The sequence below is a fragment of the Streptomyces sp. NBC_00654 genome, assembly GCF_026341775.1.
Lineage (GTDB): Bacteria > Actinomycetota > Actinomycetes > Streptomycetales > Streptomycetaceae > Streptomyces.
On record NZ_JAPEOB010000001.1, the window covers coordinates 1718826 to 1775609 of the forward strand.

General features: G+C 70.6%; 53 protein-coding genes, 2 tRNA genes, 1 pseudogene and 1 riboswitch (1 of these 57 cut by a window edge). Of the genes and pseudogenes, 30 read left to right on the forward strand and 26 right to left on the reverse strand.

The window, feature by feature from the left end:
- Positions 1–48: 48 nt before the first annotated feature.
- Both OHA98_RS07520 and OHA98_RS07525 read right to left on the reverse strand, forming a co-directional pair.
- A complete protein-coding gene (locus tag OHA98_RS07520) occupies positions 49–1449 on the reverse strand; it encodes an AarF/ABC1/UbiB kinase family protein (RefSeq protein ID WP_266923612.1) in 1401 nt (466 codons plus the stop codon).
- A 64-nt stretch (positions 1450–1513) separates the two neighbouring features.
- Entirely contained in the window at positions 1514–2659 is a 1146-nt protein-coding gene (locus tag OHA98_RS07525; protein ID WP_266923614.1) for a TOMM precursor leader peptide-binding protein, read from the reverse strand.
- 190 nt (positions 2660–2849) lie between these two features.
- Between OHA98_RS07525 and OHA98_RS07530 the strand changes: the two genes are divergently transcribed.
- The 4 genes from OHA98_RS07530 (at position 2850) to OHA98_RS07545 (ending at position 6685) form a co-directional block, all read left to right on the forward strand.
- Positions 2850–3473 (forward strand): M48 family metallopeptidase, encoded by a 624-nt coding sequence (locus OHA98_RS07530; protein ID WP_266923616.1) that lies wholly within the window; start codon positions 2850–2852, stop codon positions 3471–3473.
- Between the two features lie 128 nt (positions 3474–3601).
- Positions 3602–5218 carry a TerD family protein gene (locus OHA98_RS07535; protein ID WP_266923618.1) on the forward strand — a complete coding sequence of 539 codons (1617 nt, stop codon included), beginning with the start codon at positions 3602–3604 and terminating at the stop codon, positions 5216–5218.
- A gap of 11 nt (positions 5219–5229) precedes the next feature.
- A complete protein-coding gene (locus OHA98_RS07540) occupies positions 5230–5910 on the forward strand; it encodes an AIM24 family protein (RefSeq protein WP_266923619.1) in 681 nt (226 codons plus the stop codon).
- 19 nt (positions 5911–5929) lie between these two features.
- The gene (locus OHA98_RS07545; protein ID WP_266923621.1) at positions 5930–6685 is read left to right on the forward strand and encodes an AIM24 family protein; all 756 of its coding nucleotides are present in this window, start codon (positions 5930–5932) and stop codon (positions 6683–6685) included.
- Between the two features lie 137 nt (positions 6686–6822).
- Here the strand turns inward: OHA98_RS07545 and OHA98_RS07550 are convergent, their stop codons facing one another.
- Positions 6823–7377, reverse strand: a complete 555-nt coding sequence (locus OHA98_RS07550; RefSeq protein WP_266923623.1) for an NUDIX hydrolase — start codon at positions 7375–7377, stop codon at positions 6823–6825.
- Positions 7374–8870 carry a zinc-dependent metalloprotease gene (locus OHA98_RS07555; RefSeq protein WP_266923625.1) on the reverse strand — a complete coding sequence of 499 codons (1497 nt, stop codon included), beginning with the start codon at positions 8868–8870 and terminating at the stop codon, positions 7374–7376. The genes OHA98_RS07550 and OHA98_RS07555 overlap by 4 nt, the downstream gene beginning before the upstream one ends.
- A gap of 190 nt (positions 8871–9060) precedes the next feature.
- Here OHA98_RS07555 and OHA98_RS07560 point away from each other — a divergent pair, with 190 nt between their 5' ends.
- The 4 genes from OHA98_RS07560 to OHA98_RS07575 all read left to right on the forward strand — a co-directional run bounded on the left by OHA98_RS07560 (position 9061) and on the right by OHA98_RS07575 (position 12291).
- Positions 9061–10203 carry an SDR family oxidoreductase gene (locus tag OHA98_RS07560; RefSeq protein ID WP_266923627.1) on the forward strand — a complete coding sequence of 381 codons (1143 nt, stop codon included), beginning with the start codon at positions 9061–9063 and terminating at the stop codon, positions 10201–10203.
- Between the two features lie 119 nt (positions 10204–10322).
- Positions 10323–10784: a molybdenum cofactor biosynthesis protein MoaE gene (locus OHA98_RS07565; protein WP_266923629.1), complete on the forward strand. Its 462-nt coding sequence runs from the start codon at positions 10323–10325 to the stop codon at positions 10782–10784.
- A gap of 128 nt (positions 10785–10912) precedes the next feature.
- Positions 10913–11083, forward strand: coding sequence for a hypothetical protein (locus tag OHA98_RS07570; RefSeq protein ID WP_266802961.1), 171 nt, complete (start codon positions 10913–10915; stop codon positions 11081–11083).
- 101 nt (positions 11084–11184) lie between these two features.
- Entirely contained in the window at positions 11185–12291 is a 1107-nt protein-coding gene (locus OHA98_RS07575; protein WP_266923631.1) for a PDZ domain-containing protein, read from the forward strand.
- 22 nt (positions 12292–12313) lie between these two features.
- Here OHA98_RS07575 and OHA98_RS07580 read toward each other — a convergent pair whose 3' ends face one another.
- Positions 12314–12874 carry a PPA1309 family protein gene (locus OHA98_RS07580; RefSeq protein WP_266923633.1) on the reverse strand — a complete coding sequence of 187 codons (561 nt, stop codon included), beginning with the start codon at positions 12872–12874 and terminating at the stop codon, positions 12314–12316.
- A gap of 137 nt (positions 12875–13011) precedes the next feature.
- On the opposite strand from OHA98_RS07580, the gene OHA98_RS07585 reads away from it, so the two are divergent.
- The 4 genes from OHA98_RS07585 (at position 13012) to OHA98_RS07600 (ending at position 18677) form a co-directional block, all read left to right on the forward strand.
- On the forward strand, positions 13012–16029 hold the full coding sequence (locus tag OHA98_RS07585; protein WP_266927780.1) for a UPF0182 family protein: 3018 nt from the start codon (positions 13012–13014) through the stop codon (positions 16027–16029).
- A 42-nt stretch (positions 16030–16071) separates the two neighbouring features.
- A tRNA-Met gene (locus tag OHA98_RS07590) sits at positions 16072–16145 on the forward strand.
- A gap of 223 nt (positions 16146–16368) precedes the next feature.
- Positions 16369–18441, forward strand: a complete 2073-nt coding sequence (locus OHA98_RS07595) for a tetratricopeptide repeat protein (protein ID WP_266923635.1) — start codon at positions 16369–16371, stop codon at positions 18439–18441.
- 162 nt (positions 18442–18603) lie between these two features.
- Positions 18604–18677: transfer RNA gene (locus tag OHA98_RS07600), tRNA-Met, on the forward strand.
- Between the two features lie 138 nt (positions 18678–18815).
- Here OHA98_RS07600 and OHA98_RS07605 read toward each other — a convergent pair.
- The 4 genes from OHA98_RS07605 to OHA98_RS07620 form a co-directional block, all read right to left on the reverse strand.
- Positions 18816–19952, reverse strand: coding sequence for an ABC transporter substrate-binding protein (locus OHA98_RS07605; RefSeq protein WP_266923637.1), 1137 nt, complete (start codon positions 19950–19952; stop codon positions 18816–18818).
- A gap of 56 nt (positions 19953–20008) precedes the next feature.
- Positions 20009–20881 carry an ABC transporter permease gene (locus OHA98_RS07610; RefSeq protein WP_266923639.1) on the reverse strand — a complete coding sequence of 291 codons (873 nt, stop codon included), beginning with the start codon at positions 20879–20881 and terminating at the stop codon, positions 20009–20011.
- Positions 20878–21648 (reverse strand): ABC transporter ATP-binding protein, encoded by a 771-nt coding sequence (locus OHA98_RS07615; protein ID WP_266927782.1) that lies wholly within the window; start codon positions 21646–21648, stop codon positions 20878–20880. Before OHA98_RS07615 ends, OHA98_RS07610 begins: the two co-directional genes overlap by 4 nt.
- Positions 21649–21906: 258 nt before the next feature.
- Positions 21907–22326 carry a Fur family transcriptional regulator gene (locus tag OHA98_RS07620; RefSeq protein WP_266923641.1) on the reverse strand — a complete coding sequence of 140 codons (420 nt, stop codon included), beginning with the start codon at positions 22324–22326 and terminating at the stop codon, positions 21907–21909.
- A gap of 151 nt (positions 22327–22477) precedes the next feature.
- On the opposite strand from OHA98_RS07620, the gene OHA98_RS07625 reads away from it, so the two are divergent.
- The gene (locus tag OHA98_RS07625) at positions 22478–23947 is read left to right on the forward strand and encodes a catalase (RefSeq protein ID WP_323179599.1); all 1470 of its coding nucleotides are present in this window, start codon (positions 22478–22480) and stop codon (positions 23945–23947) included.
- A gap of 70 nt (positions 23948–24017) precedes the next feature.
- Here the strand turns inward: OHA98_RS07625 and OHA98_RS07630 are convergent, their stop codons facing one another.
- Both OHA98_RS07630 and hisN read right to left on the reverse strand, forming a co-directional pair.
- A complete protein-coding gene (locus OHA98_RS07630) occupies positions 24018–24419 on the reverse strand; it encodes a cyclic nucleotide-binding/CBS domain-containing protein (RefSeq protein WP_266923645.1) in 402 nt (133 codons plus the stop codon).
- 198 nt (positions 24420–24617) lie between these two features.
- A complete protein-coding gene (gene hisN, locus OHA98_RS07635; RefSeq protein ID WP_266923647.1) occupies positions 24618–25418 on the reverse strand; it encodes a histidinol-phosphatase in 801 nt (266 codons plus the stop codon).
- A gap of 128 nt (positions 25419–25546) precedes the next feature.
- Here hisN and OHA98_RS07640 point away from each other — a divergent pair, with 128 nt between their 5' ends.
- Complete coding sequence (locus OHA98_RS07640; protein ID WP_266923649.1) at positions 25547–26098, forward strand: TetR/AcrR family transcriptional regulator; 552 nt, start codon at positions 25547–25549, stop codon at positions 26096–26098.
- A gap of 45 nt (positions 26099–26143) precedes the next feature.
- Here OHA98_RS07640 and OHA98_RS07645 read toward each other — a convergent pair whose 3' ends face one another.
- The 4 genes from OHA98_RS07645 to OHA98_RS07660 form a co-directional block, all read right to left on the reverse strand.
- Positions 26144–26467, reverse strand: coding sequence for a multidrug efflux SMR transporter (locus OHA98_RS07645; RefSeq protein ID WP_266923651.1), 324 nt, complete (start codon positions 26465–26467; stop codon positions 26144–26146).
- Between the two features lie 131 nt (positions 26468–26598).
- Positions 26599–27615: a ribosome small subunit-dependent GTPase A gene (rsgA, locus tag OHA98_RS07650; RefSeq protein ID WP_266923653.1), complete on the reverse strand. Its 1017-nt coding sequence runs from the start codon at positions 27613–27615 to the stop codon at positions 26599–26601.
- A 4-nt stretch (positions 27616–27619) separates the two neighbouring features.
- The gene (aroA, locus tag OHA98_RS07655) at positions 27620–28960 is read right to left on the reverse strand and encodes a 3-phosphoshikimate 1-carboxyvinyltransferase (RefSeq protein ID WP_266923654.1); all 1341 of its coding nucleotides are present in this window, start codon (positions 28958–28960) and stop codon (positions 27620–27622) included.
- 103 nt (positions 28961–29063) lie between these two features.
- The gene (locus OHA98_RS07660; protein ID WP_266923656.1) at positions 29064–29777 is read right to left on the reverse strand and encodes a M50 family metallopeptidase; all 714 of its coding nucleotides are present in this window, start codon (positions 29775–29777) and stop codon (positions 29064–29066) included.
- Positions 29778–29830: 53 nt separating this feature from the next.
- Between OHA98_RS07660 and OHA98_RS07665 the strand changes: the two genes are divergently transcribed.
- The 8 genes and pseudogenes from OHA98_RS07665 (at position 29831) to OHA98_RS07700 (ending at position 35800) form a co-directional block, all read left to right on the forward strand.
- Entirely contained in the window at positions 29831–30646 is an 816-nt protein-coding gene (locus tag OHA98_RS07665; RefSeq protein WP_266923658.1) for an SOS response-associated peptidase, read from the forward strand.
- Positions 30647–30764: 118 nt separating this feature from the next.
- A complete protein-coding gene (locus OHA98_RS07670; protein ID WP_266923660.1) occupies positions 30765–31388 on the forward strand; it encodes an alpha/beta family hydrolase in 624 nt (207 codons plus the stop codon).
- A gap of 292 nt (positions 31389–31680) precedes the next feature.
- Complete coding sequence (locus OHA98_RS07675; protein ID WP_266927784.1) at positions 31681–32343, forward strand: sigma-70 family RNA polymerase sigma factor; 663 nt, start codon at positions 31681–31683, stop codon at positions 32341–32343.
- Entirely contained in the window at positions 32340–32660 is a 321-nt protein-coding gene (rsrA, locus tag OHA98_RS07680; RefSeq protein ID WP_266923662.1) for a mycothiol system anti-sigma-R factor, read from the forward strand. Before OHA98_RS07675 ends, rsrA begins: the two co-directional genes overlap by 4 nt.
- A gap of 125 nt (positions 32661–32785) precedes the next feature.
- Positions 32786–33010, forward strand: a pseudogene (locus OHA98_RS07685) (hypothetical protein); the annotation flags it as partial.
- 92 nt (positions 33011–33102) lie between these two features.
- On the forward strand, positions 33103–34095 hold the full coding sequence (locus OHA98_RS07690; protein WP_266923663.1) for a hypothetical protein: 993 nt from the start codon (positions 33103–33105) through the stop codon (positions 34093–34095).
- Between the two features lie 125 nt (positions 34096–34220).
- On the forward strand, positions 34221–34859 hold the full coding sequence (def, locus tag OHA98_RS07695; RefSeq protein ID WP_266923665.1) for a peptide deformylase: 639 nt from the start codon (positions 34221–34223) through the stop codon (positions 34857–34859).
- 203 nt (positions 34860–35062) lie between these two features.
- Positions 35063–35800 (forward strand): D-Ala-D-Ala carboxypeptidase family metallohydrolase, encoded by a 738-nt coding sequence (locus OHA98_RS07700; protein WP_266923666.1) that lies wholly within the window; start codon positions 35063–35065, stop codon positions 35798–35800.
- 66 nt (positions 35801–35866) lie between these two features.
- On the opposite strand, the gene OHA98_RS07705 is transcribed toward OHA98_RS07700, so the two are convergent.
- Positions 35867–36841: a GlxA family transcriptional regulator gene (locus OHA98_RS07705; RefSeq protein ID WP_266923668.1), complete on the reverse strand. Its 975-nt coding sequence runs from the start codon at positions 36839–36841 to the stop codon at positions 35867–35869.
- Between the two features lie 81 nt (positions 36842–36922).
- On the opposite strand from OHA98_RS07705, the gene OHA98_RS07710 reads away from it, so the two are divergent.
- Positions 36923–37135: a hypothetical protein gene (locus OHA98_RS07710; protein ID WP_266923670.1), complete on the forward strand. Its 213-nt coding sequence runs from the start codon at positions 36923–36925 to the stop codon at positions 37133–37135.
- A 94-nt stretch (positions 37136–37229) separates the two neighbouring features.
- Here OHA98_RS07710 and OHA98_RS07715 read toward each other — a convergent pair whose 3' ends face one another.
- The 6 genes from OHA98_RS07715 to OHA98_RS07740 all read right to left on the reverse strand — a co-directional run bounded on the left by OHA98_RS07715 (position 37230) and on the right by OHA98_RS07740 (position 44883).
- The gene (locus OHA98_RS07715; RefSeq protein WP_266923671.1) at positions 37230–38246 is read right to left on the reverse strand and encodes a ribonucleotide-diphosphate reductase subunit beta; all 1017 of its coding nucleotides are present in this window, start codon (positions 38244–38246) and stop codon (positions 37230–37232) included.
- A complete protein-coding gene (locus OHA98_RS07720) occupies positions 38246–40651 on the reverse strand; it encodes a ribonucleoside-diphosphate reductase subunit alpha (RefSeq protein WP_266923673.1) in 2406 nt (801 codons plus the stop codon). The genes OHA98_RS07715 and OHA98_RS07720 overlap by 1 nt, the downstream gene beginning before the upstream one ends.
- A gap of 145 nt (positions 40652–40796) precedes the next feature.
- Positions 40797–40926, reverse strand: a riboswitch (cobalamin riboswitch).
- A gap of 230 nt (positions 40927–41156) precedes the next feature.
- Complete coding sequence (locus OHA98_RS07725) at positions 41157–41822, reverse strand: hypothetical protein (protein WP_266923675.1); 666 nt, start codon at positions 41820–41822, stop codon at positions 41157–41159.
- Between the two features lie 106 nt (positions 41823–41928).
- On the reverse strand, positions 41929–43563 hold the full coding sequence (gene mctP, locus OHA98_RS07730; RefSeq protein WP_266923676.1) for a monocarboxylate uptake permease MctP: 1635 nt from the start codon (positions 43561–43563) through the stop codon (positions 41929–41931).
- On the reverse strand, positions 43560–43814 hold the full coding sequence (locus OHA98_RS07735; RefSeq protein WP_266923678.1) for a DUF3311 domain-containing protein: 255 nt from the start codon (positions 43812–43814) through the stop codon (positions 43560–43562). Before OHA98_RS07735 ends, mctP begins: the two co-directional genes overlap by 4 nt.
- Before the next feature lie 304 nt (positions 43815–44118).
- Positions 44119–44883 carry a GntR family transcriptional regulator gene (locus OHA98_RS07740; RefSeq protein ID WP_073717913.1) on the reverse strand — a complete coding sequence of 255 codons (765 nt, stop codon included), beginning with the start codon at positions 44881–44883 and terminating at the stop codon, positions 44119–44121.
- 279 nt (positions 44884–45162) lie between these two features.
- On the opposite strand from OHA98_RS07740, the gene OHA98_RS07745 reads away from it, so the two are divergent.
- The 4 genes from OHA98_RS07745 (at position 45163) to OHA98_RS07760 (ending at position 50136) form a co-directional block, all read left to right on the forward strand.
- Entirely contained in the window at positions 45163–46461 is a 1299-nt protein-coding gene (locus OHA98_RS07745; RefSeq protein ID WP_266923680.1) for a sugar ABC transporter substrate-binding protein, read from the forward strand.
- Positions 46462–46734: 273 nt separating this feature from the next.
- Positions 46735–47748, forward strand: a complete 1014-nt coding sequence (locus tag OHA98_RS07750; protein ID WP_266923682.1) for a carbohydrate ABC transporter permease — start codon at positions 46735–46737, stop codon at positions 47746–47748.
- A complete protein-coding gene (locus OHA98_RS07755) occupies positions 47745–48605 on the forward strand; it encodes a carbohydrate ABC transporter permease (RefSeq protein WP_266923684.1) in 861 nt (286 codons plus the stop codon). The genes OHA98_RS07750 and OHA98_RS07755 overlap by 4 nt, the downstream gene beginning before the upstream one ends.
- Positions 48606–48615: 10 nt before the next feature.
- A complete protein-coding gene (locus OHA98_RS07760; RefSeq protein WP_266923685.1) occupies positions 48616–50136 on the forward strand; it encodes a glycoside hydrolase family 3 protein in 1521 nt (506 codons plus the stop codon).
- Between the two features lie 123 nt (positions 50137–50259).
- On the opposite strand, the gene nagB is transcribed toward OHA98_RS07760, so the two are convergent.
- Positions 50260–51045, reverse strand: a complete 786-nt coding sequence (gene nagB, locus OHA98_RS07765; protein ID WP_266923687.1) for a glucosamine-6-phosphate deaminase — start codon at positions 51043–51045, stop codon at positions 50260–50262.
- A 198-nt stretch (positions 51046–51243) separates the two neighbouring features.
- Between nagB and OHA98_RS07770 the strand changes: the two genes are divergently transcribed.
- Complete coding sequence (locus OHA98_RS07770; RefSeq protein WP_266923689.1) at positions 51244–52323, forward strand: SIS domain-containing protein; 1080 nt, start codon at positions 51244–51246, stop codon at positions 52321–52323.
- 423 nt (positions 52324–52746) lie between these two features.
- Complete coding sequence (locus OHA98_RS07775) at positions 52747–54213, forward strand: sensor histidine kinase (RefSeq protein WP_266927786.1); 1467 nt, start codon at positions 52747–52749, stop codon at positions 54211–54213.
- Between the two features lie 226 nt (positions 54214–54439).
- Here the strand turns inward: OHA98_RS07775 and OHA98_RS07780 are convergent, their stop codons facing one another.
- Positions 54440–54697, reverse strand: a complete 258-nt coding sequence (locus OHA98_RS07780) for a WhiB family transcriptional regulator (protein WP_003953983.1) — start codon at positions 54695–54697, stop codon at positions 54440–54442.
- Positions 54698–55015: 318 nt separating this feature from the next.
- On the reverse strand, positions 55016–55984 hold the full coding sequence (locus OHA98_RS07785; RefSeq protein ID WP_266923691.1) for a diacylglycerol kinase family protein: 969 nt from the start codon (positions 55982–55984) through the stop codon (positions 55016–55018).
- 210 nt (positions 55985–56194) lie between these two features.
- Between OHA98_RS07785 and OHA98_RS07790 the strand changes: the two genes are divergently transcribed.
- Positions 56195–56683 carry a hypothetical protein gene (locus OHA98_RS07790; RefSeq protein WP_266923693.1) on the forward strand — a complete coding sequence of 163 codons (489 nt, stop codon included), beginning with the start codon at positions 56195–56197 and terminating at the stop codon, positions 56681–56683.
- A gap of 75 nt (positions 56684–56758) precedes the next feature.
- Here OHA98_RS07790 and OHA98_RS07795 read toward each other — a convergent pair whose 3' ends face one another.
- Positions 56759–56784, reverse strand: the 3' end of a protein-coding gene (locus OHA98_RS07795) for an RNA polymerase sigma factor SigF (RefSeq protein WP_266923695.1). 901 nt of this gene lie beyond the right edge of the window; the window shows 26 of its 927 coding nt (coding positions 902–927); its start codon lies off the right edge, out of view; it ends in the stop codon at positions 56759–56761.

Below are 56784 nucleotides of genomic sequence, written 5' to 3' on the forward strand. Positions count from 1 at the left end.
TGGACTCGTGAGCCCGCGGCCGTGTGGCCCCACGTCCGCCCCCGCCGGCTACGCCTCCACGACCGCATCCCGCTGCTCGGCCGCCTCCGCCTCCGCCTCCACCTCCTCGTACTCCGCGAGGAAACCCGGCAGCCAGGATTCGAGCTCGTCCCGCAGCCGGACCGTCGCCCCCAACTGGCACAGCACGCCGATTGTGCTCAGCGTCACCCGGTGTATCAGCAGGTAGGACGGCGGAAGATTCAGCTGCTTTCCCAGCTGGTGCGCGGGGGAGCGAGGGTCGGCGATCCGGGCGGCCTGGGTGCGCAGCCAGGTGCGGGTGAAGGTGAACTCGTCCCTCTGCGCCGGTTCGATGATCGGGAGCAGATAGTCGAGCACCGCATCCGGTGCGAGGCTGATCGAGTCCTTGACGAAACCCTCTTCCCGCAGCCGTTCGTACACCGCCTCGGCATCGCCCTCCAGCGTCAGCCGCAGGGAATCGCCGATGGTCTGCGGCAGCCCGCCCGGCAGCCGGTCCACCGTCCCGAAGTCCAGCACCCCCAGCCGCCACTGCCCGCAATCGCCTTCCCCAGCCTCCGGGGGCAGCAGCCGGAAGTTGCCCGGATGGGGGTCGGCGTGGAGCAGGCCGGTACGTGCCGGGCCGGAGAAGAGGAAGCGGGCCAGCAGCTGGCCCGCGCGGTCCCGTTGCTCCGGCGTTCCCTCCGCGATCACCTCGGACAGCGGGATTCCCTCGATCCACTCCGTCACCAGCACCTGGTCCGACTGGTGCACCACACCCGGGATCACCACATCGGGATCGTCCTCGAACTCCGAGGCGTGCTCCCGCTGGGCCCGCGCCTCCAGTTCGTAGTCCAGCTCCTCCGACACCCGGTCGCGCAGCTCCTTGATGAGGGGCTTGATGTCCATTCCGGGAATCAACGGGCCGAGCAGCCGGGCGAAGCGGCTGAGCTGCGCGAGGTCCGAGAGAAGCGCCTCACCCGCGCCCGGATACTGCACCTTCACGGCGACCGCCCGGCCGTCGTGCCACACCGCGCGGTGCACCTGTCCGATCGAAGCCGCGGCCGACGGCTTGTCGTCGAACTCGGCGAACAGCTCCCGCCAGTCCTCGCCGAGCCGTTCCGCGAGCACTCCGTGGACGGTGCGGGTCGGCATCGGCGGTGCCGCTTCCTGAAGCTTGGTGAGCGCGGCCCGGTAGGGTCCGGCGACCTCTTCGGGCAGGGCCGACTCGAAGACCGAGAGGGCCTGGCCGAGTTTCATGGCCCCGCCCTTCAGCTCGCCCAGGGTCTTGAACAGTTGATCCGCGGTGCGCTGCTGTACCTCGCGGGCGACGAGCTCGGCGGACTTGCCGCCGATCCGCTTGCCCAGGCCCCAGGTGGCACGGCCGGCGAAGCCGAGCGGGAGAGCGGCCAGTTTGGCGGTACGAGTGACCGCCTTCCGGGGAAGATCAGACATGTGCCCCTCCAGTTCCCAGACTGCCGTGCCGCTCGAGCCTTCGGTGTCACTCCGTCGACGGCGGTCACCCGGCCATTGTGTCGCGCGCCGGCCCGGCCTCGGAGGTCAGTTCCCCCTCAGTCTGCCCGGCCGCACCACAGAGACAGTCGTGATGCGGTCCGATCCGCTCCGAGCGCCAGTCCAACAGCGGCAGCGCGGCCTCCCAGCGGGCCCCCGTACTCGCGGGCAGTTCGCCGTCCAGGAAGGACAGCGCGTGCGCCGCGGCCAGACCGGCCACCGCCGTCGCCAGCCCCAGATCGCAGGCCGGCACCGCGCCCCGTCGGCCGGACCGCCACTGCGTCAGCATCCTCGGCCACTGCGGGTCCTGGTCCGCCCGACGCAGCGCCAGGCAGCCGGCGCAGCCCGTTCCCCCCGGCAGGACGAGCGGCCCGACCACTCCGGTCGCCTCGATCACCCCCGCGTACAGATGAGGAGTGCCCGAAGAGATCCAGGGCCCGGCCCCGTCCGGGTCCGGTGCGTACACCGCGAGGCCGTCCCTGGGGGCGACGACGATCAGCGACAGGCCGGGCGGGCCGCTCTCCGGCGGCCGGTCCGCCTCCGCCGCGCGGGAGGCACCGGCGACCGCGGAGCGGCGGACCAGCTGACGGGCGGCGGTGTCCCGCCGCTCCCCGACCGCCGCTGCCGGAAGACCGCCCGGGGCGATGTCCCACGGCTCGGTGCGTCCACCGTCCAGGACTTCCACCAGGCCCACTCCCGAGCCGGACAGCACTGCGGCGATCGCGGCACCGACCCGGCCCGCACCCCGTACCTGGACCCGCATGGCCCGCCGGGCCGCGAGCCGCCGAAGCCCGCTGCCCGGCTCCGGATGGACCACGGAGAGTGAGGCCACATCCGGGCGCTGCCGCTCCATGGCATCGGCCCGGAGCCGCAGGGCGTCCGCCTCCGGGCCGCCTGCCCGTGGATCGTCCAGCAACCCGGCGTCCGTCAACCTCCGCACGAGAAGGTCCACATGACGGTCCGACAGATCCAGTGCGCGGGCCTCTTCACGGAGCAGCGGCAGACCGCGTGTGCCGTCGAGCAGTTCCAGAAAACTGCCGGTGGCGATATCCATCGGCCCCAGCGTCACCGCGTGCGCGGGCGTCACACCGAATTGCACGGTGTTCCGCCCACGCCATGCCCGGCGCAGCGCGGGCTTCAGCATCGGATGCATGACTTCTCCCCCGGTCGATCCGCAGTTCCGTAGATCCGTTGTCAGAATGCAGGCCGGAGGCAAGACGTGCGAAAAGTTGTCCACAGGCGTGGGGCATTAGTCGTTCAAATGGTGCATGCCGAGCAGCGGATCGGCGCCGAACCGTCCCGGAGGCGGGACTTCCCCCACTGACAGCGGGTAACGTCATGGCGTGCCCGCCGACCCGTCACCCGGTTCCGCCGGGGAGACCCCCGTGCGCAGCGCCGGAACCCCTCAGCGCAGCGCGGCCGCCCACCGGTCCCGTGCCCCGGCGACGAGCGCCGTCGAGGTCCGCAGGAGCTCCCGGCGCAGGAGAACGGTCTCCGCCTACCGGGAGGGCGACCGCACGATCGTGCTGATCCCCGCCCGGATGTCGGAGGCGGAGGAGCAGCGCTGGGTGAGCGTGATGCTGGACAAGCTCGCGGCCCAGGAGAGCAAACGCGTCTTCGGGGACAGCGAGCTGGCGGAGCGCGCCGAGCGGCTGTCGGCCCAGTATTTCGACGGCCGGGCACGGCCCGTGTCGGTGCGCTGGGTGACCAACCAGAACACCCGGTGGGGTTCCTGCACCCCGGCCGAGGGCAGCATCAGGCTGTCGCACCGGCTGCAGGGCATGCCGGAGTACGTCGTCGACTACGTGCTGGTCCATGAGCTGGCCCATCTGCTGGTTCCCGGGCACGGCCCGCGGTTCTGGCGCCTTTTGGAGACCTATCCGCGCACCGAACGGGCCCGCGGCTATCTGGAAGGTGTCGTGGCCGCCGATCAGCTCCCGCACCTGCCCGCCGCCCGTGAGGAGTGAGACCGCGTAGGTGAAAGGTGACGTTCGGTGATTCTGTACCGGGTGTGTACCGACTTAGCTCAATGTCGGGGTTTGCGGTTAGCCTGACGCGACGCATTCACCTTCGGGATGGGGGACGGTCGTTACGCATGGCCAGGGAATTCCAACGCGGCCACAAGGCCAAGATCAGTGATCTCACACCGGGGACGGATCTGTACGTAGGTGTGCAGATCGCTTCCCCCGGACTGACCTTCGACATCAGTTGCTTCGGCCTCGATGCCAATGAGCAGCTCTCGGACGACCGGTATTTCATCTTCTTCAACCAGCCGAAATCGCCCGAGGAGTCTATTCAGCTGCTCGGGGCGCAGTCCGGCGACACCGAGTCGTTCCGCGTCACTCTCGACCGCATTCCGGCGAACATCCACAAGCTGTCCTTCACCGCGACTCTCGACGGCGCCGGACAGATGTCGCAGGTCGGCCCCGGCTACATCCGGATCGTCGCGGGCGGCGAGGAAGTGGTCAGGTACGCCTTCAACGGCTCGGAGTTCACCACCGAGCGTGCGGTGATGCTGGGCGACTTCTACCTCAAGGACGTCTGGCGCTTCGCCGCGGTCGGTCAGGGCTTCGACGGCGGTCTCGACGCCCTGCTGAAGAACTTCGGCGGCGAGGTCGCCGAGGAGGCGCCGGCCGACCCGCAGCCGCAGGCCGCGGTCCCGTCGTTCGCCCCTCCCGCCCAGGTGGCCGCGCCCCCGGCCTTCGGTGCCCCGCCCGCCCCCCAGGCCCCGCAGCCCGCACCGTCCTTCGGCGCCCCGGCCGCGCCCGCGCCGCAGCAGCCGATGCACACCGCGCCGACGATGGCCGCGCCGATGGCACCCCAGGCCCCGTCCCCGTACGGGCAGCCGGGGCAGCCGCCCCAGCAGCCGCAGTTCGGGCAGGTCCCGGACCAGGGCGCGCCGCCCGCGGCTCCGTTCGGCCAGCAGGCGCCCTCCGCTCCGTACGGACAGCCGGCTCCCGCCCCGTTCGGCCAGCCGGCCCCGGCCGCGTTCGGGCAGCAGCCGCCCGGTGGAATGCCTCCCGGCGTGCCCCAGGGGGTGCCCCAGGGCGGTGCCGGTCTCCAGGCCGCCCTCCAGCCCTACAAGGAGACGGCCACCGGTCAGCGCTGGACCTCGCAGAACCAGCAGCTGATGCGGGTCGACCTGACCATGGGCGGCTCCGGCGTACTGGCCCGTCAGGGCAGCATGGTGATGTATCAGGGCAAGGTCGACTTCGGCTACAAGGGCGCGGGTTTCGCGGGCCGCATAGTCGGCAACGCCACCGGCCAGGAAATGCAGCTGATGCGCTGTACGGGCAAGGGCCAGGTCTTCCTCGCGGAGGAGGGCTCGCACCTGCACCCCATCGAGCTGCAGGGCGACGCCATCTGCATCTCCGCGGAGAGCGTTCTCGCGTTCGACGAGTCGCTCCAGTACGAGGTCCGCCGGATCGAGGGCCACGGCGTCCCCGGTGGTGCCCTGTTCACCATGCAGTTCCAGGGCACCGGCACCGTCATCGTCAAGACGCACGGAACACCGGTCGTTCTGCCGGTGACGCCGACCACGTTCGCGGACTGCAACGCCGTCGTGGCCTGGTCGGCCGCGTCCCAGGTGATCATCTCCAGCCAGGTCCGGCTGCGCCGCAACGCGTATCCGGGACACAGCGGAGAGACCGTGAACCTCCAGTTCCGGGGAGCCCCCGGCAACTTCATCGTCGTCCAGCCCTACGAGGTCTGAGGGAGCCCGTCATGAATCAGCAACTCGCGGGCTACGCCCCGACCCCCGTCACGGCCCGCATGGAGAACCACGGCAAGACCATGCTCAAGGTCGCCATGGCCTCCGGGCAGGACCTCTATGCGCGTACCGGCTCGATGGTGGCCTACGAGGGCTTCATCCAGTACGAGCCCAATCCGCCCGCCGTCCGCCAGGCCGCGTCCCAGTGGATCACCGGCGAGGGCGCGCCCGTCATGAAGTGTTCCGGCGACGGGCTGCTCTACCTCGCCGACTACGGCGCCGACGTGGTCGTCATCAATCTCGACAACGAAGCCCTCTCGGTCAACGGCACCAATCTCCTCGCCTTCGACGCCCAGCTCACCTGGGGCGTCGAGCGGGTCAAGGGCCTCTCCAAGTTCACCGGCCAGGGCCTGTGGAACGTCGTCATCCAGGGCACCGGCTGGGTCGCCATCACCTCCCGGGGCACCCCGATCGTCGTCGACTGCGGACGTGGCGAGGACGAGACGTACGTCGACCCGGACGCGCTCGTCGCGTGGTCCCCGAACCTCAAGGTGAAGGGCAAGCGCAGCTTCAAGGCCGCCTCGCTGATCGGGCGTGGCAGCGGTGAGGCGTATCAGATGGCCTTCTCGGGACAGGGCATCGTCGTCGTCCAGCCGAGCGAGGACAGTACCGACCGCCTGCGGGTCCGGAACTGAGCGGGAGGGAGAAGCAATCATGCAGAGTCCGCTTTTCAGCTACACCGAGCAGCAGACCCAGGACCGGTACACGGTCCAGAACCCGCAGCTCCTGCGGGTCGCGCTGACCGGCCACGACGACGTCCTCGCCCGCAAGGGCGCCATGGTGGCCTACCAGGGAATGATGGACTTCGACGGTGAGTACCAGTCGCAGGGGCAGCGCCGCGCCCGTGCGAACACCGGCGAGGGCCTGGACCTGATGCGCTGCTCGGGCCAGGGCACCGTCTACCTCGCCAATCTCGCCCAGTACATCCACGTAGTGGATGTCGACCGCGAGGGCATCACCGTGGACAGCGCCTATGTCCTCGCCCTCGACTCCTCCCTGCACACCGAGGTCATCGCGGTGGACAGCCAGTACGGGATCTCCGGCTCCGGCAAGTACCAGCTCAACATCTCCGGCAGCGGCAAGGTCGCTCTCATGACCTCCGGCCAGCCGCTGATGATGCAGGTCACCCCGGACAAGTACGTCAACGCCGACGCCGACGCGATCGTCGCCTGGTCCAGCTCCCTGCGGGTGCAGATGCAGGCCCAGACGCATTCCACCGGTGTCTTCCGGCGCCGCGGCAACACCGGCGAGGGCTGGGAGCTGAGCTTCCTCGGCCAGGGGTTCGCCCTGGTCCAGCCCAGTGAGGTCCTGCCGCCGCAGCACGCCGTGATCGGTCAGGGCGCGCGCGCCCAGTTCGGCGTGGGCCAGCAGGGATCCCACGGCCAGAACCAGAACAACGCCTGGAACTGATCCGCGCGGCCGGCGACGGCCGAGGACAGCGGTAAGGGGCGGCCTCCCAGGAGACCGCCCCTTACGCATACGTCCACGCGTCCCGTTCGCCCGCTCGCCGGCCGCCCCGGCTGAGAGGGCCGCCCGGGGCCGGGCGGCTACCCGCTCCGGCCCAGCATGGCGCGTGTCCGCTCCAGCAGCCGTACGACGGACCCGTCCGCCACCGCCGCCACCTCCTCGTACGCGAACCAGCGCAGGTCCAGCGACTCCTCGCTGATCCGCTCCGTCGAACCGACCGGAGCCAGCGCGGCGTACTGCACATCGAGATGCCAGTGGCACGGCGACGGGATCGGGTGCCGGTCCAGCCGCACCGGTCCGCCGGGCAGCAGGGTGAGTCCGGGGATACCGGACTCCTCCGTCGCCTCACGGAGCGCCGCCGCCGCCAGCGAGCTGTCCCCCGGTTCGCAGTGGCCGCCCATCTGCAGCCACATCCGGAGCTTCTTGTGCAGGGTCAGCAGGACCCGGCCGCGCTCCGGATCGACCACCAGGGCGCTGGCCGTCACATGACCGGCCCCGCACGCCTTCCACATGCCGTCCGGGTGCTCCGCGAGATGGTCCAGATAGACCTGACGCAGCCCGGCCTGATCCCCGTCTCCGCTCCCGGACCCGTCGTAGCCCTTCAGTACGAGAACGGCGTCGTCGTGCAGGCTCACCGGTCGCCGTCGCCCTTGCCGGCGTCGTCGGCCCCGCCGTCCCCGCCGCCGTCGGTCTTCGGCTCGTCCTTGCCGGGGCCGGTGCTGCCGTCCTCGCCGGTGTCCTTCGCTTCGGCGGCCGGGTTCTGCGAGCTCTTCGCGGCCTCGCCGAGCATCTTGTCCAGCTCGGAGAAGTCCAGCTGCTCGTGGTGGACGAAGCCGTCCGGGTCGTCCAGGTCCTGGGCGGTCGGCAGCATGTCGGGGTGCTCCCACAGCCCGTCCCGGCCGTCGACGCCCCGGGCGTCCGTGAGCGAGGCCCACAGCCGCGAGGCGTCCCGCAGCCGGCGCGGACGCAGCTGGAGCCCGATGAGGGTGGCGAAGGTCTGCTCGGCCGGGCCACCGGAGGCGCGGCGCCTGCGCAGCGTCTCGCGCAGCGCGTCGGCCGAGGTCAGCCGGGACTTGGCGGCCTCGTGCACCACGGCGTCCACCCAGCCCTCGACCAGCGCGAGCGCCGTCTCCAGACGGGCCAGCGACGCCTTCTGCTCGGGCGTGTCCTCCGGCTGGAACATGCCCTGCTGAAGGGCGTCCTGAAGCTGCTCCGGCTGTGAGGGATCGAACTGGCCGACGACGTCCTCCAGCTTGCTGGTGTCGACCTTGATGCCCCGGGCGTACGCCTCGACGGCACCGAACAGATGCGAGCGCAGCCACGGAACATGGGCGAAGAGCCGCTGATGGGCGGATTCGCGCAGGGCCAGATACAGCCGCACCTCGTCCTGCGGGACGCTCAGGTCCTTGCCGAACTGTTCCACGTTCAGCGGGAGGAGCGCGGCCTTCCCGGCCGGACCGAGCGGCAGCCCGATGTCCGTGGAGCCGACCACCTCACCGGCGAGTACGCCCACGGCCTGGCCGATCTGCTGGCCGAACATGGCGCCGCCCATCGACCGCATCATGCCGATCAGCGGGCCCGCCATGGCCTGCATCTCCTCGGGCAGCACATCGCCCATCGCCAGGCCGACACGCTCGGCCACCGGGTCGACCAGCTGCTTCCACGCCGGAAGGGACGCCTCGACCCACTCCGCGCGGCTCCACGCCACGGTCGAGACCGATCCGGAGGGCAGCGAGGTCACGCCGTCCAGCCAGAGGTCTGCCAGCCGCAGCGCCTCGTCGACCGCGGTGCGCTCCGAGGGCCCCACGCTCGCGTCCTTGGTGCCGTCCGGGGTGCCCTGGGAGACCGTCTGGCGGGCGATCTGCTTGGCCATGTCCCAGTTCACGGGACCGCCCTCGTAGCTCAGCATCTGGCCGAGCTGCTGGAAGGCGGCGCCGAGGTCGTTCGGGTTCATCGCGCCGAACATCGCCGCGAACGGGTTGTCCCCGCCCGCGCCCGGCCCGAAGCCGAACGGGTTCGCAGGCCCGCCCGCGCCCTGCCCACCTTCGGTGGGGTCCTTCTTCTTGCCCTCGTCGCCGTTCTCAGGCTCCTCCGGCGGAAGGCCGAATCCGAATGGGGTGTCACTCACGGGTTTCCTCGGCTCGTAGGGCCGCCGGCTCGAACCGACGGCGACTGCCCGACATCACCATCCAGCGTAGACACCAGGCCCGCTCGGGGCCTCAGTGCTCCGCCGGCTCCCGGCCTGCGGCAGGATGGACGCCACCTGGTACGTACGCGTCATTCGGGTACGTACTGAAGACAACCGCTGGAGACGCCCGGTGAGTTCCCCAGATCCACAGGTTCGCGCAGCGCGAAACCTGACCGACCCCTCGCCCGAGAACAAGCCCGAAAAAAAACGCTCCAAGAACCGGGGCCCCGTCGTCGCGGTCACCGGTGCCGCGACCGGCATCGGTGAACTGCTCACCGCGCACCTCGTCGCATCCGACGAGATCAAGCAGGTCATCGCCATCGACGAGCGCCGCGGGCAGGCGTCCGAGGCGACCTGGCACATCCTGGACGTCCGGGACCCCGCCATCGCCGAGAAGCTGCGCGGCGCGGACGTCGTGGTGCATCTGGCGCTCGACCTCGACCTGGAGACCGACCCCGCGGCCCGGACCGCGTACAACGTACGCGGCACGCAGACGGTGCTGACGGCCGCCGCGGCCGTCGGGGTCCACCGGGTGGTCCTGTGCACCTCGGCGATGGTCTACGGGGCCCTGCCCGACAACGACATCCCGCTCGCCGAGGACGCCGAGCTGCGTGCCACGGCGGAGGCCACCGGTGTCGGCGACCTGCTGGAGATCGAACGGCTCGGCCGTCGCGCGCCCCGCGCCCACCCCGGGCTCAATGTCACCGTCGTGCGCCCCACCGTCCTGGTCGGCGGCACCGACACGGCGCTGACCCGCTACTTCGAGTCGCCGCGACTCCTCGTCGTCGCCGGATCGCGTCCCACCTGGCAGTTCTGTCATGTGGACGACCTGGTCAGCGCCCTGGAGTACGCCGCTCTGGAGCGGATCGACGGCGAGTTCGCGGTGGGCTGCGACGGATGGCTGGAACAGGAGGAGGTCGAGGAGCTCAGCGGCGTACGCCGGATGGAGCTGCCGTCGGCCGTCGCGCTCGGCGCCGCCGCCCGGCTCCACCGGATCGGCCTCACGCCCTCCCCGGCGGGCGACCTGGCATACACGATGCACCCCTGGGTGGTCAGCGTGAGCCGTCTGCACGACGTGGGGTGGCGTCCGAAGTGGACCAACGAGGAGGTCCTCGGAGCCCTGCTCGAAGAGGTGGAGGGGCGCCACACGCTCGCCGGACGCCGCCTCGGCCGCAAGGACGCCACCGCCGCCGGTGCCGCCGGTGCGACCGTTGCCCTGCTCGGTACGGCGGCCCTGGTCCGCCGCGCCCGCAAGGCGCGCCGCCGCATCTGAGTACCGCCCTGCCGGAAGGGGAGCCCCGGGGCGACTGTAGGAGGCTCCAACCCGGTCGGCGGCCCGCCGGTCGAATGCGCAATTCCGTGTTGGCGGCGCCGTGCGGCACCATGGGCCCCATGGCACGCACCCACGACCACCCCGGCGAGCAGGCGGCCCAGGACCCCATCCGGCTGCTGGCGATCCGGGAGACACCGCTCTCCGTCGACGAGGTGTTCCGCGCCGTCGGGGACGACGCCGCGGGCGGTATCGCCCTCTTCGCCGGCACGGTGCGCAACCACGACCAGGGCCAGGACGTCGGCGCGCTCGGCTACTCCTGCCATCCGTCGGCCCAGGACGAGCTGCGCCGGGTGGCCGAGAAGGTCGTCGCCGATTTCCCGGTGCGCGCGCTGGCCGCGGTCCACCGGGTGGGTGAACTGGAGGTGGGAGATCTGGCGGTGGTCGTCGCCGTCTCCTGCCCGCACCGCGCGGAGGCCTTCGAGGCCTGCCGCAAGCTGATCGACGACCTCAAGCACGAGGTTCCGATCTGGAAGCACCAGCGGTTCTCCGACGGCACGGAGGAGTGGGTCGGCGCCTGCTGAGCGCAAACCCCGGCCCGGGGCATCAGGCCCGATTTGCGTAACCGCACCCCTGCCGTGAGCGTTGGACTTCCGGATCGCTAATCTGCTGATCGGTCACTCTCGGTCGCTCACGGGGTAGGGAGGTCGTCATGGCTGCACTCGCTTGGCTGCTGATTCCGCTTTTCGCTGCTGTCGGTGCTGCGATATGGGGAAGCTGGGCCGCGCGCAACCGCACTACCGGCGATGTCTCCGAACTCGCCGGGTATGCCAGATTCCGTGACGCGATGGAAAAGTCGCACTCCGGTTCCGATGTCCTCTGAGGCAGCGCCCCGCCGCGTGACACCTTCCGCCGCCGTGCTGCCGGCCTCGTACGGACCGGCCCTGGCGGTGCACTCACAGGCCCTTCCCGTACTGTCGTTCCATGCCACGCCGCACCGCGACGATGCTCGCCTCCACCCTCGTCCTCATCGCGCTTCTCTGCGCCGGTGTGCTGATCAAAGTGCCGTACTCGGAGATGTCTCCCGGGCCGACGGTGAACACACTCGGCGACGCGCGTGGCGAGCCCGTACTCCATATCTCCGGCCGTAAGACGTACCCGACGTCGGGTCATCTCAACATGACGACGGTCCGTGTCACCGGCGCGGAATACAACATGAACATCGCCGAGGCCGTGTACGGCTGGCTGGCCCACGACAGCGTGATCGTGCCGCACGACACCCTCTACCCCGACGGCAAGACGGAAGAGCAGTCGACGCAGGAGAACGCCGAGGAGTTCAGCCAGTCCCAGGAGAGCGCCAAGGTCGCCGCCCTGGAGGAGCTGGGCGTTCCGGTGTCCTCGCGGGTCGTGGTCTCCACCGTCGTCAAGGACAGTCCCGCCCAGGGCAAGCTGCACGCGGGCGATGTGATCAAGGCCGTCGACGGCACCGCGGTCAAGGAGCCCGGCGACGTCGCCGAGCTCGTCACCGAGCACAAGCCCGGCCAGGACGTCACGTTCACCGTCGTCCCGGCCAAGGAGGCCGCCGCCGCCGAGAAGGCGGGCCGGGAGCCGGAGGGCAGCGAGAAGGTCACCATCACCACGGAGAAGGCGCCGGCCGTCAAGAACGCGCCCGAGGAGAACCGCGCGATCGTCGGCATCCGGGCCGGGCTGGACCACACCTTCCCGTTCGAGATCGACATCAAGCTCGCCGACGTGGGCGGCCCCAGCGCCGGTCTGATGTTCTCGCTGGGCATCATCGACAAGCTGACGCCCGACAAGCTGACCGGCGGCAAGTTCATCGCCGGTACCGGAACGATCGACGACGCGGGCAAGGTCGGCCCGATCGGCGGGATCAACATGAAGCTGGTCGGCGCGCGCGACGCGGGCGCGCGCTACTTCCTCACCCCGGACGACAACTGCGCGGCCGCGGCTTCCGACACGCCGAGCGGGCTCACCCTGGTCAGGGTGAAGACGCTCAGCGACGCCAAGAAGTCGATGGAGATGATCCGGGACGGGAAGACGGCCGCGCTGCCGAGCTGCTCGACGGGCTGACGGCCGTCCGCCCCGAGAACGGTCAGGACTCGAAGGTCGCCGCCAGGGCCTCGGCCAGTCCCGGAACCAGACCCGCGCCGGTCAGGACCTCGGTGGGGGAGTCCTTCTCGCGCAGCCGTACGGCCGACTCCCGCGCGCCGTCCCGCAGCACGGCCACGGTCATCCGCACCTCCTGCCGGTCCGGGTGCTTGGCGACCCACTTGGTCAGCTGTTTGTCGCTGAGCCCTTCCGGTACGGAGGCCTCGGCGGACGGCGGCAGCATCAGCCGCTCCACCGTCATGGCGCACCCGACCACCGCATCGGGCCAGGCGATCGTGCCGAGGAAGTCGTCCAGCGCGGTGCCGGCGGGGAGCTCCTCCTGCTCGATGGGGGTGAGGGAAGCGGTCGTCGCGCCGGCGTCGTCCAGACCGAGCTGAGCGGCGAGGCCGGGCTCCTGGACCCGCAGGCGGGCGGTGTCGACGAGGGCGAACAGCCGGGCCGGCTGGTCCCAGCCGAGGCTGGAGGCATAGGTGTCGATTTCGAGGACGGCGACGGTGAGGGGGCTCGCGGCCATCGGAGGGCCAGAGGGGGAAACGTTGGGCATGGTGAATATCCTGCCTCCTTCCGCCCCGGGAACGGGAACTAGGTAAAGCCTCAGTAAGTTGCTTAGGTGGGCTCTACGATCGCGGGGCCCGCTTCTACACGACCGATAACTTCGAGGTGCGCACGTTGGCTTTCCAGATGCCGGACCGCGGCGGAGGCCCGACCGGGCCACGGATCAGAGTCGGCCGCCCGTCCCGGCGCGTCCGTACCCTGCTCATGACACTGGGCGTTCTGGCGGTTCTCGCCATGGCCTTCGTCATGTTCGCCGGGTTCTGGACGGACTGGCTCTGGTACCGGTCGGTCGCGTATTCGTCCGTCTTCACCACCACCCTGTGGACCAAGATCGGGCTGTTCCTCGTGTTCGGGCTGCTGATGGCCATCGCCATCGGCGTGAACATCTGGCTCGCGCACCGGCTCCGGCCGCCGCTGAGCGCGATGTCGCTGGAGCAGCAGAGCCTGGACCGCTACCGCATGAGCGTCGCCCCGTACAAGAAGTGGGTGCTGCTCGCGATCACCGCGCTCGTCGGACTGATCGCCGGGGCCTCCGCCTCCGGCCAGTGGCGGACGTGGCTGATGTACATCAACGGCGTGCCGTTCGGTCAGAAGGACCCCCAGTTCAAGCTGGACGTGGCCTTCTACGCCTTCGACCTGCCGTGGTACCGCTTCCTGCTGGGCTTCGGCTTCGCGGCGACGGTGCTCTCGCTGATCGCCGCCGCGCTGACCCACTACCTGTACGGCGGGCTGCGCATCACCAGCCCCGGCGCGCGGGCGACGGGTGCGGCCACCGGGCACCTCTCGGTGCTCCTGGGCATCTTCGTCTCCCTGAAGGCCGTGGCCTACTGGCTCGACCGGTACGGCCTGGCCGTGAAGTCCAGTGACTTCAAGGCCACGGACAACTGGACGGGCCTGCGGTACGTCGACGCGAACGCCTACCTCCCGGCGAAGACCATCCTCTTCTGCATCGCCGCGATCTGTGCCGTGCTGTTCTTCGCGACGCTGTGGCGCCGCACCTGGCAGCTGCCGGTGATCGGCTTCGGCCTGATGGTGCTCTCGGCGATCCTGATCGGCGGGCTCTACCCGGCGATCGTGCAGAAGTTCCAGGTCCAGCCGAACGAGCAGGCCAAGGAAGCGCCGTTCATCAGGAAGAACATCGAGGCGACGCGGGACGCGTACGACATCGATGACGCCCAGGTCGACGATTACGCAGGCAAGGCCACCACGACCGACGACACCAAGCTGCGTGCGAGCGCGGACGCGGCGGCCAGCTACCGCGTGATGGACCCCAACGTCGTCTCCCCGGCCTTCCAGCAGCTCCAGCAGAAGAGGAACTACTACCAGTTCCCCAAGACTCTGGACGTGGACCGCTACAAGGGCAAGGACGGCAAGGAGCAGGACACCGTCATCGGTCTGCGTGAGCTCAACCTCCAGGGCCTGCCCAAGCGGAACTGGATCAACGACCACTTCACGTACACCCACGGCTACGGCGCCATCGCGGCCCGGGGCACGACCACGGGTACGAACCCCGCGGGCTCTCCCGACTTCACCGAGTCGGGTCTGCCGGCCACCGGTGAGCTGGGCGACTACGAGCAGCGGATCTACTACGGCGAGAAGACCGAGCAGTACTCCATCGTCGGCGGGCCCCAGAAGGAGCTCGACTACGAGGAGGACGGCGAGAAGACCACCAGCTACAAGGGCAACAGCGGGGTCAGCCTCTCCAACGCGTTCAACCGCGCCGCCTACGCGGTCTCCTTCAGTGAGCCGCAGATCCTGTACTCGGGAGCGATCGGCGAGGGTTCGCGGATCCTCTACAACCGCACGCCCAAGGAGCGGGTCGAGGCCGTCGCCCCGTGGCTGACCATCGACGGCGACGCCTATCCGGCGGTCGTCGACGGACGCATCCAGTGGGTCGTCGACGCGTACACCACGACGAACGGCTACCCGTACGCCTCGCGCACGACGCTCGGTGACACCACGGCCGACTCGCTGACCACCAACCAGCGCGCGGTCGTCGCCCAGCAGAACCAGGTCAACTACATCCGCAACTCGGTGAAGGCCACCGTCGACGCGTACGACGGCAAGGTCAAGCTCTACGAGTGGGACACCGAGGACCCGGTGCTCAAGACCTGGCGCAAGGCGTTCCCCGGGACCGTGAAGGCCCGTGCGGACATCCCGCAGGAACTGATGGACCACCTGCGGTACCCGCAGGACCTGTTCAAGGTCCAGCGCGAGCTGCTCACCCGCTACCACGTCGAGGACCCCGCGCAGTTCTACAGCGGCAGTGACGCGTGGCAGGTGCCGGACGACCCGACCAACAAGGAGCCGGGCGCCGTTCCGCCGTACTACCTGAGCATGAAGATGCCGGGCCAGGACGCGCAGAAGTTCTCGCTGACGACCACGTTCACCCCGAAGGGCCGCCCCGACCTGGGGGCGTTCATGGCGGTGGACGCGGACGCGGCCAGCAAGGACTACGGAACCATCAGACTGTTGCGGGTCACCACCACGGTGAAGGGCCCGGGGCAGGTACAGAGTGAGCTGAACGGCAACGACGACGTCGCCGAGTTCGTGAGGAACCTCAAGGGCACCGACTCGGACATCGAGTACGGCAATCTGCTGACGGTTCCCCTCGAAGGGGGCTTCCTCTACATCGAGCCGGTCTACACGCGCGGTGGCACGCAGAACTACCCGCTGCTGCGCAAGGTGGCCGCCTCGTACGGATCGAAGATCGTCTTCGAGAACAGTCTCGGGGAAGCGCTGAACGCGGTCTTCGGGGTCGAGGGCGATACGACGACCCCGCCGACCGAGCCCACCGAGCCGCCGGGCGACACCACCGAGCCCCCGGCCACCGGGGACGCCGCACTGAAGCAGGCCATCGCGGATGCCCAGAAGGCGTACACCGAGGGTGAGGCGGCCCTGAAGAAGCAGGACTGGACCGCCTACGGCAAGGCTCAGGCCGACCTGGAGGACGCCCTCAAGCGGGCGGCGGCGGCCCAGCCCAAGGCGGGCAGCCCGGCCGGCAAGCCCGCGAGCGCCGCGGGCAAACCGGCCACCGACTCCGCCGGACCGGCCGCTGACGCCGACAAGGTGGACATCCGGGCCGAGAAGGCCGACAAGGCGGACGAGAAGGGCAGCGACCAGGGCGGCGACCAGGGCAGCTGAGAAAGTCCCGCCCCGCGCCGTGGTACTGTTTGAACACAACGGCGCGGGGTGGAGCAGCTCGGTAGCTCGCTGGGCTCATAACCCAGAGGTCGCAGGTTCAAATCCTGTCCCCGCTACTGAAAAACGAAGGCCCGGATCCTATGGGATCCGGGCCTTCGTCATGTCATCAGATCCCGCTCCGGGCCTTTCTCGTGTGATGCGCGTGAAGTGCGGTTCGTTGGGCACGAGTTGGATCCGGACGTGTTTGACTTGTCTCCCTGTGGGCATGTCGACAAAACGCTGAAGTGACCTCACTGGCCGCGATATTCACGGTGTACGCGGGTTGTAGGTGGTGCGACGATGGTATTTATGGGGGACAGGGCAACTCTGTTGGAGACAGGGCGGTTTGTGCAGCGTCGCGGCCATGAGAGCGATAAGGCGATAGATGGGGCATTTGCCGCTGCCATGGCCGGGCCGGCCGGAACCGCGGACACGACAGGCACCACGGGTGCCACCGATGCGACGAACGCCAGGGGTGCCGCGAGCACCGGCGACGCCGCTGAGACCGCCGACAACTTCTGCACCACCGACGCCATCGACGCGGCCGACAACGCCGAGAGCGAGGCGCGCCACCGCCGCGCCGCCGAAGCCGGGGACACGGCGTCGATGAGCGTCCTCGGCGCGATGCTGCTGCGCCGGGGGGACCTGGACGCCGCCGAGACCCATCTGCGCGCGGCCACCGCCGACGGTGACCGGGCCGCCGCCAACAACCTGGGCGTCCTCCTCCACCAGCGCGGCTACCCCGACGAGGCCGCCGGATGGTGGCGCATCGCCGCCGTTGCCGGTTCCGCCGCCGCCGCGCACGCGCTCGGCCGCCACTTCCGGGAGCGCGGCGACGAGCCCGGTGCCGAGTACTGGCTGCGCCAGTCCGCCGAGCAGGGGCACGCGCTGGGCGCCTACGCCCTGGCCGATCTGCTGGAGCACCGCAGCGACGTCGGCGCCGAGCGCTGGCTGCGCGCCGCCGCCGAGCAGGGGCACCGGGAGGCCGCGTACCGCCTGGCCCGCACCCTGGAGCGGAACGCCGTCGAGGACCCGCACGACGCCTTCGGCCCCGGCCGCGCGGTGCTGTCCGGTGGCGCGGGCCGGACCCCGGCCTCCCCGGGCGGGGGCGCGGGCCGTGGCCGTGGCCGTGCCGACGGTCCCGTGGCGGGTCCGGCCGTCGGGCGCGTCGGCGAGGCCGAACAGTGGTACCGGCAGGCCGCCGCACGGGGACACCGGCGTGCCGCGCTGCACCTCGGCGCGATCCTGGAACAGCGGGGCGAGCTCAAGGAGGCCGGCCGCTGGTACCTCACCTCCGCCAAGGACGGTGAGCCCCGCGCCGCCTGCGCCCTCGGCTTCCTGCTGCGTGACGCGGGCGACGAGGAGAGCGCGGCCGTGTGGTGGCTGCGTGCCGCCCAGGACGGCGACGGCAACGCCGCCAACGCCCTGGGGGCCCTGCACGCCGCACGCGGTGAGCAGCAGACCGCCGAGCGCTGGTACCGCGCCGCCATGGACGCGGGCGACGTCAACGGCGCCTACAACCTCGGGCTGCTCTGCGCCGCCCAGGACCGTACGCCGCAGGCCGAGCAGTGGTACCGCCGTGCCGCCTACGCCGGACACCGCGAGGCCGCCAACGCCCTGGCCGTGCTCCTGCTCCAGGCCGGTGACCACACCGGGGCCGAGCCGTGGTTCTCCAAGGCCGCCGAAGCGGGCAGCGTGGACGCGGCCTTCAACCTCGGCATCCTGCACGCCGGACGGGACGAGGACCGTACGGCGCTGGGCTGGTACCAGCGCGCGGCCGCGGCCGGGCACATCGATGCGGCGCTCCAGGTCGGCATGGCCCTGCTGCGCGAGGGTGAGGAGCAGGAGGCCGAGCGCCACCTGCGCTGCGCCGCGGGCGGCGGCAGCGCCGAGGCCGCCTTCCGGCTGGCCGGGGTCCTGGACTCGCGCCAGCCGCCGCCCGGACCGCCCGCGCTCGGCGAGCCGATGCCGGAGAGGACGGAGTGCGAGGAGTGGTACGAGCGGGCCGCCCAGCAGGGCCACCGCCGCGCCCAGGTCCGGGTCGGGATGCTCTCCGCGGCCCGCGGCGACGTGGACAGCGCCGCGTACTGGTACCGCGAGGCGGCCGAGGCGGGCAGCCGTAACGGCGCCTTCAACCTCGGCCTGCTGCTCGCCCGCGAGGGCAGCGAGCGCGAGGCGGCCCTGTGGTGGAGCCGGGCCGCACAAGCCGGTCACGGCCGGGCCGCGCTGCGCCTGGCCCTGCTCGCCGCCCGCCGGGGCGAGCTCGCCGAGGGCCAGCGCTGGTGTGCGCGTGCCGTCGAGCTGGGGCCGGCGGAGGTCGCCGAGCGGGCGGCCCGGCTGCGCGAGGCGCTGCACCAGGAGCTCACCGCGTAGGAGGGCCCGGCCGCGCCTCCGGCCGGCCGGTCCGGACGGGGGCCCGGCCCCCTCGGGGTGGCCCCGGGTCCTGTGCGGGCCGGCCGGGGCGGGTCGCGGGCGCGGTGCGTCCCAATGAATTTGCACTGGTCGGCAGGGGTGCCGTAGTGTTGCATTCATCGACGCGGGGTGGAGCAGCTCGGTAGCTCGCTGGGCTCATAACCCAGAGGTCGCAGGTTCAAATCCTGTCCCCGCTACTGAAGACAGAGGCCCGGATCCTTCCAAGGATCCGGGCCTCTGTCATGTTTCCTGCCCTGGAACCGGTGCCCCTGCCCTGGAACCGGTGCCCTGCCGGTGACGCCGGCCGAAAACCTCAGTTCCGGTGGCCGAAGGACTCAGCTCCGGTGACCGACGGCCTCCCCGTACATCGCGCGGTCCACGGCCCGGTCCTCCGGCACCGGTGGGCCGTCCAGTACCCCCGCGTCCCCGTAGGCCTTCTGCAGCCGGTCCGTCGTGCCCTCCCGGATCTCCCAGTCCATCCGCATCGAGGGCGTCGAGCGCAGGACGGACCCGTCGGTCTTCAGCAGCTTCGCCAGAGTGGAGACGAAGGCGGGATCCGCCTTGTAGTCCCCGGCGAAGTAGGTGTTCACGGTTCTGATGTAGGCGCGCAGGAAGGCGACACCCGCGTCGGGGTCCTCGTTCAGCAGGGTCGGGCCGAAGAGCAGACCGCCCAGGGGTTCACCGAGCGGCTGACCGCCCAGGAACGCGTACTTCCCGTCGCCGTCGACCTTGCGCCAGACGGGGTCCAGCAGCCAGGCGGAATCCACGCCCCCGTTCCGCAGGGCGGTGAGCACGTCGGCGGATCCGAGCTGCTGGAAACCGATGTCGTCCAGTCCGCCGCCGTGCTTCCTCAGCGAGGTGTCCATCGGGTACATGATCACCGAGCCCTTGCCGATCATGGTGCCGAGCCGCCGGCCCGCCATGTCGACCCGCTCGGCGCTCTCGCCGTCCTTGAGCCGTACCCACAGGCCGCTCTTCGAGGTGGCGGCGGGGGAGAAGTTCCCGGCCACCCACTTGATCGCGAAGCCGCCGTTGATGCCGTTCATCACGGCCGCCTCGGGGGCCGCCCACTGGGCGTCCACATCGCCTCTGGCCAGCAGCGGCAACGCGTCCGGGGTCGGCAGCACCTTCAGCCGGACGTCCAGTCCCTCCTTGGCGAACTCGCCCTGGGCCACCGCGACCTGGAGCGGAGCAACGTACTCCGCGCTCAGCGTCCCGGTCGCGACGGTGATCGTCCGCTTCTTCCCCAGCGGCTTCGGGGCCGGTGCGCCCTTGTCGCAGCGGGCCGGTTCACGGTCCGGCGCGAGATCGGCCGGGTCGCTCCGGGCGGCCGGGCCGCACCCGGCGACGGGGGTGACGGTGCGTGGGGACCTGGGGGCGTCGTCCCGGGCGGTGCCGCCCTTCGCGCAGGCCGTCGCGGTGAGCAGGGATGCCGCGAGGAGCACGGCGGTGCAGCTGGTCCGGATACGCAACGGTGCCTCCGTACGAGTGGGAGTGCGGGGGGTACGGGCGGGGAAGGGGCGCGGGTTCACGACTGACCGCGGCCGCGGTCGCGCGGCGCCCACGGAGTGAGCAGCCGGCCGGCGATCCGGACCAGTTCGGAGAACACGACCCCGAGCACCGCCACACAGACGATCCCGACGAACATCACGTCGTTCTGGAACAGCGCCCTGGAGTCGAAGATCAGATGGCCGAGCCCGTCGGCCGCCGCGATCTGCTCGGACGCGACGATGACCAGCACCGCGACCCCCGCCGCGATGCGCGCGCCCACGAGGACGGCGGGCAGCGAGGCGGGCAGCAGCACATGCCGGAACATCTGCCAGGACGAGGCTCCGAAGACCCGGCCGGCATCCCGGTGACCGGCCGGGACGGCGAGGACGGCCGCCATGGTCGAGATCCAGACGAAGAAGAAGACCGTGGCGGCGACGAGCGCGATCTGCGGCCCTTCACCGAGGCCGAACATATTGAGGAAGACCGGCAGGAGCGCGAGCTTCGGCACGACGTACAGGGCGTCCAGCAGCGGCTCCAGCGCCGCCCGTACGAGGGCGAGCGAGCCCATCAGCAGCCCCAGCGCGTATCCGGCGGCCGTACCGATCGCATAGCCGCCGAGGACCCGCTTGAGCGTGGCCCACACATCGGGCCACAGTTCCCCGGCGGCCGCCCGGTCCCAGCCGTCGGCGGCGATGGTGGAGGGCGCCGGGTACACGCGTGCGTCGATCCAGGACCGCTCGGCCGCCAGCTGCCACAGGAGGACGAGCGCCAGCGGTACGGCGACGGCGAGCGTCAGTTCCAGGGTGCGGCGCCTGCGGTGGGTACGGGCCGGGCGCAGCTCGCGCGGTCCGGGCCGGCGGACCAGGACGTCGTCGCCGGCGGGCGTCGGATGCTTCACCGAGGTGCTCATGCCGGGACCGCCTCCCTGCGCACCTCGCCGCGCAGCACGTCCCACAGGTCGGCCTTCAGCGCGGCGAATTCGGTGGTCGCCCGGATGTCCCCGGTGCGCGGGCGGCCGAACGGCGGGCGGTGCTCGGCGATGATCCGGCCCGGCCTGGCGGACATCACCAGCACCCGGTCGCCGAGCAGGATGGCTTCTTCGAGGCTGTGGGTGATGAAGAGCACGGTGGTGCGCGTGTTCTGGGTGAGCTCCAGCAGCTCGTCCTGGAGGATCGTGCGCAACTGGGCGTCGAGCGCGGCGAAGGGCTCGTCCATCAGCAGCATCTCGGGCTCCACGGCGAGCGCCCGCGCGATGGCCACCCGCTGCCGCATCCCGCCGGAGAGCGCCGCGGGGTACGCGCCGGCGAACTCGGAAAGGCCCATCCGGGCCAGCCAGTCCCGGGCTCTGGCATCGGCCTCCTTGCGGGGTACGCGCTGGATGTCGAGGCCGAAACGGACGTTGGCGAGGACCGTCTTCCAGTCGTAGATCCCGTAGTCCTGGAAGATCATCGCCGCCGGCCGGGGCGAAGCCGTACGGATCTCCAGTTCGCCCGCGCTCGGGCGCAGCAGCCCGGCGGCTATCCGCAGCAGGGTGGATTTGCCGCAGCCGGACGGGCCGACGAGGCAGGTGAACTCGCCCGGCGCGATCTCGATGTCGACCGGTCCGAGGGCGGGCAGCAGTCCGGTGCCCCGTCCGAAGGAGCGGGCGAGCCCGCGGGCGCGGAGCTTGGGCGGCACGGGGCCGGGGGCGGTGTCGGAGGCGGGTGTTCCGGGCGGGGGTGGGGTCGGGTGCGCAGCTCCCACGGGTCTCTCCTCGCATCGTTCGAGGTGCGGATCCGCCGCGGACGACAGGCGCGGGGTGGCGTGATCCACGCGCTCGTCACCTGCGGAGGTGATCGCCGCAGACGATATGACGACCCGTCAGATTCGGGAAGGGGGTACGCGAAAGCCCCGGCGCGAGGAGCGTCGGGTCCGGGTGGGGATCGGTGGCGCGGGTCAGGCCGCGGCGGCGCAGCTCGGGCAGATGCCGCGGTACGTCACCTCGACGCCGGAGACCGTGAAGCCGAACCGCTCGTCGGCCGGCAGCTCCGCCAGCGGGTTGCCCGAGGGGTGCACGTCCCGGATGGTGCCGCACCGCGCGCAGACCAGGTGGTGGTGGGGGCGGTGGGCGTTCGGGTCGTAGCGCTTGGCCCGGCGGTCGGTGGAGACCTCCATGACCTCGCCCAGGGACACCATCTCGCCCAGGGTGTTGTACACGGTCGCCCGGGAGATCTCGGGAAGCCGGTCGACGGCCCTCGCGTGCACCTCGTCCGCCGTCAGGTGCACGTGGTCCCCGTCGAGGACCTCGGCCACGACACGCCGCTGCGCCGTCATGCGCCAGCCGCGTCCTCGGAGTCGTTCCAGCAGGTCACTCATGGGCCCAGCCTAACAGTGAGGGGACCGAGTCCCGAATTGGTGTGACTTTGGATGTTCGCTTGACTTAGACAAAGTCCATCGTAGGATCGAGTTCGGCATAGGCCAAGGGACAGGCTGTGCGGGACATCGACAGATGACGAATGTGCAGGACATGACGCAGGAGGCGCACGTGACGCAGGGACCGCTCACCACGGAGGCCGGCGCGCCGCTGGCCGACAACCAGAACAGCGAGACCGCTGGCGCCGGCGGACCGGTTCTCGTCCAGGACCAGGCACTGCTGGAGAAGCTCGCCCACTTCAACCGGGAGCGCATCCCGGAGCGCATCGTGCACGCCCGCGGCGCCGGTGCCTACGGCACGTTCACGCTGACCCGGGACGTCTCGCAGTGGACGCGGGCGAAGTTCCTCTCCGAGGTCGGCAAGCAGACCGAGACGTTCCTGCGCTTCTCGACCGTCGCGGGCAACCTCGGCTCCGCCGACGCCGTGCGCGACCCGCGCGGTTTCGCGCTGAAGTTCTACACCGAAGAGGGAAACTACGACCTCGTCGGCAACAACACCCCGGTGTTCTTCATCAAGGACGCCATCAAGTTCCCCGACTTCATCCACACCCAGAAGCGCGACCCGTACACCGGTTCGCAGGAGGCGGACAACGTCTGGGACTTCTGGGGTCTGTCGCCCGAGTCGACCCACCAGGTGACCTGGCTCTTCGGTGACCGCGGCATCCCGGCCACCCTGCGCCACATGAACGGGTACGGCTCGCACACGTACCAGTGGAACAACGAGGCCGGCGAGGTCTTCTGGGTCAAGTACCACTTCAAGACCGACCAGGGCATCAAGAACCTCACCCAGGACGAGGCCAACAAGCTCGCGGGTGAGGACCCGGACAGCCACCAGCGCGATCTGCGCGAGTCGATCGAGCGCGGCGAGTTCCCGACCTGGACCGTGCAGATCCAGGTCATGCCCGCCTCCGAGGCGGCCACGTACCGCTTCAACCCGTTCGACCTCACCAAGGTGTGGCCGCACGCGGACTACCCGCCGATCGAGATCGGGAAGCTGGAGCTCAACCGCAACCCGGAGAACGTCTTCGCGGAGACCGAGCAGTCGATCTTCAGCCCCGCGCACTTCGTGCCGGGCATCGGGCCGTCCCCGGACAAGATGCTCCAGGGCCGCCTCTTCGCCTACGGCGACGCCCACCGCTACCGCGTCGGCATCAACGCCGACCACCTGCCGGTGAACCGGCCGCACGCCACCGAGGCGCGCACCCACAGCCGTGACGGCTACCTGTACGACGGCCGGCACAAGGGTGCGAAGAACTACGAGCCGAACAGCTTCGGCGGCCCCAACCAGAGCGACCGGCCGCTGTGGCAGCCCGCCGCGGTCACCGGCCCCACCGGCAACCACGTGGCGCCGAGCCACGCGGAGGACAACGACTTCGTGCAGGCCGGCAATCTGTACCGGCTCTACTCCGAGGACGAGAAGGCCCGGCTGATCGACAACCTGGCCGGGTTCATCGCCAAGGTCTCGCGCGACGACATCGCCGAGCGCGCGATCAACAACTTCCGTCAGGCGGACGGCGACTTCGGCAAGCGGCTGGAAGCCGCGGTCCAGGCCCTGCGCGGCTGAGACCGGTCGGGGACGGTGGGCCGGATTCCCCTCGGGGGCTCCGGCCCACCGGCCGTTCCCGGGCCGCCGGTCAGCTCGCCAGACCGACGGTGCGGCGCCTGACCGGGGCCCAGCACCGGATGATGTCGCGCACCGAGACGACGCCCACCGGACCGGCGTCGTCCAGCACGACGAGATGGCGGAACCCGCCGTGCGTCATGGCTTCCGCGGCCTCCTCCAGGGTCCAGGTCGGGGCGGCGAACACCACGTCGGTGGTGGTGTGGGCGGAGGCGGTCTCCACGTCGGGGCTCTGTCCCGAGGCGATCGCGTCGAGGATGTCGCGCTCGGTGATGATCCCGAACCCGCTGGTGTCCGGGTCGTGGACGACGGCCGCTCCGACGCGGCGGGCGGACATCAGCCGGGCCGCCTGGCGGAGCGTATGGGTGGGGCCGATGGTCAGGACCATCGTGCTCATGGCGTCGCGGACGAGCATGAAGGGAGCCACCTCCTTGGCGAGCCGGCCCGGGGGAGCCGGTCCTGTGAGCCGATTCACAAGTTCACAAGTGGGGGGACTCTCAGAGTCGCACCCTTGGGGTGCGTCAACAAGGGGTCGGTGAAGAAAGTCTGTGGGGCGGGCAAAGGCCCGCCCCACGTGTCCCGTGCGCCCCGTCGGTGACCGCGGGGACGGTGCTCAGTAGCGCTGGTTGAGGTAGCCGAGCAGCTCGTGGTGGAGCAGACCGTTCGAAGCTGCCGCGTTGCCGCCGCCCGGACCGGAGACGCCGTCCAGGCTGGTGAACCGCCCGCCCGCCTCCTGGACGATGATCGCGTTCGCCGCCATGTCCCACAGGGACAGCTCCGGCTCGGCGGCGATGTCCACCGAACCCTCGGCGACCATCATGTACGGCCAGAAGTCCCCGTACCCACGCGTCCGCCAGCAGGCCCGGGTCAGGTCCAGGAAGCCGTCGAGGCGGCCCTGCTCCTCCCAGCCGCTCAGCGAGGCGTACCCCAGCGAGGCGTCCGCGATCCGCTCCACCTTCGACACCCGCAGCCGGGTCGCCGAGGTGAGGCTGCGGCCGGAGAACGCGCCCGCGCCCTTCGCCGCCCACCAGCGCCGGCTCAGGGCGGGCGCCGAGACCACGCCGACCACCGGCTGGAAACCGTCCTCGCCCGCCTCCATCAGCGAGATCAGCGTCGCCCACACGGGCACCCCGCGGACGTAGTTCTTGGTGCCGTCGATCGGGTCGATCACCCAGCGCCGGGGGCCGGTGCCCTCGATCCCGTACTCCTCGCCCAGAATCGCGTCGCGCGGGCGGGCCCGGTGGAGATGGCCGCGGATCAGTTCCTCGGCCGCCTTGTCGGCCTCGCTCACCGGCGTCATGTCCGGCTTGGTCTCGACCTTCAGGTCGAGGGCCTTGAACCGGTCCATCGTCGCCGCGTCGGCGGCGTCCGCCAGTACATGGGCGAGGCGCAGATCATCGTGATAATCGGGCATGTCGTCACAGTATCCACCGGCACCCGGCGGGGGCTACATGGCCCCGGCCGGTGGTCCGGTGCGCGGGCCCTTGACAGTCGCGTGCGGCGCGTCAACTCTGAACCGCAGGTCCCCGGGCGTGGGAGGCGATGGTGCCGTCAGCGCGAGAAGCCCTGCTGGACGCCGCTCTGGCGGCCCTGGACGAACAGCCCTGGCGGACGGTGCGCATGGTTGACGTCGCCGCCCTGGCCGGAGTCTCGCGGCAGAGCCTCTACAACGAGTTCGGCGGCAAGGACGGTCTGGCCCGCGCCCTGCTCGGGCAGGCGGCCGACGGCTATCTCGCCGGGGTCGAGAGGGCGCTGCGCGCGGACGTGGGTACGGGCCGGGGGCCCGCTGCCGTCGCGCTCTGGACGGTCCGGGAGGCCCGGACGAACGCCCTGGTCAAGGCGCTGCTCACGGGCTTCTGGGGGGAACGCCTGCCCCGGTCCGCGGCGTCCCCGACGCCCGCCGAACTGCTCGGCCTGGCCCGGGACCGTGCCGTGGCCGCGCTGGCGGGCGGGCAGCCGCCGGAGGCCGCCGCCGAGCTGGCCGTGCGCTGCGAGACCGTGCTGCGGCTCGCGCTGTCCTACGTGATGGTGCCCGCGGAGGGCCGCACGGCACCGCTGATCACGGAAGCGGCGCGGCCGCGGGAGGCCTGCTGACGGCCCGGTCACCGGGGTCGGCGGCCCGGGTGCGCGGGCCCGGGTTCAGTGGGAGGAGCCGGACAGCTGGAGGCCGATCACACCGACGATCACCAGCGAGATCGAGACCAGTTTCAGGGTCGAGACGACGTCGTCGAGGAAGACCATCCCGTAGATCGCCGTACCGGCCGCGCCGATTCCGGTCCACACCGCGTAGGCGGGGCCGACATCGAGCTTCTTGAGCGACAGCGTCAGCAGCCCGAAACTGCCGAGCGCGAACACACAGAACGCGACCGTCGGCCAGAGCCGGCTGAATCCGTGGCTCAGCTTCAGACACACGGCGAAGCCGGTCTCCAGCAGTCCCGCGACCACGACCAGCAGCCATGCCATCGTCAGTTGCCTCCGTGTAGGTGACGCCCTCGTCCAGCCCGTCGCGAGGTCCGGCTCGGTGCGATTAGCCCTTACCAGTCCCGGGAACTCGCAAACGTGCGCGAGTCGCCGGGCGCGTGACCCGGGCGGGCTCAGTCGCCCTCGCGCCGCTCACGCGTGGCGAGCAGCCTGCGCAGCGAGTACAGCCGCGCGGGGTCGGCGTGGCCCTCGGCGACCCAGGCGTCCAGCGCGCATTCCGGCTGGTTCTCGTCGTGGGTGCAGCCGCGCGGGCAGTTCTCGGTGCCGGGCTCCAGGTCGGGGAACGCGTTGATGACGCGCGAGGGGTCCACGTGGTGCAGCCCGAAGGACCGCACACCCGGGGTGTCGACCACCCAGCCCCGGTTGCCCGGGAGCGGCAGCGCGAGCGCGGACGTGGTGGTGTGCCGGCCGCGGCCGGTGACCGCGTTGACGACACCGGTCGTGCGCCGCCGGTCCTTCGGGACCAGGGCGTTGACCAGCGTGGTCTTCCCGACACCGGAGTGCCCGACGAACGCCGTGATCCGGTCGTTCAGCTGCTCGCGCACCCGGTCGGCCGCGTCGCCGTTCTCCAGCTCCTCGCGGCTGGTGACGATGTAGGGGACCCCGAGCGGCGTGTACGTCTCCAGCAGCTTGTCCGCGGAGGCCAGGTCGGACTTGGTGAGTACCAGGAGCGGGGTGAGCCCGCCGTCGTACGCCGCCACCAGACAGCGGTCGATCATGCGCGGGCGCGGTTCGGGGTCGGCGAGCGCGGTGACGATCGCCAGCTGGTCGGCATTGGCGACGACCACCCGCTCGTACGGGTCGTCGTCGTCCGCCGTCCGGCGCAGCACCGAGCGGCGCTCACCGATCCGGACGATGCGGGCGAGGGTGTCCTTGTCGCCGGACAGGTCGCCCACGATGGAGACGGTGTCGCCCACCACGGCGGCCTTGCGGCCCAGTTCGCGGGCCTTCATCGCCATCACCGTACGGCCGTCGACGAGGCAGGTGAGCCTGCCCCGGTCGACGGTGAGGACCATGCCGTCCTGGGCGTCCTCGTGCTTGGGGCGGGTGTGCGTACGGGGCCGGTTGCCCTTGCGGTTGGGGCGGACGCGGATGTCGTCCTCGTCGGGGTTCTTGCCGTAGCGGCGCATGTTCTCAGGCCCCGAGCATTCCGGTCCACATGTCCGGGAAGTCCGGCAGGGTCTTGGCGGTCGTGCTCACGTTCTCGATCTCCACTCCGGGGACGGCGAGGCCGATGACCGACCCGGCGGTGGCCATCCGGTGGTCGTCGTACGTATGGAAGACGCCCCCGTGCAGCGGGCGCGGGCGGATGCGGAGGCCGTCGGCGGTCTCCGTGACATCGCCGCCGAGCTCGTTGATCTCCTTGGTCAGCGCGGCCAGCCGGTCCGTCTCGTGCAGCCGCAGATGCGCGACACCGCTGAGCGTGGAGGGGGAGTCGGCCAGGGCGGCGACGGCCGCGATGCCCGGGGTCAGCTCGCCGACCTCGCTCAGGTCCACGTCGATGCCGTGGATGCGTCCGGAGCCGGTGAAGGTGAGGCCGCGCTCGGTGAGCTCGCAGCTGCCGCCCATCGCGGTGAAGATCTCGCGCAGCGCGTCACCGGGCTGCGTGGTGCGCTCCGGCCAGTCCGGGACGGTGACCCGGCCCCCGGTGACCAGCGCGGCGGCCAGGAACGGCTGGGCGTTGGACAGGTCCGGTTCGATGGTCAGATCGCGGCCGAGCAGAGCGGAGGGGGAGACCCGCCAGACGTTCGGTTCGCCGCCCGTCTCCGGCTCGTCCACCTGGGCGCCGACGGCACGCAGCATGTCGACGGTCATCCGGATGTGCGGCATCGAGGGGAGGGCGGAACCCGTGTGCCGCACTTCCACGCCCTGGTTGAACCGGGGCCCCGACAGCAGCAGCGCCGAGACGAACTGGGAGGACGAGGAGGCGTCGATGGCCACCGGACCGCCGTCCAGGGCGCCGCCGCCGTGCACGGTCAGCGGGAGCGCGCCGCGTCCGCCGTCGTCGATCCTGGCGCCCAGGGCACGCAGGGCGTCGATCACTCCGTTCAGGGGGCGCTCGTAGGAACGGGGGTCGCCGTCGAAGTGGACCGGGCCGTCCGCGAGGGTGGCCACCGGGGGCAGGAAGCGCATGACCGTGCCGGCGTTGCCGACGTCGATCGTGGCCGGGCCGTGGAGTCCGGCCGGGATGATCCGCCAGGCCTCGCCGGTGGCGTCCGGGCCGCCCTGGACGGCGGAGCTGGAGGACACCATCTCCTCGATGCCGACGCCCATCGCGCGCAGCGCCTGAGCCATCAGCAGGGTGTCGCGGGAGCGCAGCGGGCGGCGCAGCCAGCCCGGCTCGGCGGCGAGGGAGGCGAGAACGAGTGCCCGGTTGGTGACCGATTTCGATCCGGGCACGGTGACGGTCGCGTCGACGGCTCCGCTCGCGTGGGGGGCGGGCCAGAGGGCGGGGTGCACGGAACTTTCGGTCATGGCCCTCACTTTAGTGGCTCACCGCAAACCCGGATCCTGATCAAAAGGGCGGAAACCGGGGCGTAATCCAGGCGTGGTAGGGGCCGGGGCGGGGCAGGGGCCGTCACCGTCCCAGGAGCCAGCGCCCGCCGCCGATCAGCGAGCAGAGCGACACCGCGTGGAAGAAGAACAGCCACAGGGCCGCCGGGACGTCCGTGAGCCGTGCCAGCTGGTCCGCGTCGGAGTCCGGCGCACCGCCGTGCCGCCGCTTGGACTGGAGCTCGAAGGGCGGGCGCACGCCGCCCAGCAGCAGGAACCACACCGCCGCGTACGCGAACGCCGACTGCACGGCGGCCGAGGTCAGCCAGGACACCAGCAGGAAGACCGTGCCCGTGAGGATCACGGTCAGGGCCCCGTACACATTGCGGATCATCACGAGCATCGCGGCGAGCAGCGCGGTGGCCAGCCACAGCAGCAGTGTGATCCTGCCGTCGGCCAGCAGCCAGGCGCCGCCCAGGCCCAGCAGCGACGGCGCGGTGTACCCGGCCGCCGCGGTGAGGATCATGCCGATGCCGGTCGGTCTGCCGCGGCTCACGGTCAGCCCGCTGGTGTCCGAGTGCAGCCGGATGCCGGACAGCTGCCGTCCGGTGAGCAGGGCCACCAGTCCGTGGCCGCCCTCGTGCGCGATCGTGATCGCGTTGCGCGAGAGCCGCCATATGAGGTTCGGCACGACGGCGACGAGCGCGGCGGTGGCCGTGACGACCACCAGCCACTGCGCGGGCGCGGGCTGGGTGCCGAAGACGCGATCCCACAGATCGCCCAGTTCTGTCGCGTTCATTGGCCGGGCGGCTCCTTGCGGTCGTGGCGGGCGGTCGTGGCAGTCTGGCAGTTATGTGCGGACGGTATGCAGCGAGTCGGCGGCCCGAGGACCTGACCGGACTCTTCGAGGTCGAGAAGTGGGAACCCACCGAGACCCTTGAGCCCGACTGGAACGTGGCACCGACCAAAGAGGTCTACGCGGTACTGGAGCGTCCTGTGAAGGACGCAGACGATCAGCGTCCGGTTCGCCAGCTGCGTGCCCTGAAGTGGGGACTCGTACCGTCCTGGGCCAAGTCGCCGGAGGGCGGCGCCCGCATGATCAACGCCCGCGCGGAGACCGTGCACGAGAAGCCCTCCTTCCGTCGCCCCTTCGTGCAGCGGCGCTGCATCCTGCCCGCGGACGGCTACTACGAGTGGGTCACCGGCTCCGAGGAGCGGCAGCTGGAGGAGAGCGGGAAGAAGAAGCGGCCGCGCAAGCAGCCGTACTTCGTGACGCCCGCCGACGGTTCGGTCTTCGCGATGGCGGGGCTGTACGAGTTCTGGCGCGACCGGACCCTGCCCGACGACCATCCGATGGCCTGGTGGGTGACCTGCTCCGTGATCACCACCGAGGCGGAGACCACGCCGCTGGCCGTCGCCCCCGCCGAGGGCCCGGCCGCGCTGGCCGACATCCACCCCCGGATGCCGCTGATGCTGACCCCGGACCGCTGGGACGCCTGGCTGGACCCGGCGCGCACGGACGTCGAGGAGCTGCGGGGGCTGCTCTCCCCGCCGCCCGGCGGGCTGATGCGCGCCTATCCGGTGGGCACGGCGGTCAGCAACGTGCGCAACAACGGCCCCGAGCTGCTGGAGGAACTCGCGGCGCCGGAAGTCGCGACGCTGTTCTGACCGGGGCCCGCCGCGAGGCAGGATGAACCGTGTGAGCCGTGACGAGAGCGTGCAGAAGAGTCCGGGTGAAAGCGCGCGGAAGGGCGCGCCTGTCGGCGTGCGGAGCCCGCGCAGGAGCGTGCGGAAGGCCGACACCGGGGCGGGCGAGGCCCGGATCACCTGGCTGCCCGCGCCCGACGCCCGTCTGGTGCTGGCGCTCGGCCACGGCGCGGGCGGCGGGATCGAGGCCCGGGACCTGACGGCCCTGGCCGCCGCACTGCCGGCGCGCGGGGTGACCGTCGCCCTGGTGGAGCAGCCCTGGCGGGTGGCCGGCAGGAAGGTGGCGCCCGCCCCGAAGACCCTGGACACCGGCTGGCGCGGGGTGTGGCCCGCGCTGGCCCGGCCGGGACTGCCGGTCGTGGCCGGCGGACGCAGCGCCGGAGCCCGGGTGGCGTGCCGGACGGCGACGGAGCTGGGCGCCCACGCCGTCCTGGCGCTCAGCTTCCCCCTGCACCCGCCGGGCAGGCCGGAGAAGTCCCGGGCGGACGAGCTGCTGGGGGCGGGCGTCCCCACCCTGGTGGTGCAGGGCGGCAACGATCCGTTCGGGCGTCCCGGCGAATTCCCGCCCGGCCCCTACGAACTGGCCGAGGTGCCGCACGGGGACCACGGCTTCGCGGTCCCGAAGAGGTCCGGCATGACCGAGGACGGGGCGATGGGTGTCCTCACCTCCGCGGTGACCGGATGGCTCGCCTCACTCGTATGACCGCGTGGCCCGTGTGACGTGCGCACCCCGGGAATGCCGGATGCGGGGCCGCTGTTGTTCGAGGCGTCGGTACAAGCACGTCGTACGTGGAGAGGGAGTCCGTCGCATGGGTTCGACCATCTGCCCGCGCCGCTCGAACACCGCTGATCTGGAGTGGACGGTCCTGCACGCGGCCAGGACCACTCCCGAGCGGGCACCGGGCGGACCGGATCGACAGCCCGTCGCGAAGCCGGGTCGACTATTCTCCGATGCGAGCGGGTCCGGTTTCGGCTCCGCCACATCGTTGGAGGAGGTGGGTCCGGTCACTGGGACCGACACAGGGACCGACGACGGCCGCGCACAGGAGACGACCGCCGAGCGCAACGCGCGTTTCGAGCGGGACGCCCTCGGATTTCTCGATCAGATGTACTCGGCCGCACTGCGCATGACGCGCAACCCCGCCGACGCCGAGGACCTGGTCCAGGAGACGTACGCCAAGGCGTACGGATCCTTCCACCAGTTCCGTGAGGGCACGAACCTCAAGGCGTGGATGTACCGCATTCTTACGAACACCTTCATCAACTCGTACCGCAAGAAGCAGCGCGAGCCCCAGCGCAGTGCCGCCGAGGAGATCGAGGACTGGCAGCTGGCGCGCGCCGAGTCGCACATGTCGACCGGCCTGCGTTCGGCGGAGTCCCAGGCTCTCGACCACCTGCCGGACTCCGATGTGAAGTCGGCGCTCCAGGCGATCCCCGAAGAGTTCCGCATCGCCGTGTATCTCGCCGACGTAGAAGGCTTTGCGTACAAGGAGATCGCGGACATCATGGGGACTCCTATCGGTACGGTGATGTCCCGGCTGCACCGCGGCCGCCGCCAACTGCGCGGCATGCTGGAGGACTACGCCCGTGAGCGCGGGCTCGTCCCGGCCGGCGCCGGTGCCGGTGAGTCGGACGATCGGAAAGGCTCGGCCTCATGAGCTGCGGAGAGCCGCACGAGACGGATTGCTCAGAGGTTCTCGACCATCTCTACGAGTTCCTCGACCGTGAGATGCCCGAGGGCGACTGCACCAAGTTCGAGGTGCACTTCGAGGAGTGCTCCCCGTGCCTGGAGAAGTACGGCCTGGAACAGGCCGTGAAGAAACTGGTCAAGCGCTGCTGCGGTCAGGACGAGGTCCCGACCGATCTGCGCTCGAAGGTGATGGGCCGGATCGATCTGATCCGTGCGGGCCAGGACGTTCCGGACCAGGACGTGGCCGTCGGCCCGGTGGACCGCTCGGCGGCCGCCACGGAGTGACATCGGCAGCGGGCGACCGCTGTACGGGTGAGGGCGTGCCGCGGACACCGCGGCGCGCCCTCACCCGTTCCCGCCGCCGTGCGGGGGCCGGGACCGTCCGGGGCGCGGGCACAGGCCGCCGCGCGGTGGTCGAACAGCAGACCGACCCGTACCGGGAACAGCCGCTGAGCGCCCGGATCGTCGGGACGGCCGACGCTTGCGGGGACCCGTGCGGGGAAGGCGTGAGCGGGCCGCTCGGCACTCTGGAGCGGCTGCGGCCCGGCACCGGACACGACGACCGGCCGCAGGTGGTGCGGGCGTCGGCGAGAGTCCTGGCGCGGGGCGGTCTGACCCCGGTCCGGGCTGGGTAACCCATGGGTAATGAGCGGGCGTCCGGCCGGGCATGGTTGGATGCGAAAGCAGAGCGGAAACAGAGGGTGTCCAGTCGGGACAGGCGGGAATCGTGAGGATCTTCGGGAAGGTACGGCATCGGCCATCCGCATCATGGCGGCAGGCCACGGACCGCGCGTTCACGCTGATCGGCGACGGCCGGTACGAGGATGCGGGGGCGCTGCTGACGCGCGCGGCGGACCTGGAGCCCTGGCTCTCGGAGTCCTGGTTCAACCTGGCCCTGCTGCACAAGTTCCGGCACGACTGGGAGCAGGCGAGAGCGGCGGGCCTGCGGGCCGTCGCGCTGCTCGACCGGGAGTCCGGCGCGCCCGACTGGTGGAATGTCGGTATCGCGGCCACCGCGCTCCAGGACTGGCCGCTGGCGCGGCGGGCCTGGCAGGCGTACGGCCTCAAGGTGCCGGGCAGCGGCCAGCACAACGCGGCGTCGAACACCGAGCCGACCGGGATGGACCTGGGCAGCGCGGCGGTACGCCTGTCGCCCGAGGGCGAGGCCGAGGTCGTCTGGGGACGCAGGCTGGATCCGGCCCGGATGGAAGTGCTGTCGATCCCGCTGCCGTCCTCCGGGCGGCGCTGGGGCGAGGTCGTTCTGCACGACGGGGTGCCGCACGGCGAGCGGGTCACCGCGGCCGGGCCCTCGTATCCGGTCTTCGACGAGATCGAGCTGTGGGCGCCGTCGCCCGTGCCCACCTGGGTGGTGCTGCTGGAGGCGGCCACCGAGGAGGACCGGGACGCGCTGGAGCAGCTCGCCTCGGACGCCGGGTTCGCCGCCGAGGACTGGTCGTCCTCCGTCCGGCTGCTCTGCCGCGCCTGTTCGGAGAGCCGGATGGAGAGCGACGAGGGTGACGGCGAGCACCTGGACCCGCACGACCACAGCGAGCCAGGCCACCCGGGGCCGCTGGGCCACCGGACGTCCGGTGACCTGTGGGTGCCGGAGCGCGAGTGCGGTATCGCGGCGCCCGCCGGGCTGGTGCGCGGGCTGCTGGACGGCTGGGTCGCGGACAGTCCGGACAGCCGGGAATGGCGGGATCTCGAAGAAGTCTGCTGAGCGGTGCCCGTAGGCTGTACGGGCACCGATCGCGGTGCTGGTTCTCCCGGTCACCCGGGTTCCCCGGTTTCTCCGGGTTCCGGGTCCATCGGGTCTCAGGTTTCGCAGGAAGGCGTACGGCGGACATGGCGCAGCAGGATACGGACGAGCAGATCAGCGTGGACGACGAGGGTTTCGTCGTGGACACCGAGGACTGCGAGGCACGTGAGGCGGCGTACCGCGAGCGCGGCACCTCCCGTCCGATCACGGTCGTGGGCAACCCGGTGCTGCACAAGGAGTGCAAGGACGTCACCGAGTTCGGCGACGAGCTGGCGCAGCTGATCGACGACATGTTCGCCAGCCAGCGGACGGCGGAGGGCGTGGGCCTGGCCGCCAACCAGATCGGCGTCGACCGCAAGGTCTTCGTCTACGACTGCCCGGACGACGACGGCGTGCGGCACGTGGGCGTCATCTGCAACCCCGTTCTCGACGAGCTGCCGCCCGAGGCGCGGGTGCTGGACGACTCCAACGAGGGCTGCCTCTCGGTGCCGACGGCGTACGCGGAGCTGGCCCGCCCGGACTACGCGGTGGTGCGCGGCCAGGACGCCAAGGGCAACCCGGTCAAGGTGCGGGGCAACGGGTACTTCGCGCGCTGCCTCCAGCACGAGACCGACCACCTGTACGGCTACCTGTACATCGACCGGCTCTCCAAGCGCGACCGCAAGGACGCGCTGCGGCAGATGGCCGAGGGCACCCCGCGCTACGAGGTCGTTCCGAACGACTGAGTGCCGCCGGACCGGGTGACCGGGGCGCGTACGGGTGGGCCGGGGCCGCCGCCGGTGACGGCGGCGGCCCCGGCCCCGATACCCCATCCCTCGTCCGGGTGAACCATGTGGCAGGTAACTGTCGCTTTTTCAGGGGCAGTTGACGCGCGTCGACTCCTGGGACAGGCTCGCCTGAACATCCCACGGTGATAGGGAGTCCCCCCATGATCAGACGCACCGCGCGCGTCCTGCTCGGACTTGTCATGACCATTGCTTTCGCGTGGGGCGGGGCGGTCGTGACCGCCGGCACCGCGCAGGCCGACGGCTGTTACACCTGGACCCGCACGCTCTCGCCCGGTGCCACCGGCAATGACGTCGTCCAGCTCCAGATCCGGGTGGCCGGCTACCCCGGCTACAACTCGGTGCTCGCCATCGACGGCTCGTACGGCCCGGCCACCACGGCCGCGGTCAAGCGATTCCAGGCGGCGTACGGGCTGGCGGCCGACGGTGTCGCGGGACCGGCCACCCAGGCCAAGATCTACGCGCTCCAGGACAGCGACTGCACCCCGATCCACTTCACGTACCCCGAGCACAACACCTGCAACAGCACCTGGGCCGGTGGCGCGGTCGCGGCGGGCACGGCCAAGGCCAACGCCCTGAGCACCATGTGGAAGCTGGAGGCCCTGCGGCACGCCCTCGGTGACCAGTCCATCCGCGTCACCAGCGGTTTCCGCTCCACCTCGTGCAACGCGGCCGTCGGCGGGGCCACCAACAGCCGCCATCTGTACGGTGACGCGGCCGACCTCGGCGCCGGGCCGCACTCCCTGTGCACCCTCGCCAAGCAGGCCCGTAACCACGGCTTCAACGGGATCCTCGGCCCGGGATACCCCGGCCACGGTGACCACGTGCACGTCAACCAGGGGCCCAGCCACTACTGGTCGGCCTCCAGCTGCGGCATCTGAGGACCGCCTCCCGTGCGGGGGTGCCGCGCCCGCGGAGCCCCCGCACACCCGGACGGCGGCGCCGGATCAGGCGGCCCCGGACATCGCGGCCGGGCCGCGGAAGGTGCGGCGGTAGGCGTTCGGGGTCGTCCCCAGGGACCGTACGAACTGGTGGCGCAGCGCGGCCGCCGTGCCGAAGCCGGTCCGCCCGGCGATCGTGTCCACCGTCTCGTCCGAGGTCTCCAGCAGATGCTGGGCCAGCAGCACCCGCTGCCGCAGCAGCCAGCGGTACGGAGTGGTGCCCGTCTCCTGCTGGAAGCGGCGCGCGAAGGTGCGCGGGGACATATGGGCCAGACCGGCCAGCTGCTCGACCGTCATTTCCCGGTCGAGGTGGCGCTCCATCCAGGCGAGGGTGTCCCCGACCGTGTCGCACCTGGTGCGGGGCAGCGGGCGCTGGATGTACTGCGCCTGGCCGCCGTCGCGGTGCGGCGGTACCACCATGCGGCGCGCGATGGCGTTGGCGGCGTCCGGGCCGTGCGCCTGGCGGACCAGATGCAGACAGGCGTCGATCCCGGCGGCGGTGCCCGCCGAGGTGATCACCGGCCCGTCGTCCACGTACAGCACATCCGGCTCCACGGCGGCCAGGGGGAAGCGCCGGGCCAGCTCGTCGGCGTGCCGCCAGTGGGTGGTGCAGCGGCGGCCGTCCAGCAGCCCGGCCGCGCCGAGGACATAGGCGCCGGAGCAGACGCTCAGCACCCGCGCGCCGCGCTCCACGGCCCGGCGCAGGGCGTCCAGCACCTCCGGCGGATACTCCCGCTCCATGAAATGGCTGCCCGCCGGTACGGCGATGAGGTCGGCCTCCTCCAGCCGGCCGAGGCCATGGGGCGTGCTGATGGTGAACCCGGCGTGCGTCCGCAGCTCGGGGCCCTCGGCCGAGACCACCGCGAAATCGTGCACCGGCAGACCCTCGTCGCTGCGGTCGAGCCCGAAGACCTCGCACAGCACACCGAGTTCGAACGGGTGGACCTCGTCGAGCAGCAGGGCGGCGACATTTTTCAGCATGACGCCAGTGTGGCAGTAATTCGATGCTGTATGACAGTCCTGCCACTGCCGGAACGGGTCCGCACGGACGACAGTAGAGGCGTGAACACATTCCTGAACTACCTGGGCATAACGGCTGTTTTCGCACTCTTCCTGCTGCCGACGTTCTTCGGGCTCGCCCGTGAACGCCGCATCGACCGGGAGCTGAGAGAAGCGGAACGGGCACACGGGGCGGAGCCCCCGCGAACGAAGGGCGCCGCGCGGCCGGTCACGGCCACACGGCGCCCCTCCCCCCGGAGCTGGGCCAGGATCTGACCCGGGCCGGGATCCGGTCCGGGCCCGGCGGACGGCCCGGAGAGGCCGTCCCTGAGGAGTCGTCCTCCAGCAGCCGTCCTCCAGCAGCCGTCCTCTAGAAGTCGTCGTCGAAGCCGACCGACCCCTCCACCGCCACCTGGTAGGCGGACGGGCGGCGCTCGAAGAAGTTCGTCAGCTCCTGGACACCCTGCAGCTCCATGAACGAGAACGGGTTCTCCGAGCCGTACAGCGCCGGGAAGCCGAGGCGGGTGAGCCGCTGGTCGGCCACGCACTCCAGGTACTGCCGCATCGACTCGGTGTTCATGCCGGGCAGGCCCTCGCCGCACAGGTCGCGGCCGAACTGCAGCTCCGCCTCGACGGCCTCCTTCAGCATGTCGGTGACCTGCTGCTGGAGCTCGTCGTCGAAGAGGTCCGGCTCCTCCTTGCGGACGGTGTCCACGACCTCGAACGCGAAGTTCATGTGCATGGTCTCGTCACGGAACACCCAGTTGGTGCCCGTGGCGAGGCCGTGCAGCAGGCCGCGCGAGCGGAACCAGTACACGTACGCGAAGGCGCCGTAGAAGAACAGCCCCTCGATGCACGCCGCGAAGCAGATCAGGTTCAGCAGGAAGCGGCGGCGGTCCGCCTTCGTCTCCAGCCGGTCGATCTTCTCGACCGAATCCATCCACCTGAAGCAGAACTGCGCCTTCTCGCGGATGGAGGGGATCTCCTCGACCGCGTCGAACGCCGCCGCCCGGTCGTCCGGATCGGGCAGATACGTGTCGAGCAGCGTCAGATAGAACTGGACGTGCACGGCCTCCTCGAAGAGCTGCCGCGACAGATACAGCCGCGCCTCGGGAGAGTTGATGTGCTTGTACAGCGTCAGCACGAGGTTGTTGGAGACGATGGAGTCACCGGTCGCGAAGAACGCCACCAGCCTGCCGATCATGTGCTGTTCGCCGGGGGAGAGCTTGGCGAGGTCGGCGACGTCGGAGTGGAGGTCGACCTCCTCGACCGTCCAGGTGTTCTTGATCGCGTCCCGGTAGCGCTCGTAGAAGTCCGGGTAGCGCATCGGGCGCAGGGTCAGTTCGAAGCCCGGGTCGAGCAGGTTCTTGTTCTCGTTGGAGCTCATTACTGGCAGGCCTCGCAGGACTCGGGGTTTTCCAGGGAGCAGGCGATGGCGTCCGCGTCGGGAGCCTGGGCCTGCTGTACGGGGATGGGGGCGGCGGCGGACGCCTGGCCGGACGCGGCGCGGGCGATCCGGGTCGCCGGGCGCGACCGCAGGTAGTACGTCGTCTTCAGCCCCTGCTTCCAGGCGTACGCGTACATCGAGGAGAGCTTGCCGATCGTCGGCGTCTCCAGGAACAGGTTCAGCGACTGGCTCTGGTCGAGGAACGGCGTACGCGCCGCCGCCATGTCGATCAGTCCGCGCTGCGGGATCTCCCACGCGGTGCGGTACAGCGCCCGCACCTCCTCGGGGATCCAGGCGAAGCCCTGCACGGAGCCGCTCGCCTCGCGCAGCGCCTCGCGGGTCCGGGCGTCCCACACGCCGAGCTGCTTCAGCTCGTCCACCAGATAGGCGTTGACCTGGAGGAACTCACCGCTGAGCGTCTCGCGCTTGAACAGGTTGGAGACCTGCGGCTCGATGCACTCGTACACCCCGGCGATCGAGGCGATCGTGGCGGTCGGCGCGATGGCCAGGAGCAGCGAGTTACGCATCCCGGTCTTCGCGACACGGGCGCGCAGGGCCTCCCAGCGCTCCGGCCAGTTCAGCGCGGTGTCGTAGTGGTCGGGGTGCAGCACCCCGCGTGCGGTGCGGGTCTCGGCCCAGGCCGGGAGCGGGCCGGAGCGCTCGGCGAGGTCGCAGGACGCCTCGTACGCCGCGAGCATGATGCGCTCGGAGATCTTCGTGGACAGGGCCCGCGCCTCGGGGGAGTCGAAGGGCAGCCGGAGCTGGAAGAAGACGTCCTGGAGGCCCATCGCGCCCAGGCCCACCGGCCGCCAGCGCGCGTTGGAGCGTCCGGCCTGCTCGGTCGGGTAGAAGTTGATGTCGACGACCCGGTCCAGGAAGGTCACGGCGGTCCGCACGGTGGCGTCCAGCCGCTCCCAGTCGATGGACCCGTCCGCCACGAACGACCCCAGGTTGACCGAGCCCAGATTGCAGACGGCCGTCTCGCCGTCGTCGGTCACTTCGAGGATCTCGGTGCACAGGTTCGACGAGTGGACGACGCGGCCCGGCTCGGCGGTCTGGTTGGCGGTCCGGTTGGAGGCGTCCTTGAACGTCATCCAGCCCTGACCGGTCTGCGCGAGCGTACGCATCATCCGGCCGTACAGGTCCCGCGCGGGCATCGACTTGCGGGCCAGCCCCCTGGCCTCCGCCGCGCGGTACGCGGCGTCGAACTCGTCGCCCCACAGGTCGACCAGCTCGGGCACGTCGGCGGGCGAGAACAGCGACCACTGCCCGTCCGCGTCCACCCGGCGCATGAACTCGTCCGGGATCCAGTGCGCCAGGTTGAGGTTGTGCGTACGCCGCTGGTCCTCACCCGTGTTGTCGCGCAGCTCCAGGAACTCCTCGATGTCCGCGTGCCAGGTCTCCAGGTAGACGGCGGCGGCGCCCTTGCGGCGGCCACCCTGGTTGACCGCGGCGACCGAGGCGTCGAGCGTCTTCAGGAACGGCACGATGCCGTTGGAGTGCCCGTTGGTGCCCCGGATCAGCGAACCGCGGGCGCGGATACGGGAGTACGAGAGGCCGATGCCGCCCGCGTGCTTGGAGAGCCGCGCCACCTGGTGGTAGCGGTCGTAGATCGAGTCCAGCTCGTCCTTGGGCGAGTCCAGCAGATAGCAGGAGGACATCTGCGGGTGCCGGGTGCCGGAGTTGAAGAGGGTGGGGGAGGAGGGCAGGTAGTCCAGCCGGCTCATCAGCCCGTACAGCGCGGCGACCTCGTCCAGCGCGTGCACGCTCTCGTCCTCGGCCAGACCGGCCGCGACCCGCAGCATGAAGTGCTGCGGCGTCTCGATGACCTGGCGGGTGTGCGGGTGGCGCAGCAGATAGCGGCTGTGCAGCGTCCGCAGCCCGAAGTAACCGAAGCGGTCGTCCGCGCCGTCGGCCAGCGACCGCTCGACCAGCGCGTCGAGCGCGGCGGCGTGCAGCGCCACGAAGGCGGCCGTACGGTCGGCGATCAGGCCCTCGCGGTGCCCCACGGCGACCGAGGCGGAGAACGACACCGCGCCCTGGCCCGCCGCCTCGTCGGCGATGGACCGGGTCAGCAGCCGGGCGGCGAGCCGGGAGTAGGCGGGGTCCTCGGAGATCAGCCCCGCGGCCGCCTCGGTGGCCAGCGAACGCAGCTCCGCCTCGTCCGACCGGGCGTTGCGGCCGCGCAGCGCGGCGGCGGCGACCCGTCCGGGATCGGTGTCGGGCAGATCGACGGTGAGGTCCGTCAGGGTCCGCAGCAGTGCGGTTCCCGGTGCGTCGGTCGTGGGCTCCGTCGGTTCGGCTGCGGCGGCGGCTGAAACCGGATCGGCTGGCGCGATGGTCACGGGGATTTCCCTCGCTCGGCTGGGGGCCGGCGGGGAACGGGGGCAGCCGGGCAGCACGGTGCCCGGGGCGGGGCAGCACTGCGTACGGCGTCCACCGGCCCATCCGCGAGGCCCGGACGTCTTGGCGTCCGGTTCGGTCGAGCCGGACGCGCTGTCGACAGGTCGTCGGACTTCGGGTGTGCAAAAGCACACTGAATACACCGTTGCGGGACAGTTCCGGATTCGCACCGGATTCCCCTGCGGCGACAGCGAGCACGAGCATACATGTGGGGGCCGCCCGATGAGGCAGCCCCCACATGTTGTGTCGCGGGCCGTGGTGGGCCCTGTCGGAGTGTCAGCCGGTGGGCGAGCGGCGGCAGGCCGGGGAGCGGCTCCAGGCCCCGTTCCCGGCCCGCTTCAGGCCCGCTTCAGGCCCGCTTCCGGGCCCGTTCCCGGCTCCCTCTCCGGGCCCCCTCCCCGGCTGCTCCGGCCTCGTACGGCGTGATCTCCCCGGCCGCGGAATCCCTCAGCCGCTCGCTCCCACGTCGTTGTTCGGGGCCCCGTCGCCGACCGGTGGCAGGTCGCCGCGTTCGACGGGACCCGCGCCGGGTGCCCGGCCCGCCGGGGGCAGGATCTCGTCGAGTTCACGGTCATCCGCGCGGTGCGCGGCCTCGGCGGCCGTGCGCAGGGTGTCGCGGTCGACCTCGCCGCGGGCTCCGCCGACCCGGACGACGACCTCGCCCTCCGCGCGGGCGTACTCATGGCTGTCCGGCGTCGAGCGGTACCAGTTCGCGCCGTCCCGCTCGCAGGCCGCCGGTGTGCCCGGGCCCCCGCCGGGCCGCGGGCCCGTCGCGCAGTTCGACGCCGTGAGTGTGCCGCGCTCCACGGAGAGCTGGATGCGCTTGCCGCCGGCCGCCACGTAGAAGCTCCCGAAGCCGTCGTCGCCGAGGACGCCGACGGACTGCCGGGCCAGGGTGTACCCGGGGACCTCGGTCACATAGACGTGGCCGGTGGTGGTCTGGATGGCCGCGGCCCTGGCCTCCAGCGCGGCCCGGCCGGGCCCCGGGGCGGAGGGGGCCGCGCCCCCGGGGCTGTCCGCATCGGGTCCGGGGGCCGGCTCCGTGCCGCAGGCCGCGAGTGTCAGCACCAGCAGCACGGGCCACAGCCCGGGGAGCGGGGAGCGAGGGTTCATGCCCGCATCCTCGCGTACGGTGACCGCCGTGCACAGCCGGAGAACGGCGCGGGCCGCCGCGCCTCCCGGGGAGACACGACGGCCCGCGCACCGCCGTTCCGGCCGGTCAGCGAATGCCCGGCGCGACCGCCGCGGCCGGCGGCAGCTCCGCCTCGACGCCGGGGTCGCCCACATCGGCCGTGTAGTCGGCCGGCGAGGTCTCGTCGATGCCCGCCGGGGCCTTCAGCGCGTTCAGGACGAGGGTCAGGACGATCACGACCACCACGTTCAGCACGAAGGCCGTCAGCCCGATGTAGCCGATCTCGCCGATTCCCGGAATCTCCTTCGAGGAGCCGCCGAAGTGCTTCTGGGTGGGGCTCGCCACGCCGTACGCGGCGAGCGTTCCGTACGCCATGCCGGCCGCCCAGCCCGCGAGCAGCGCCCAGCGGTGGAACCAGCGGGTGAACAGCCCGCCGACCAGGGCCGGCATCGTCTGGAGGATCCAGATGCCGCCGAGCAGCTGGAAGTTGATCGCGACCGTCTTGTCCATGGTGAGGACGAAGACCAGGGCCCCGACCTTGACCAGGAGCGAGACCACCTTGGAGACCTTGGTCTCCTGGGCGGGGGTCGCGTCGGGTTTCAGGAAGTCCTTGTAGATGTTGCGGGTGAAAAGGTTCGCCGCGGCGATGGACATGATCGCGGCGGGCACCAGGGCACCGATGCCGATGGCGGCGAACGCCACTCCGGCGAACCAGTCGGGGAACATGTTCTCGAACAGCTGGGGGATGGCCAGCTGCCCGTTGTCCACCTTCACTCCGGCGGCGATCGCCATGAAGCCGAGCAGCGCCAGCATGCCCAGCATCAGGGAGTACAGCGGCAGGATCGTGGTGTTGCGCCGGATCACCTCGCGGCTGCGGCTGGAGAGCGTCGCCGTGATCGAGTGCGGGTACATGAAGAGCGCGAGCGCGGATCCCAACGCCAGTGTCGCGTAACCCCATTGACCCATGTCGCCGGGAACCAGCGAGCCGCGCGGCTGACCGGTCGCCGGATTCTTCTGGGAGAACGCCTCGCCCGCCTTGGCGAAGATGTCGTCGAAGCCGCCCAGCTTGATCGGTATGTAGATGATCGCCACCGCGATCACCAGATAGATCAGGCCGTCCTTCACGAATGCGATCAGCGCGGGCGCCCGCAGCCCGGACGAGTAGGTGTACGCGGCGAGCACGGCGAACGCGATGAGCAGCGGCAGGTCCCTGACGAACCAGTGCGTGGTCTCTCCGCCGCCGACGCCCATGACGTCCAGCACCGCCTGGATTCCGACGAGTTGGAGCGCGATGTAGGGCATCGTGGCGAGGATGCCGGTGACGGCGACCGCCAGCGAGAGCCCCTTGGAGCCGAAGCGTCCGCGGACGAAGTCCGAGGTGGTGACGTAGCCGTGCTTGTGCGAGACCGACCACAGCCGCGGCAGGAAGGTGAAGATCAGCGGGTAGACGAGGATCGTGTACGGGACGGCGAAGAAGCCCGCCGCGCCCGCCGCGTAGATCGCCGCCGGGACGGCGACGAAGGTGTACGCGGTGTAGAGGTCGCCGCCCAGCAGGAACCAGGTGACCCAGGTGCCGAACGACCGTCCGCCCAGGCCCCATTCGTCCAGACTGGCTTCGTTCTCGGCCTTGCGCCAGCGGGCCGCCATGAAGCCGATGACCGTGACGGCCACGAAGAAGAAGATGAAGACGCCGAGCGCGACGCCGTTCACACCGTCCTTCATGCGGAGGCACCTCCCTTGCGGGCGCGCCGGTCACGCTGCCACAGCTTGTACGCGACCATCGTCAGCGCGGTCGAGAGCAGCACCCAGAGCATCTGGTACCAGTAGAAGAACGGGATGCCGATGAACGTCGGATCGACCTTCGCGTACGAACCCACCCAGAGCATCGCCACGAACGGGGCGGCGAGACAGAGCGCGATCACCACTCTCGTGGGGGTGACCGTCGGTGGTTTCGCCTCGGTATCTGCTGGCATGTGGTGACTCCGTCCCCTCGCTGATCACCGGCTGCGGTCCGCGTGTGCGTCCGGCAACGGTGATGTATCGGAGAGAGTCACGGACACGGGAGTCATCCGGTTCACCCGTACGGGCAAGTCCGCGCGCACATACGCGTGCCCGTACGGGCACGCGTATGTGCGCGTGCGTACGCGGGCCCGTGCGCGCACACGCGTTTGGAACGCGTGTACGTGCGCGGGCCTGGGAACGGACAGGTGCGGCGGCCGGGAAGGTCGTCCCCGGCCGCCGCACCTGTGCCGTCCCTGCCGCCGGGGCGGCAGGGCCTCAGTCCGTGGGCCGCTTCAGCCTGGCGACGAACTTGTAGCGGTCGCCGCGGTAGACCGAGCGCACCCACTCCACCGGCTCGCCCTGCCCGTCGATCGAGTGGCGGGACAGCATCAGCATCGGAAGACCCACATCCGTACCGAGCAGCCCCGCCTCGCGCGGGGTGGCCAGCGAGGTCTCGATGGTCTCCTCGGCCTCGGCCAGCCTCACGTCGTACACCTCGGCGAGCGCGGTGTAGAGAGAGGTGTACTTCACCAGAGAACGGCGAAGCGCCGGGAAGCGTTTGGCCGAAAGGTGTGTGGTCTCGATCGCCATGGGCTCGCCGCTGGCCAGTCGCAGACGCTCGATCCGCAGCACCCGGCCGCCCGCCGTGATGTCCAGCAGACCGGCGAGCGTGTCGTCGGCGGTGACATAGCCGATGTCCAGCAGCTGAGACGTCGGCTCCAGTCCCTGGGCACGCATGTCCTCGGTGTACGAGGTCAGTTGGAGCGCCTGGGAGACCTTCGGCTTGGCGACGAAGGTTCCCTTGCCCTGGATGCGCTCCAGCCGGCCCTCGACGACCAGCTCCTGGAGCGCCTGGCGCACGGTGGTGCGCGAGGTGTCGAACTCGGCTGCCAGGGTGCGTTCGGGCGGCACGGGTGTGCCCGGTGGCAGGGTGTCGGTCATGTCGAGGAGATGCCGCTTGAGCCGGTAGTACTTCGGTACGCGCGCCGTGCGCGTACCTGCACCGGTCTCGTTCCCCGAACTGCCCCCGTCGGCGCCCATGGCCCGCCTTCCCGACTGCTGCGTTGCTGCCGTCACCGGCTCCTCCGTCTGTCGCGGCTCACATGGTGGCACGGTCCCGTCACGGGTCGTCGCCCTCCCTTAGGTGTCGGTCCTATAACGGACGCGAGTGCACTTCTTATACACCCTTGACACCCCTAAAGGTCTAGGCCAAGCTCCCGGTACTGGTCTAAACCATTAAAGACCAGGTCCAGCCCCAGCAGTACTCGTCGAATGTCTTCGCGGTGGGCGGGGTTGCAGCATCCCTGAGGAGGGTTTGGCGTGAAGCGCAAGCTCATCGCGGCGATCGGCGTCGCGGGCATGTTGGTTTCGATCGCAGCATGTGGTTCGGATGACAAGGCATCGTCCAAGGACCCGAAGGACCGTAAGGAAGACCTGACGGTCTGGCTCATGGGTGACGCGCAGTCGACCTGGCCGGAACTGGTCAAGGACGTCAACGCCCAGTTCAAGAAGAAGTACCCCAATGTCACCGTCAAGGTCCAGTACCAGCAGTGGTCGGACAAGGTGAAGAAGCTCGACACCTCCCTCGGCGGCGACAAGTTCCCGGACGTTGTCGAGCTCGGCAACACCGAGACCATGCAGTACATCCTCAATGGTGCGCTCGGCGAGATCGACCCCAAGAAGTACGAGAACTCGGACACCTGGATCAAGGGTCTGAAGGACACGTGCTCCTTCGAGGGCAAGACCTACTGCGTCCCGTACTACGCCAGTGCCCGTCTGGCTGTCTACAACAAGGACATGCTGAAGGCCGCCACCGGCAGCGACGTCCTCCCGCAGACCGAGGACGAGTTCCTCAAGGCCATGGACAAGGTCTCGGCCGAGCTGGGCAAGAAGGACAAGCGCGCCTCCTCCCTCTACTTCCCGGGCCGTTACTGGTACGCGGCGATGTCCTACGTCGCGGCGTACGGCGGCGAGGTCGCCAAGTACGACGAGGGCTCGAAACAGTGGAAGGCCAGCCTCTCCTCGCCCGAGTCGCAGAAGGGCATCGCCCACTACGTCGACCTGGTCAAGAAGTACAACAAGGCCGACCAGACGAAGGACGAGCAGGACCACGCCAACGTCATGGCCAACGAGAAGGCCGCGGTCATCTACGGCCAGGCCTGGGAGGCCGGCGGCGTCACCACGGGCGAGAACGGCAACCCGAAGCTCGACGGCAAGATCGCCACGGCCGGTATGCCCGGCCCGGAGGGCAAGGCGCTCCCGTCCTTCATCGGCGGCTCCGACCTCGCGACGATCTCCAAGTCCAAGGTCCAGGACCTCGGCGAGGAGTGGATCTCCCTCTTCACGAACGCGAAGTCGATGGACGTCCTCGCGTCGAAGAACATCCTCCCCAACAACGAGAAGCAGCTTGAGCCGCTGAAGGCCAAGCCGGAGACGGCCCCCATCGCCAACGCGGTGCCGGACGCCTGGTTCACGCCGATCGCCCCGGGCTGGGCCTCGGTCGAGAAGGAGGAGATCCTCGAGAACCTCCTCCTGGACATCCTCAAGGGCACGTCGGTCGCCGACGCGGCCAAGAAGGCCGACGAGAAGATCGACGCCCTGATCAACAAGAAGGCCTAGGAGCGTCCCTCACCCGGGGGGTGGGAGAAGGAGCGGGGCCGGGCGCGTGCGGCTGCGAGGCGGAGGACCGAGTCATGGCGGAGCCATGGTGAGCGACGACGACGCCGCGGATGTGCGTGCCCGGACCCGCGACGCCACCCCCCGGGTGCGGTTCGGTCCGAGTTCTCCGATCGTCAGGCGGGGGCCCGGCACTGCGCCGGGCCCCCGCTCCTCAGCACAAGCACGCCGTGATTTCCGGGGGTTGCCTCGGACCCGCGATGGAAGGTCAGCCACGTGACTGCCGCCGACACCAAGGCCGCCGGGCCACCGGTCTCCGAACCACGTGATCCCCGATCGACCGGGCCCCGGCTGTCCGAAGAGGACGGCGCCGGGCCCCGCGTACAGAAGAGGAAGCGGAAGAAGGGTGAACTCCTCCCCTACTTCCTGATCCTCCCGGCGATCGTGGCGATCGCCGCCGTCTATCTCTACCCGCTCGGCAAGACCGTGATCATGTCCTTCCAGGACATGGGCCGGCGTGAGCTGTGGAGCGGTGAGCCCGCACCATGGGTGGGCCTGAAGCAGTTCACCAACATCCTCGGCGACGACGAGTTCTGGTGGGTCACCTTCCGCACCGTGGTCTTCATGGCCATCTGCGTGACCCTGACCATGGCCCTCGGCCTCCTCATCTCCCTGCTGATGCGCCGGCTGTCCACCTGGGTCAGGCTCGTGCTGACCTTCTGCCTGATCGCCGCCTGGTCCATGCCGCTGATGGTCGCGGCCTCGATCTTCCGCTTCATGGCCGACTCCGACTACGGCCTGATCAACACCATGATCGCCAAGGTCGTGGGCGAGGACTTCCTCGGCCACAACTGGTACCTGGACCCGATCCAGGGCTTCACGATCATCGCCATCCTGGTCGTGTGGGGTGCCATTCCGTTCGTCGTCGTCACCCTGTACGCCGCACTCACCCAGGTCCCCAAGGAACTGGAAGAGGCCGCCTCGCTCGACGGCGCCTCCGGCTACGGCGTCTACAAGTACGTCACCTGGCCGGTCATCAAGCCGGTCTTCACCATGGTGGCCACGCTCTCCGTGATCTGGGACTTCAACGTCTTCGGCCAGATCTGGCTGCTGCGCGGCAACAAGCCCGAGCCGGAGTACGAGACCCTCGGCCTCTACTCCTACTCGAAGGCGTTCGAGTCCACTTCCTTCAGTCAGGGCACCGCGATCGCCCTGATCACGGTGCTGCTGCTGTCCGGCGTGGCCGTGTACTACCTGCGCCAGCTCATGAAGACGGGAGAGGTCGAATGAGCACCACGACCGACACACAGACCCTGCGGCCGGACCGCAAGCAGAGCAGGATCGGCTTCGACATCCTGGGCCTGGGCATCGCCCTGGTCATGGTCTTCCCGGTCTACTGGCTGGTCATCAGCGCCCTGCGGCCCAACCGCGAGATCCGCTCGTACGACCAGACGCTGTGGCCCTCGTCGATCACCTTCGACAACTTCGTACGGGCCACCGAACAGCCGAACTTCGGCACCGCGATCCAGTCGAGCCTCATCGTCTCGATCACCGCCGTGGTAGGCGGCATGATCATCGCGACCCTGGCGGCACTGGCCATCGGCCGCTTCCGCTTCTTCGGCCGCAAGGCCCTGGTCCTGATCATGATCCTGGTCCAGATGCTGCCGCCGACGGCGATGCTCATCCCGATCTACGCCCAGCTCAACGCCATGGGCGGGATCGACGAGTACTGGGGCCTCATCGTCGTCTACCTCGTCTCCACGCTGCCCTTCGCGACGATCATGATCCGCGGCTTCGTGGTGAACATCCCCGTGGAGCTGGAGGAGTCCGCGATGGTGGACGGCTGCACCCGCTTCGGTGCCTTCCGCCGCGTGATCTTCCCGCTGCTCGCACCCGGCCTCGCCGCCGCGTCGATCTTCGCGCTGGTCAACGCCTGGAACGAGTACCTCTTCGCGTACATCCTGATCAACGACAACTCCAAGTACACGCTGAACGTCTGGCTGATGACGTTCACGACCGAGCGCGGTACCGACTACGGCGCGCTGATGGCGGCGTCGACCATGATCGCCCTGCCGGTCGTCGTGTTCTTCATGTTCATCCAGCGGAAGATGGCCGCTGGCCTCACTTCCGGCGCCGTGAAGGGATAGTGCGGGCCCCATGACCACCCTCGTTTCCACTACGGACACGCTGACGCGCGACGCGCTCGCCGTCCTCCAGCCCGGGTTCACCGGCACCACCGCCCCGGACTGGGTCCTGCGCCGGGTCGGTGAAGGGCTCGCCGCCGTCGCGCTGTTCGGCCGCAACATCCAGACGCCCGAGCAGGTCGCCGCCCTCACCGCCCAGCTGCGGGCCGAGCGCGAGGACGTCCTCGTCGCGATCGACGAGGAAGGCGGTGACGTCACCCGGCTGGAGGTCCGGCAGGGTTCCTCGTTCCCCGGCAACCTCGCCCTCGGCGCGGTCGACGATGTGCACCTGACCCGGGACGTCGCCCAGGAGCTCGGCCGCCGGCTCGCCGAGTGCGGCGTCAACCTCAACTGGGCGCCGTCCGCCGACGCCAACTCCGACCCGGGCAACCCGGTCATCGGCGTCCGCTCCTTCGGGGCCGACCCTCGCCTCGTCGCCCGGCACACGGCCGCGTACATCGAGGGCCTCCAGGCCGCCGGTGTCGCCGCCTGCACCAAGCACTTCCCCGGGCACGGCGACACCGCGGTCGACTCGCACCACGCGATGCCCCGCATCGACGTGGACCTCGAAACCCTGCACGCCCGTGAGCTGGTGCCCTTCCGGGCGGCCATCGCGGCGGGCTCCAAGTCCGTGATGACGGCGCACATCCTGCTGGCCGCGCTGGACTCCGAGCGTCCCGCGACCATCAGCCCGCAGATCCTCACCGGTCTGCTGCGCGAGGAGCTCGGCTACGACGGCCTGATCGTCACCGACGCCGTGGAGATGCAGGCCATCGCCTCGACGTACGGCATAGCCCGCGGCTCCGTCCTCGCGATAGCCGCGGGTGCCGACGCCCTGTGCGTCGGCGGCGGGCTGGAGGACGAGCCCACGGTCCTGCTGCTGCGCGACGCGCTGGTCGAGGCGGTACGCAGCGGTGAACTGCCCGAGGAGCGGCTCGCCGACGCCGCGGCCCGGGTACGCGCACTCGCGTCCTGGACGCAGAGCGCGCGGGGGGCTGTCCCGGAGCCGGGCGCGGCAGCGCAGGAGGGGATCGCGCCCGGCACCGGAGTCAGCACCGACATCGGGCTGGTGGCGGCCCGCCGCGCGGTCCAGGTGACCGGCACGGCCGAGCGGCTCACCGGGCCGGCCTATGTGGCCGAGTTCAACCCGGCGCCCAACATCGCGGTCGGCAACGAGACCCCGTGGGGCCTCGCCGCCGACCTGGGCCGGCTGCTGCCCGGTACCGAGAGCGGTACCTACGGCAGCGACAGCACGACGGCGGCGGCCGACGTGCTGGGCGCGGCGGGGGAGCGGCGCATCGTCGCCGTCGTCCGTGACGCCCACCGGCACGCCTGGATGGCCGAGGCCCTCGACGCGCTGGTGGCGGCACGTCCCGACACGATCGTGGTCGAGATGGGTCTTCCCCAGTCGGAGCCGAGGGGATCGTTGTACGTGGCCACCCACGGTGCCGCACGGGTCTGCGGCCTGGCGGCGGCGGAGGCCATCACCGCCTGACCGCACCACCGGATCCGGCCCGTCCGGCGATCGAGGACCGCACCTCTCGCCGGACGGGCGTCGTACGACGGAGGGCCGGACACCACAGGGTGTCCGGCCCTCCGTCGTACGTTTCCGCGGGTTCTAGATGCCCTGCCACTGCGGCTTCGCCGCGAACGTGGCGCGGAAGTAGTCCGCCAGCTTCAGCTTCGACGCGGCGGCCTCGTCGACCACCACCGTCGCGTGCGGGTGCAACTGGAGTGCGGAGGCGGGCACGATCGAGGCGACCGGTCCCTCCACCGTCTGCGCGATGGCCTCGGCCTTGCCCTCACCGGTGGCCAGCAGGATCGGGTGCCGGGAGTCCAGGATCGTGCCGATGCCCTGGGTGATCACGTGGTGCGGCACCTGGGAGATGTCGTTGTCGAAGAAGCGCGCGTTGTCGACCCGGGTCTGCTCGGTCAGCGTCTTGATCCGGGTGCGGGAGGCCAGTGAGGAGCACGGCTCGTTGAAGCCTATGTGGCCGTCGGTGCCGATGCCGAGCAGCTGGAGGTCGACCCCGCCGGCCGCCGCCAGCGCCTTGTCGTACGCCTCGCAGGCGGCCTGGACGTCCTCGGCGGAGCCGTCGGGGCCCATGAAGGACGCCTCGGAGAGCCCGAGCGGCTCGACGACCTCGCGCAGCACCACGGAGCGGTACGACTCCGGGTGGCCCGCGGGCAGGCCGACGTACTCGTCCAGCTGGCAGATGCGGGCGCGCGAGGCGTCCACCGCACCGGAGCGGACGCCGGCCGCCAGCGCCTGGTAGATGGGCAGCGGGGTGGAGCCGGTGGCAACGCCGAGCAGGGCGTCGGGCTTGCGGCTCAGCAGGGCGCCGATGGCCTCCGCGATGAGTTCGCCGCCTGCCTTGGCATCCGGGACGATGACAACTTCCACGCTGTGCCTGCCGATCTGAAGAGTGGTGGAGTCATGTGGTATAGACCAATCAAACTCCCAATCTAGCAGAACCCGGCAGCCGTCAGGTGAACCGTTCATCCCTTGGTCCTCCCGCTGATACGTCCGACGGTCCGCTGGCGGGTCCCCCCGGCACCGTGGTCGACTTGTCCGAAACGACGACACCGCAGGGAGGCACCCATGTCCGCCACCTTCTCGGCCGGGCGGAACGGCCGCGGCGAGCACCCCGGCCGGATCATGTCCGGCGAAATGGCCGAGCAGCCCGGGATGCTGCGGCGCATCCTCGACCGGGGTGCCGCCGGGATCCGTGAGGTGGCCGCGGAGATCGCCGCCAGGAAGCCCCGCTTCGTCCTGCTCACGGCGCGCGGTACGTCCGACAACGCGGCGCTGTACGCGAAGTACCTGCTGGAGATCCGGCTCGGCCTGCCCTGCGGCCTGGCGTCGATGTCCACCACGACGGCGTACGGGGCCAAGCCCGACCTCACCGACGTCCTGGTGATCACCATCAGTCAGTCGGGCGGCTCGCCCGACCTGGTGGCCTCCACGAAGGCGGCCCGGGAGGCCGGGGCGGTCACCCTCGCCGTCACCAACAACCCGGACTCCGCGCTGGCCGCGGTCTCCGAGTACCACATCGACATCCTCGCGGGCCCGGAGAAGGCGCTCCCGGCCACCAAGACGTACACCGCCTCCCTGCTGTCCCTCTATCTCTTCGTGGAGGGTCTGCGCGGCGGTGACGGCTCCGCCGCCGCCGTCCTGCCCGAGCTCGCCGAGGCGATCCTGGGGCGCGGGGACGAGGTCAGGTCGCTGGCCTCGCGCTACCGCTTCGCCGAGCGCATGGTCATCACCTCGCGCGGCTACGGCTACCCGACGGCCAAGGAGGCGGCCCTGAAGCTGATGGAGACCAGTTACATCCCCGCGCTCTCCTACTCCGGCGCCGATCTCCTGCACGGCCCGCTCGCGATGGTCGACAACATCTCCCCGGTGATCGCGGTCGTCACCGACGGACGGGGCGGCGAGGCCCTCCAGCCGGTCCTGGACCGGCTGCGCGGACGCGGCGCCGACCTCTTCGTGGTGGGTCCGAAGGCGCAGGTGGACGCGGCCTCCGCGGGCTTCGTGCTGCCGGCGGCGGGGGTGCCGGAGGAACTCCAGCCGATCCTGGAGATCCTGCCGCTCCAGATGCTCGCGTACGAGGTGACCATCGCCCGCGGCCAGGACCCGGACGCGCCACGCGCTCTGGCCAAGGTCACCGAGACCCGCTGACGGGGCGAGGAGGCCACCGGCGGGGGAGCGGCGGCCCGTCGCGGGGCGGCGTCCGCCCCCGGGGCGGCGTCCGCCCCCGGGAACACCCGCGGGCCGCGGCGCCGGGACGGGACCCTCAGCCCGTCCGGCACCGCAGCCCGGAGCTACCTGGCCGGCGGTGTGCGGTGCCTCCGGCCACTGGAGGCACCGGCGCGGTCAGGGCAGAGAGCGCCGGGTGCCTCGTTCCGCTCTCCTGTGCGGGGAGAGCGGAGGACTTGTTGTGAGCATTGTGGACTAGACCAATTGCCTGTGTCTATCCGTAGGACAGACATTTTCCGGCCACACTTCCCCGCCGCACCCCCCGTCCCGCGGTGGCACGGAGCGGGGGCCCGATCGGTTCGGTACCTCTCGGTATCCACAGGTACGCTCGCACCCGTGCCCTCCATGAACGACCTCGTCCGCCAGCACACAGCCCTGAGTGACACCGACCTCGAGTGGCTGCATCTGCTGGTCTCGGAGTGGCAGCTGCTCTCCGACCTGTCCTTCGCCGACCTCGTCCTGTGGGTTCCGACCCGCGACGGGACCCGCTATGTCTCCGTGGCGCAGATGCGGCCCAACACCGGCCCCACCTCCTACCAGGACGACATGGTCGGCCACCTGGTGCCGCGCGGGCGCCGTCCGCTGCTGGACGCCGCCCTGGACGAGGGCCGGATCGTGCGCGAGGGCGACCCGGAGTGGCGCGAGGAGGTGCCGGTACGGGTCGAGTCCATCCCCGTACGCCGTGAGGGGCGGGTGCTCGGTGTCATCGCGCGCAATACCAATCTCCTCACCGTGCGCACGCCCTCCCGGCTGGAACTCACCTACCTCCAGTCCGCCTCCGACCTGGCCCAGATGATCGCCGCCGGGGCCTTCCCCTTCCCCGGCCAGCAGGTCGACATGGACGCGTCCCCGCGCGTCGGCGACGGCCTGATCAGGCTCGACGCCGACGGGGTCGTGCAGTACGCCAGCCCCAACGGCCTGTCCGCGTACCACCGTCTGGGGCTCGCCTCCGACCTCGTCGGCCACCACCTCGGTACCACCACGGCCGAGCTCGCCCCGTCCCGGGGGCCGGTGGACGAGGCCCTGGTCAAGGTGGCCAGCGGCTACGCGCCCCGCGAGTTCGAGGTCGAGTGCGCCGGGGGTGTCATCCAGCTGCGGGCCATTCCGCTCAAACCCAAAGGTGTGCGCATCGGTTCGCTGGTCCTGCTGCGGGACGTCACCGAACTGCGCCGCCGCGAGCGCGAGTTGATCACCAAGGACGCCACCATCCGGGAGATCCACCACCGGGTGAAGAACAACCTCCAGACCGTGGCCGCCCTGTTGCGTCTCCAGGCCCGCCGGATGGACTCGGAGCAGGGCCGCGAGGCGCTCAATGAAGCGGTACGGAGGGTCGGTTCGATCGCGATCGTCCATGAGACGCTGTCCCAGAATCTGGACGAGCGGGTCGAGTTCGACGAGATCGCCGACCGGGTCATCGCGATGGTCGCCGAGATCTCCCCCGGCAAGGTCACCTGCCGCCGGACGGGGCGCTTCGGCATCCTTGACGCGGAAGTGGCCACTCCGCTCTCGATGGTCCTCACCGAGGTGCTGCAGAACGCCCTGGAGCACGCCTTCACGGTGGCCGAGCGCGGCACGGTGGACGTCTCCGCCGTCCGGGGCGGCTCGCCCACCGAGGGGCGGCTGCTGATCACGGTCACCGACGACGGGCGCGGTCTGCCCGAGGGGTTCGACCCGCAGCGGGCCGGCAACCTGGGACTCCAGATCGTACGGACCCTGGTGGAGGGTGAGCTGGGCGGAACCTTCGGGATGCTTCCTGGGCCCGAGCGCGGCACCCGGGTGGTGCTGGACCTCCCGGTCCGCAACGAGAAATAGACGAGACGCGGGCGGGGAGCGGGCGGGGAGCGGCAGCCGGGGCGACGGACCGGCTGTGCGCGACCGGCACAGCACAGCGGGCCCGGACCGTGGTAACGGTCCGGGCCCACTGTGTAGTGCTCACGTTGCGATGCGCTTCGGGGGTACTGCGCGCTGCGACTCGAAGGCGGGGCTGTGCGTACGCTCTGTACGCGCCGCCGGGCTGGGGCTCGTCGCGGGGGGTCGATCAGGCGCTGGCGTTACGCGCCCGGTTGCGAGCGGCACGGCGCTTCATCGCGCGGCGCTCGTCCTCGCTGAGGCCACCCCAGACGCCGGAGTCCTGGCCGGACTCGAGCGCCCACTGCAGGCACTGCTCCATGACGGGGCAGCGACGGCAGACGGCCTTGGCTTCCTCGATCTGCAGCAGCGCAGGACCGGTGTTGCCGATGGGGAAGAACAGCTCGGGGTCTTCCTCACGACAAACGGCGTTGTGACGCCAGTCCATGGCTGCTACCTCTCCTTGGTATTACATGCTTGTTGCTTGTGAATGTGAACGCTTTCACGAATCCCCCCGCAGATGACGGGCCGACCCCCAGGAGAACTGGGTGTGGTCTGTGAGGTGAGGAGGGGTTCTGGCTCCCAGGGAGGCCGGTGTTGCGGGCCGTCCCGATCGCCATGTAGAGATTCGCAAACCTCGGCGACGGATACAACCCCTTCTGGAAAGTTTTTTTTGATTCCTCGGTGTCGGCTAGGTCACAGCCGTACTTCTTAGGGGTGGGGGCCAGCCCAAACGTTCGAGTTAAAGGACTTTGGGCCCTTCCACTCACACAATCACACGCAGTGCACGGCGTACGCCTGTGAACGTCACGCTCGTACGCAGTCCCAGGTGGTCACCGTCCATCTGGAAGGGCAGTGGCACCTTTGAATGCAAGGTGAAGTCCGTGAGGTCATGCAGTGAAACCGCGTGCTTTCCGTGCGGGCCCTTTTCGGGGCTCGAAGTGAGCAGCTGGGTGGCATAACGGGTCACCGCGGGGGTGGACAGCCGCTTCAGCCCGAGAATGTCCAGGCCGGTGTCGAAGGATGCCTTGGGAGAGGCGTACATCGGGCGATTGCCCAGGTAGGTCCACGGGGCGGTGTTGCAGATTATGGAGAGGGCGAGGTCGGTGACCGGGTCCTGGCCGGGCACGTCCAGCGTGATCATCCCGTGCCGCCGGTGCGGCTCCTCCAGGAATTGCCGGACCACCTGGCGTACGTAGAGCGCATGCGTCGACCGCCGACCGCGCTCGCGCTGTTGTTCGACCCGGCCGATGACCCCCGCGTCGAATCCGAGTCCGGCGCAGAAGGTGAACCAGCGGTCCGGAACCGACTCGTCCGCCGTGCCGGGGGTGCCGGCCGCCAGACCGAGGCCGACCGTCCGCTCGCTCCGCTGCTCCAGCGCGTCCAGGATCGCGCCCGTCGCCTCCACGGCGTCGTTGGGCAGTCCCAGCGCGCGGGCGAAGACATTGGTGGAGCCGCCGGGAACCACCGCGAGCTTCGGCAGGCTGTCCACATCGGGGCCGTTGTGCAGCAGCCCGTTCACGACCTCGTTGACCGTGCCGTCGCCGCCGAGGGCGACCACCAGGTCGATGTCGTCGCTGTCGGCGGCCCGGCGCCCCAGGTCCCGGGCGTGCCCGCGGTACTCGGTGGTCACCGCTTCCAGCTTCATCTCGCTCGCCAGGGCGTGAATGAGCACGTCACGGGTCCGCGCGCTGGTGGTGGTAGCAGCTGGGTTGACCACGAGGAGTGCGCGCATGCCCGCCAGACTACCTATCGGGTGGTACCGCCCAGTAGTCCGGATCCCCCGCGTCCGCGGCCGGTGACGGAACGTGAACGGCCGCCGTCCTGGGCCCCGCGCCCGCCGCTCCGTGCTCCCGTGTCCCGCGCGCCCCGTACTCCGCGCCCCGTGCCCCACCCCCGTACCCCGGCTTCGCTTTCGCCGCCGGAGGATGCCAGTCTGAGAGGCGTGAGTACTCAGCAGAACACGCCCTCCCCGTCCGCCGCGGACGGAGGGGAAACACCGGAGACACCGGAGACACCGGAAACACCGGAGAAGCCGGGCAGGATCGCCGTCCTCGCCGGAGTCAACGCCCTGGAAGGGGCGGCACTGGTCATCGGCGGGCTCTACATGCTGGTGATGGGGCTGGTCGGGCGGCCCGAGAGCCCCCAGCAGGCGGAGACGGGCGGGGTCACCCTCATCGCGCTCGGCCTGATTCCGCTGTTCGCGGCCCGCGGGCTGCTGCTGCGCCGCAGCTGGAGCCGGGGACCCGCGCTCATCACCCAGCTGATGGCGCTGCCGGTGGCCTGGACCCTGCTGCGGGCGCAGGGCGCGCTGATCCCCGCCGGGATCGTTCTCGCCGCGGTGGCCGTGACCGGGCTCGTGCTGGTCATGAACCCGGCGACCACCCGTGAGCTGGGCATCCGCCGGGGGCCGCGGACGACCCCCGGCGCCTGACCCGGGCATTTCCGGCACCCGGCCCGACCTGTGACCCGTCGCGTCCGCGCCGGGCCGGTGGCCGGTGCCCGTCCGCTACTCCTCCACGAGCAGCCGCTCGC

Coding starts and splice junctions, on each gene's coding strand:
- OHA98_RS07705 (WP_266923668.1), bottom strand. CDS start 36,841: ATGCTGAAAAATGTCGCCGCCCTGCTGCTCGACGAGGTCCACCCGTTC.
- rsgA (WP_266923653.1), bottom strand. CDS start 27,615: ATGCGCCGCTACGGCAAGAACCCCGACGAGGACGACATCCGCGTCCGC.
- aroA (WP_266923654.1), bottom strand. CDS start 28,960: ATGACCGAAAGTTCCGTGCACCCCGCCCTCTGGCCCGCCCCCCACGCG.
- OHA98_RS07580 (WP_266923633.1), bottom strand. CDS start 12,874: ATGCCCAACGTTTCCCCCTCTGGCCCTCCGATGGCCGCGAGCCCCCTC.
- rsrA (WP_266923662.1), top strand. CDS start 32,340: ATGAGCTGCGGAGAGCCGCACGAGACGGATTGCTCAGAGGTTCTCGAC.
- hisN (WP_266923647.1), bottom strand. CDS start 25,418: ATGCCCGATTATCACGATGATCTGCGCCTCGCCCATGTACTGGCGGAC.
- OHA98_RS07565 (WP_266923629.1), top strand. CDS start 10,323: ATGGCACGCACCCACGACCACCCCGGCGAGCAGGCGGCCCAGGACCCC.
- OHA98_RS07630 (WP_266923645.1), bottom strand. CDS start 24,419: ATGCTCGTCCGCGACGCCATGAGCACGATGGTCCTGACCATCGGCCCC.
- OHA98_RS07700 (WP_266923666.1), top strand. CDS start 35,063: ATGATCAGACGCACCGCGCGCGTCCTGCTCGGACTTGTCATGACCATT.
- OHA98_RS07715 (WP_266923671.1), bottom strand. CDS start 38,246: ATGAGCTCCAACGAGAACAAGAACCTGCTCGACCCGGGCTTCGAACTG.
- OHA98_RS07645 (WP_266923651.1), bottom strand. CDS start 26,467: ATGGCATGGCTGCTGGTCGTGGTCGCGGGACTGCTGGAGACCGGCTTC.
- OHA98_RS07520 (WP_266923612.1), bottom strand. CDS start 1,449: ATGTCTGATCTTCCCCGGAAGGCGGTCACTCGTACCGCCAAACTGGCC.
- OHA98_RS07545 (WP_266923621.1), top strand. CDS start 5,930: ATGCAGAGTCCGCTTTTCAGCTACACCGAGCAGCAGACCCAGGACCGG.
- OHA98_RS07620 (WP_266923641.1), bottom strand. CDS start 22,326: ATGAGTGACCTGCTGGAACGACTCCGAGGACGCGGCTGGCGCATGACG.
- OHA98_RS07660 (WP_266923656.1), bottom strand. CDS start 29,777: ATGAACGCGACAGAACTGGGCGATCTGTGGGATCGCGTCTTCGGCACC.
- OHA98_RS07780 (WP_003953983.1), bottom strand. CDS start 54,697: ATGGACTGGCGTCACAACGCCGTTTGTCGTGAGGAAGACCCCGAGCTG.
- OHA98_RS07575 (WP_266923631.1), top strand. CDS start 11,185: ATGCCACGCCGCACCGCGACGATGCTCGCCTCCACCCTCGTCCTCATC.
- OHA98_RS07760 (WP_266923685.1), top strand. CDS start 48,616: ATGACCACCCTCGTTTCCACTACGGACACGCTGACGCGCGACGCGCTC.
- OHA98_RS07570 (WP_266802961.1), top strand. CDS start 10,913: ATGGCTGCACTCGCTTGGCTGCTGATTCCGCTTTTCGCTGCTGTCGGT.
- OHA98_RS07625 (WP_323179599.1), top strand. CDS start 22,478: ATGACGCAGGAGGCGCACGTGACGCAGGGACCGCTCACCACGGAGGCC.
- OHA98_RS07775 (WP_266927786.1), top strand. CDS start 52,747: ATGAACGACCTCGTCCGCCAGCACACAGCCCTGAGTGACACCGACCTC.
- OHA98_RS07640 (WP_266923649.1), top strand. CDS start 25,547: ATGGTGCCGTCAGCGCGAGAAGCCCTGCTGGACGCCGCTCTGGCGGCC.
- OHA98_RS07665 (WP_266923658.1), top strand. CDS start 29,831: ATGTGCGGACGGTATGCAGCGAGTCGGCGGCCCGAGGACCTGACCGGA.
- OHA98_RS07785 (WP_266923691.1), bottom strand. CDS start 55,984: ATGCGCGCACTCCTCGTGGTCAACCCAGCTGCTACCACCACCAGCGCG.
- OHA98_RS07525 (WP_266923614.1), bottom strand. CDS start 2,659: ATGCATCCGATGCTGAAGCCCGCGCTGCGCCGGGCATGGCGTGGGCGG.
- def (WP_266923665.1), top strand. CDS start 34,221: ATGGCGCAGCAGGATACGGACGAGCAGATCAGCGTGGACGACGAGGGT.
- OHA98_RS07740 (WP_073717913.1), bottom strand. CDS start 44,883: ATGGGCGCCGACGGGGGCAGTTCGGGGAACGAGACCGGTGCAGGTACG.
- OHA98_RS07770 (WP_266923689.1), top strand. CDS start 51,244: ATGTCCGCCACCTTCTCGGCCGGGCGGAACGGCCGCGGCGAGCACCCC.
- OHA98_RS07595 (WP_266923635.1), top strand. CDS start 16,369: ATGGTATTTATGGGGGACAGGGCAACTCTGTTGGAGACAGGGCGGTTT.
- OHA98_RS07585 (WP_266927780.1), top strand. CDS start 13,012: ATGCCGGACCGCGGCGGAGGCCCGACCGGGCCACGGATCAGAGTCGGC.
- OHA98_RS07755 (WP_266923684.1), top strand. CDS start 47,745: ATGAGCACCACGACCGACACACAGACCCTGCGGCCGGACCGCAAGCAG.
- OHA98_RS07535 (WP_266923618.1), top strand. CDS start 3,602: ATGGCCAGGGAATTCCAACGCGGCCACAAGGCCAAGATCAGTGATCTC.
- OHA98_RS07725 (WP_266923675.1), bottom strand. CDS start 41,822: ATGAACCCTCGCTCCCCGCTCCCCGGGCTGTGGCCCGTGCTGCTGGTG.
- mctP (WP_266923676.1), bottom strand. CDS start 43,563: ATGAAGGACGGTGTGAACGGCGTCGCGCTCGGCGTCTTCATCTTCTTC.
- OHA98_RS07735 (WP_266923678.1), bottom strand. CDS start 43,814: ATGCCAGCAGATACCGAGGCGAAACCACCGACGGTCACCCCCACGAGA.
- OHA98_RS07610 (WP_266923639.1), bottom strand. CDS start 20,881: ATGAGCACCTCGGTGAAGCATCCGACGCCCGCCGGCGACGACGTCCTG.
- OHA98_RS07540 (WP_266923619.1), top strand. CDS start 5,230: ATGAATCAGCAACTCGCGGGCTACGCCCCGACCCCCGTCACGGCCCGC.